Source organism: Peribacillus sp. FSL R5-0717, from assembly GCF_038002945.1.
Taxonomy (GTDB): Bacteria; Bacillota; Bacilli; order Bacillales; family DSM-1321; genus Peribacillus; species Peribacillus frigoritolerans.
The window spans coordinates 4722672-4780342 of the sequence record NZ_JBBOOF010000001.1 but is presented as its reverse complement, the minus strand read 5'-3'; the positions used below and the strand labels follow the sequence as shown (position 1 = coordinate 4780342).

The 57671-nt window shown below is 38.9% G+C and carries 54 protein-coding genes and 1 pseudogene (2 of these 55 cut by a window edge); 7 read left to right on the top strand and 48 right to left on the bottom strand.

All coding sequences use genetic code 11. From position 1 onward, the window contains the following. A protein-coding gene (locus tag NYE65_RS22955) for a LysR family transcriptional regulator (protein WP_063591383.1) crosses the window boundary here: on the bottom strand, positions 1-809 show its 5' portion. It extends 88 nt beyond the left edge of the window; the window shows 809 of its 897 coding nt (coding positions 1-809); the start codon lies at positions 807-809; its stop codon lies beyond the left edge, outside the window. A 167-nt stretch (positions 810-976) separates the two neighbouring features. On the opposite strand from NYE65_RS22955, the gene NYE65_RS22950 reads away from it, so the two are divergent. Continuing rightward, complete coding sequence (locus tag NYE65_RS22950; protein ID WP_340862172.1) at positions 977-1969, top strand: YeiH family protein; 993 nt, start codon at positions 977-979, stop codon at positions 1967-1969. A 386-nt stretch (positions 1970-2355) separates the two neighbouring features. Then, positions 2356-2532 carry a hypothetical protein gene (locus NYE65_RS22945; RefSeq protein ID WP_340861786.1) on the top strand — a complete coding sequence of 59 codons (177 nt, stop codon included), beginning with the start codon at positions 2356-2358 and terminating at the stop codon, positions 2530-2532. A 574-nt stretch (positions 2533-3106) separates the two neighbouring features. Here NYE65_RS22945 and NYE65_RS22940 read toward each other — a convergent pair. The 12 genes and pseudogenes from NYE65_RS22940 to NYE65_RS22885 all read right to left on the bottom strand — a co-directional run bounded on the left by NYE65_RS22940 (position 3107) and on the right by NYE65_RS22885 (position 17933). Then, positions 3107-4291, bottom strand: coding sequence for an acetyl-CoA C-acetyltransferase (locus tag NYE65_RS22940; protein WP_340861785.1), 1185 nt, complete (start codon positions 4289-4291; stop codon positions 3107-3109). 215 nt (positions 4292-4506) lie between these two features. Then, complete coding sequence (meaB, locus tag NYE65_RS22935) at positions 4507-5541, bottom strand: methylmalonyl Co-A mutase-associated GTPase MeaB (protein ID WP_340861784.1); 1035 nt, start codon at positions 5539-5541, stop codon at positions 4507-4509. After that, positions 5542-7722 carry a methylmalonyl-CoA mutase gene (scpA, locus tag NYE65_RS22930; RefSeq protein WP_340861783.1) on the bottom strand — a complete coding sequence of 727 codons (2181 nt, stop codon included), beginning with the start codon at positions 7720-7722 and terminating at the stop codon, positions 5542-5544. It abuts the gene before it with no gap. Continuing rightward, positions 7719-9800 (bottom strand): methylmalonyl-CoA mutase family protein, encoded by a 2082-nt coding sequence (locus tag NYE65_RS22925; protein WP_340861782.1) that lies wholly within the window; start codon positions 9798-9800, stop codon positions 7719-7721. The genes scpA and NYE65_RS22925 overlap by 4 nt, the downstream gene beginning before the upstream one ends. 158 nt (positions 9801-9958) lie before the next feature. Further along, positions 9959-11509, bottom strand: coding sequence for an acyl-CoA carboxylase subunit beta (locus tag NYE65_RS22920; protein WP_336059122.1), 1551 nt, complete (start codon positions 11507-11509; stop codon positions 9959-9961). 38 nt (positions 11510-11547) lie between these two features. Next, positions 11548-12039, bottom strand: coding sequence for an acetyl-CoA carboxylase biotin carboxyl carrier protein (accB, locus tag NYE65_RS22915; protein ID WP_098866363.1), 492 nt, complete (start codon positions 12037-12039; stop codon positions 11548-11550). Between the two features lie 118 nt (positions 12040-12157). Continuing rightward, on the bottom strand, positions 12158-13513 hold the full coding sequence (accC, locus tag NYE65_RS22910) for an acetyl-CoA carboxylase biotin carboxylase subunit (RefSeq protein WP_340861781.1): 1356 nt from the start codon (positions 13511-13513) through the stop codon (positions 12158-12160). Between the two features lie 116 nt (positions 13514-13629). Next, positions 13630-13807, bottom strand: a pseudogene (locus NYE65_RS22905) (FAD-binding protein); the annotation flags it as partial. Between the two features lie 452 nt (positions 13808-14259). After that, on the bottom strand, positions 14260-15402 hold the full coding sequence (locus tag NYE65_RS22900) for an acyl-CoA dehydrogenase (RefSeq protein WP_340861780.1): 1143 nt from the start codon (positions 15400-15402) through the stop codon (positions 14260-14262). A 139-nt stretch (positions 15403-15541) separates the two neighbouring features. Then, positions 15542-16324 (bottom strand): SDR family NAD(P)-dependent oxidoreductase, encoded by a 783-nt coding sequence (locus NYE65_RS22895; protein ID WP_328177839.1) that lies wholly within the window; start codon positions 16322-16324, stop codon positions 15542-15544. A 222-nt stretch (positions 16325-16546) separates the two neighbouring features. Next, positions 16547-17023 (bottom strand): 2,4'-dihydroxyacetophenone dioxygenase family protein, encoded by a 477-nt coding sequence (locus NYE65_RS22890; protein ID WP_063593142.1) that lies wholly within the window; start codon positions 17021-17023, stop codon positions 16547-16549. A gap of 121 nt (positions 17024-17144) precedes the next feature. Then, positions 17145-17933 (bottom strand): SDR family NAD(P)-dependent oxidoreductase, encoded by a 789-nt coding sequence (locus NYE65_RS22885; RefSeq protein ID WP_340861778.1) that lies wholly within the window; start codon positions 17931-17933, stop codon positions 17145-17147. A 143-nt stretch (positions 17934-18076) separates the two neighbouring features. Here NYE65_RS22885 and NYE65_RS22880 point away from each other — a divergent pair, with 143 nt between their 5' ends. Beyond that, on the top strand, positions 18077-18982 hold the full coding sequence (locus NYE65_RS22880) for a LysR family transcriptional regulator (RefSeq protein ID WP_328177841.1): 906 nt from the start codon (positions 18077-18079) through the stop codon (positions 18980-18982). Positions 18983-19805: 823 nt separating this feature from the next. Here the strand turns inward: NYE65_RS22880 and NYE65_RS22875 are convergent. Beyond that, positions 19806-21089, bottom strand: coding sequence for an MFS transporter (locus NYE65_RS22875; protein WP_328177842.1), 1284 nt, complete (start codon positions 21087-21089; stop codon positions 19806-19808). A gap of 114 nt (positions 21090-21203) precedes the next feature. Continuing rightward, positions 21204-22259, bottom strand: coding sequence for a TauD/TfdA family dioxygenase (locus NYE65_RS22870; RefSeq protein WP_340861777.1), 1056 nt, complete (start codon positions 22257-22259; stop codon positions 21204-21206). A gap of 471 nt (positions 22260-22730) precedes the next feature. Between NYE65_RS22870 and NYE65_RS22865 the strand changes: the two genes are divergently transcribed. Further along, complete coding sequence (locus NYE65_RS22865; RefSeq protein WP_063593137.1) at positions 22731-23504, top strand: SDR family NAD(P)-dependent oxidoreductase; 774 nt, start codon at positions 22731-22733, stop codon at positions 23502-23504. Positions 23505-23612: 108 nt separating this feature from the next. Here NYE65_RS22865 and NYE65_RS22860 read toward each other — a convergent pair whose 3' ends face one another. From NYE65_RS22860 to NYE65_RS22825, 8 genes are all read right to left on the bottom strand, one after another. Further along, positions 23613-24566 (bottom strand): alpha/beta hydrolase, encoded by a 954-nt coding sequence (locus NYE65_RS22860; protein WP_340861776.1) that lies wholly within the window; start codon positions 24564-24566, stop codon positions 23613-23615. A gap of 178 nt (positions 24567-24744) precedes the next feature. Next, positions 24745-25743 carry a TauD/TfdA family dioxygenase gene (locus tag NYE65_RS22855; protein ID WP_340861775.1) on the bottom strand — a complete coding sequence of 333 codons (999 nt, stop codon included), beginning with the start codon at positions 25741-25743 and terminating at the stop codon, positions 24745-24747. A gap of 160 nt (positions 25744-25903) precedes the next feature. After that, positions 25904-27196, bottom strand: a complete 1293-nt coding sequence (locus NYE65_RS22850; protein ID WP_340861774.1) for an MFS transporter — start codon at positions 27194-27196, stop codon at positions 25904-25906. Between the two features lie 91 nt (positions 27197-27287). Next, entirely contained in the window at positions 27288-28343 is a 1056-nt protein-coding gene (locus NYE65_RS22845; RefSeq protein ID WP_340861773.1) for a TauD/TfdA family dioxygenase, read from the bottom strand. Positions 28344-28376: 33 nt separating this feature from the next. Then, entirely contained in the window at positions 28377-29891 is a 1515-nt protein-coding gene (locus NYE65_RS22840; protein WP_340861772.1) for a long-chain-fatty-acid--CoA ligase, read from the bottom strand. A 426-nt stretch (positions 29892-30317) separates the two neighbouring features. Further along, the gene (locus NYE65_RS22835) at positions 30318-30620 is read right to left on the bottom strand and encodes a hypothetical protein (RefSeq protein ID WP_340861771.1); all 303 of its coding nucleotides are present in this window, start codon (positions 30618-30620) and stop codon (positions 30318-30320) included. Positions 30621-30757: 137 nt separating this feature from the next. Then, the gene (locus NYE65_RS22830; protein WP_328177850.1) at positions 30758-32008 is read right to left on the bottom strand and encodes an ABC transporter permease; all 1251 of its coding nucleotides are present in this window, start codon (positions 32006-32008) and stop codon (positions 30758-30760) included. Then, positions 32001-32900 (bottom strand): ABC transporter ATP-binding protein, encoded by a 900-nt coding sequence (locus NYE65_RS22825; RefSeq protein ID WP_340861770.1) that lies wholly within the window; start codon positions 32898-32900, stop codon positions 32001-32003. Before NYE65_RS22825 ends, NYE65_RS22830 begins: the two co-directional genes overlap by 8 nt. Before the next feature lie 354 nt (positions 32901-33254). Between NYE65_RS22825 and NYE65_RS22820 the strand changes: the two genes are divergently transcribed. Next, positions 33255-34013 carry a GTP cyclohydrolase II gene (locus NYE65_RS22820; protein WP_202187159.1) on the top strand — a complete coding sequence of 253 codons (759 nt, stop codon included), beginning with the start codon at positions 33255-33257 and terminating at the stop codon, positions 34011-34013. A gap of 938 nt (positions 34014-34951) precedes the next feature. Here the strand turns inward: NYE65_RS22820 and NYE65_RS22815 are convergent. The 3 genes from NYE65_RS22815 to NYE65_RS22805 form a co-directional block, all read right to left on the bottom strand. Then, entirely contained in the window at positions 34952-35965 is a 1014-nt protein-coding gene (locus tag NYE65_RS22815) for a bifunctional metallophosphatase/5'-nucleotidase (RefSeq protein ID WP_340861769.1), read from the bottom strand. A gap of 78 nt (positions 35966-36043) precedes the next feature. Continuing rightward, on the bottom strand, positions 36044-36238 hold the full coding sequence (gene tatA, locus NYE65_RS22810) for a twin-arginine translocase TatA/TatE family subunit (RefSeq protein WP_340861768.1): 195 nt from the start codon (positions 36236-36238) through the stop codon (positions 36044-36046). Between the two features lie 57 nt (positions 36239-36295). After that, the gene (locus NYE65_RS22805) at positions 36296-37741 is read right to left on the bottom strand and encodes an alkaline phosphatase PhoX (protein WP_340861767.1); all 1446 of its coding nucleotides are present in this window, start codon (positions 37739-37741) and stop codon (positions 36296-36298) included. 838 nt (positions 37742-38579) lie between these two features. On the opposite strand from NYE65_RS22805, the gene NYE65_RS22800 reads away from it, so the two are divergent. Next, complete coding sequence (locus NYE65_RS22800; protein ID WP_034312777.1) at positions 38580-38783, top strand: hypothetical protein; 204 nt, start codon at positions 38580-38582, stop codon at positions 38781-38783. Positions 38784-38884: 101 nt separating this feature from the next. Here the strand turns inward: NYE65_RS22800 and NYE65_RS22795 are convergent, their stop codons facing one another. Continuing rightward, positions 38885-39331, bottom strand: a complete 447-nt coding sequence (locus tag NYE65_RS22795) for a hypothetical protein (protein ID WP_340861766.1) — start codon at positions 39329-39331, stop codon at positions 38885-38887. Positions 39332-39935: 604 nt separating this feature from the next. Beyond that, complete coding sequence (gene sigH / locus NYE65_RS22790; RefSeq protein ID WP_445670432.1) at positions 39936-40664, bottom strand: RNA polymerase sporulation sigma factor SigH; 729 nt, start codon at positions 40662-40664, stop codon at positions 39936-39938. A gap of 809 nt (positions 40665-41473) precedes the next feature. Between sigH and NYE65_RS22785 the strand changes: the two genes are divergently transcribed. After that, complete coding sequence (locus tag NYE65_RS22785; RefSeq protein WP_098936098.1) at positions 41474-41956, top strand: DUF456 domain-containing protein; 483 nt, start codon at positions 41474-41476, stop codon at positions 41954-41956. Between the two features lie 176 nt (positions 41957-42132). On the opposite strand, the gene NYE65_RS22780 is transcribed toward NYE65_RS22785, so the two are convergent. From NYE65_RS22780 to NYE65_RS22685, 20 genes are all read right to left on the bottom strand, one after another. Further along, positions 42133-42912: a sulfite exporter TauE/SafE family protein gene (locus NYE65_RS22780; RefSeq protein ID WP_340861764.1), complete on the bottom strand. Its 780-nt coding sequence runs from the start codon at positions 42910-42912 to the stop codon at positions 42133-42135. Between the two features lie 57 nt (positions 42913-42969). Beyond that, complete coding sequence (locus NYE65_RS22775; protein ID WP_340861763.1) at positions 42970-43197, bottom strand: sulfurtransferase TusA family protein; 228 nt, start codon at positions 43195-43197, stop codon at positions 42970-42972. A gap of 42 nt (positions 43198-43239) precedes the next feature. Beyond that, positions 43240-44367: an MBL fold metallo-hydrolase gene (locus NYE65_RS22770; RefSeq protein ID WP_340861762.1), complete on the bottom strand. Its 1128-nt coding sequence runs from the start codon at positions 44365-44367 to the stop codon at positions 43240-43242. A 48-nt stretch (positions 44368-44415) separates the two neighbouring features. Then, positions 44416-44811 (bottom strand): DsrE/DsrF/DrsH-like family protein, encoded by a 396-nt coding sequence (locus NYE65_RS22765; RefSeq protein ID WP_328177859.1) that lies wholly within the window; start codon positions 44809-44811, stop codon positions 44416-44418. A gap of 25 nt (positions 44812-44836) precedes the next feature. Next, positions 44837-45409: a sulfurtransferase TusA family protein gene (locus NYE65_RS22760; RefSeq protein WP_340861761.1), complete on the bottom strand. Its 573-nt coding sequence runs from the start codon at positions 45407-45409 to the stop codon at positions 44837-44839. A gap of 43 nt (positions 45410-45452) precedes the next feature. Further along, positions 45453-45755 carry a rhodanese-like domain-containing protein gene (locus NYE65_RS22755; protein ID WP_340861760.1) on the bottom strand — a complete coding sequence of 101 codons (303 nt, stop codon included), beginning with the start codon at positions 45753-45755 and terminating at the stop codon, positions 45453-45455. Between the two features lie 18 nt (positions 45756-45773). Then, the gene (locus NYE65_RS22750; protein WP_328177861.1) at positions 45774-46142 is read right to left on the bottom strand and encodes a rhodanese-like domain-containing protein; all 369 of its coding nucleotides are present in this window, start codon (positions 46140-46142) and stop codon (positions 45774-45776) included. A 26-nt stretch (positions 46143-46168) separates the two neighbouring features. Beyond that, positions 46169-46648 carry a DsrE/DsrF/DrsH-like family protein gene (locus tag NYE65_RS22745; protein ID WP_340861759.1) on the bottom strand — a complete coding sequence of 160 codons (480 nt, stop codon included), beginning with the start codon at positions 46646-46648 and terminating at the stop codon, positions 46169-46171. 112 nt (positions 46649-46760) lie between these two features. Then, on the bottom strand, positions 46761-47066 hold the full coding sequence (locus NYE65_RS22740) for a monooxygenase (RefSeq protein WP_145506076.1): 306 nt from the start codon (positions 47064-47066) through the stop codon (positions 46761-46763). Between the two features lie 38 nt (positions 47067-47104). Then, on the bottom strand, positions 47105-47365 hold the full coding sequence (locus NYE65_RS22735) for a metal-sensitive transcriptional regulator (protein ID WP_340861758.1): 261 nt from the start codon (positions 47363-47365) through the stop codon (positions 47105-47107). Between the two features lie 612 nt (positions 47366-47977). Beyond that, the gene (locus NYE65_RS22730; protein ID WP_340861757.1) at positions 47978-48829 is read right to left on the bottom strand and encodes a hypothetical protein; all 852 of its coding nucleotides are present in this window, start codon (positions 48827-48829) and stop codon (positions 47978-47980) included. Then, positions 48787-49233 carry an MmgE/PrpD family protein gene (locus tag NYE65_RS22725; protein WP_340861756.1) on the bottom strand — a complete coding sequence of 149 codons (447 nt, stop codon included), beginning with the start codon at positions 49231-49233 and terminating at the stop codon, positions 48787-48789. The genes NYE65_RS22730 and NYE65_RS22725 overlap by 43 nt, the downstream gene beginning before the upstream one ends. A gap of 60 nt (positions 49234-49293) precedes the next feature. After that, positions 49294-50214 (bottom strand): ABC transporter substrate-binding protein, encoded by a 921-nt coding sequence (locus tag NYE65_RS22720; RefSeq protein WP_328110009.1) that lies wholly within the window; start codon positions 50212-50214, stop codon positions 49294-49296. A 22-nt stretch (positions 50215-50236) separates the two neighbouring features. Next, positions 50237-50977 carry an ABC transporter permease gene (locus tag NYE65_RS22715; RefSeq protein ID WP_328110010.1) on the bottom strand — a complete coding sequence of 247 codons (741 nt, stop codon included), beginning with the start codon at positions 50975-50977 and terminating at the stop codon, positions 50237-50239. 13 nt (positions 50978-50990) lie between these two features. Continuing rightward, positions 50991-51995 carry an ABC transporter ATP-binding protein gene (locus NYE65_RS22710; RefSeq protein WP_340861755.1) on the bottom strand — a complete coding sequence of 335 codons (1005 nt, stop codon included), beginning with the start codon at positions 51993-51995 and terminating at the stop codon, positions 50991-50993. Between the two features lie 15 nt (positions 51996-52010). Further along, positions 52011-52664 (bottom strand): ABC transporter permease, encoded by a 654-nt coding sequence (locus tag NYE65_RS22705; protein WP_328110012.1) that lies wholly within the window; start codon positions 52662-52664, stop codon positions 52011-52013. A 134-nt stretch (positions 52665-52798) separates the two neighbouring features. Then, positions 52799-54157 carry a (Fe-S)-binding protein gene (locus NYE65_RS22700; protein WP_340861754.1) on the bottom strand — a complete coding sequence of 453 codons (1359 nt, stop codon included), beginning with the start codon at positions 54155-54157 and terminating at the stop codon, positions 52799-52801. Further along, entirely contained in the window at positions 54154-55557 is a 1404-nt protein-coding gene (locus NYE65_RS22695; RefSeq protein WP_340861753.1) for an FAD-binding oxidoreductase, read from the bottom strand. The genes NYE65_RS22700 and NYE65_RS22695 overlap by 4 nt, the downstream gene beginning before the upstream one ends. 12 nt (positions 55558-55569) lie before the next feature. Further along, entirely contained in the window at positions 55570-56448 is an 879-nt protein-coding gene (locus tag NYE65_RS22690; RefSeq protein ID WP_328110015.1) for a DUF6282 family protein, read from the bottom strand. A 193-nt stretch (positions 56449-56641) separates the two neighbouring features. Then, positions 56642-57671, bottom strand: partial view of a sigma-54-dependent transcriptional regulator gene (locus NYE65_RS22685; RefSeq protein WP_340861752.1) — the 3' portion only. Its footprint extends 368 nt past the window's final position; the window shows 1030 of its 1398 coding nt (coding positions 369-1398); its start codon lies beyond the right edge, outside the window; its stop codon occupies positions 56642-56644.

The following is a 57671-nucleotide window of genomic DNA, read 5'->3' as shown; positions in this document are numbered from 1 at the left end:
ATAACTGAAAAATTTCTTTTTATCGGTGTCCCTTTTACATTTAATACTTGAATGGTACCAAGCATTCTTTCTTTTTTTACAGTAAGTTCAGATAAGTAACTAATGCCAAGCCCGGCTTCAACTGCTTCTTTTATAAGTTGTGTGCTGCCGAACTCCATTAGCTTGGAAGGACGTATTTGTAAAGATTGAAATAATGTTTCTGTTGCCTCTCTTGTACCAGAACCTTCTTCTCGGACAATCCAATTCTCTTGTTCCACCTGTCTCCGTGTAACTTCCTTATTGAAATAAATTGGATATTTCCCCCCTGCCACGATATACATTTTGTCGGTGGAAACCGATTTTATATATATATTTCGAAGAGAAATTTCCCCCTCTACAATTCCTACATCAATCTCATGACTTATGATTGCCTTGGCTATATCCCTTGTGTTGCCAATCTGTACCGAAGGGAAGATATTAGGAAATAGGTTTTTCATTCTTGCAAGTATATGTGGTAATACATACTCTCCAAAGGTATAGCTCGCACCAATTTTTAATGGTCCTGTTGGCTCGTTATTTAATTCATTAACTAACATTGACATTCGTTTATATAAACCTGTTATTTCTTTAGCATGTAAATAGACTATTTCTCCTGCTTTAGTTAGCTGGACAGATTTGTTTGTTCGCAGAAGTAATTTTGCCCCTACATGTTTTTCCAACTGTTGAATTTGCTGGCTGACTGCAGGCTGAGTCAAATGAAGCTCTTCCGCTGCTCTGGAAAAGTTTCTTTTATCAGCTACAGATATAAATACAGATAATAGTTGATCCATATGTTCCCTTCCTCACCATCGTATTTACTTATTATAACTATAATAATCATTTATTTTCCTTATTGTAAAACATTAGTTACGATAAATTATAAATAATCCAAATAAGGAGTTGAAAAACATTGGAACAAAAAGCGTTAATAACTCCCAGTCCAAATAAGCTAAAAAAAGTGGAAAAAAAGGTAAATGGTTCTTTGATTTCTGGAATTGGTTTTACATTGATCATAGCTGTGTTAGGTTTTATTTTGGCGGCGTTGCCAGGTCTAAATCATATTGGTCCTCTTGCGTGTGCCATTTTACTTGCTGTGGTTTACAGACAGGTTTTTGGATATCCACAAAAATTACGTACTGGTATTCAATTTTCATCAAAAATACTATTGAGATTTGCCATCATACTTTATGGTTTAAAGCTTAACATGATTGTGATATTTCATCAGGGTTTCCCCCTATTGCTAAGAGGGACAATAACGATCATTTTTTCAATTGCTGTTCTTATGATCATTGCAAAATGGCTGAAGGCAGATTTTAATCTTTCTTTATTATTAAGTGTCGGCACAGGCATTTGTGGTGCTGCTGCCATCGCGGCCGTATCGCCAATTATAAAAGCAAAAGATGAAGATACGGCTATGGGAGTAGGCATCATCGCATTAGTCGGCACAGTGTTTTCAATAATCTATACGTTAATATATCCATTTTTATCAATTGGTCCTATTAACTACGGAAATTGGGTTGGAATCAGCCTGCACGAGATAGGCCATGTTGCACTAGCTGCTGCCCCGGCAGGACAGGATGCTCTTGCTCACGCATTACTTGCCAAACTTACACGAGTATTCCTATTAATTCCGGTTTGCTTTATCCTCATGCTTTGGATGAAAAAGAAAGGAAAAATAGAAGGGGAGGCAAGATTCGAGTTTCCATGGTTTTTAATTGGCTTTATCGTTATGAGTTTCGTGGGAAGCTATATCATTGGTAATAAGGTAATGGTATCACAAAAATTGATGTCTTATATTTCAGACTTCACATCATTTATGTTAACAATGTCAATGACTGGCTTAGGATTAAATATTTGCCTGAATGAATTACGGACAAAAGCAATACGTCCACTTATTGCCATTATTATTACATCAGTTCTTTTATCATCGTTATCGTATATTAGTCTTTAACAAAGAATAAAAGTGTGAATTTTTACACACTGCAATACATATACGTCAGAATATGTTCAAACCGAATATTTTTCTCTTTTTTTAACTCATTATAGATGCATGGATCATAGCAATATCGTAATTTTCCTTGTTGGGAATTTTGAATAATATCTGTATGGTTTTGCCCAACTAACTCAAATTCAAATGCTATTTCACTATTTTTTGAATTAAACTTTACCATGATTTCTTGAAGTATACCTTCGATAGTGGGAGTAACTCCTTGTTTGTTGCATACAAGGTCTTAACAGGTCATTTCACAGCATCCCGTCGTCATATTTTTTAGCATAAAAATTAAAATATTTAGTGAATTAAATAATTTCATTAATCTGATAAAAAAGGAGATGACTATGAGTATGATTGAAAACCCATTGTATAAAGAGAATGATGAAACCTCTGTAGAGTCAGTTGAAGGTGAAGCTGCTATCAACTCTCCTAATGGGCGATCCGACGCCCCTCCAATAGCTCAGTCAAAAGATCCTGAATTCGATCTTTTCGGCACAGGATTAAATGGGTATCCGTTTTAATTTAAAACCCATTATTAGTAAGGCAAGATTCAACAACTCACTATAGATCCAAATTTTTAAGTATATTTATAAGTAAGGCTACTCAGGACGAGTCGCTTATGTTAAATATTTCCAAAAAACAGTTAAATGTGATATATATCTGATGAGTTTTTATATGATTTTAAAGAGTCTTATCCATACTTGTATGACATCCTTTCAGTTGCGTGAATAAAATAAAACGAGTGATGGTTATGAATAGTTTACAGCTACAATTCATACATAAATTATTTGGAGCAGCCTCAAAATTCGCAGATGAAAGGATAATGAGATTCTATGTTTCTAACAGGTCATATTTGCAACAGGATCCTTTGGATAATGGTATGCCTACACGATTAAAGGACCATCTCAGATGGTCCTTTAGTCTTCAATAATCATAGTTCATGATTTAGACTTACATTATTTTTACAAATAGATTTAGGCTATTAGTTTCATTCCGCATTTTTTACTTTTGATTGAACTGTAAAGTGGTTAAACAAGAATAAAAAATGTACCGCCAGCAAGTTTGTAAGTTTTTATAGCGCTTTTGTCGTAATGTTCATAGAGCCTCAATGATTACTGAGATTCCTTGTCCTCCTCCAATACAGAGGGAGGCTAGTCCAAATTTCTTTCCTCGATTCCTTAACTCTAGGGCCAATGAATATATAATTCTAGCTCCACTGGCCCCAACTGGATGACCTAATGCGATTGCTCCGCCATTGACGTTTACTTTTTCCCGTTTCAATCCAAGCTCTCTCTCTACTGCAAGATACTGGGCAGAGAATGCTTCATTGATTTCAAACAAATCGATATCTTCAATATTGAGTCCTGCTTTCCGTAAAGCTAATTGACTAGCAGGAACTGGTCCAATGCCCATAATATTTGGGTCTACCCCCGCAATCCCCCAGGATATGATTCTTGCCAGTGGTTTCACATCGTGATTTTTTTGTAGGAAGGATTCACTTCCAAGTATTAAGGCAGCTGCCCCATCATTTATACCACTGGCATTACCTGCCGTTACGGTCCCATCCTTTTTAAAGGCTGGTTTCAGTTTCGCCAATGCTTCAATTGTAGCATTATGGCGAATATGTTCATCTTCTAAAATGGTTATTTCCTTTCCTTTTTTGGTGAATATCGTAACAGGGGAAATCTCTTGTTGAAATCGCCCCGTCAGCTGGGCCTTTGCTGATTTTTGGTGTGATTGGACAGCCAAACTATCTTGATCGTCTCGGGTTAGTTCATATTTTTCAGCAAGAGTTTCCGCTGTTACTCCCATCCCACACCCTATATATTCATCGCTCAAAGTCTCCCAAAGCATGTCGTCCATTTGTGGAGCCTGTAAACCCGTACCAAAGCGGACATCTCGTAATACGTGGGGAGATTGGCTCATATTTTCGGTGCCCAGTGCTAAGGCGACATCAGCTTCCTTTAAAATAATCGACTGAGCTGCCGATACGATCGCTTGCAATCCAGAACCGCATAAACGATTTAGAGTTAAAGCGGGGCTCTCGATTGGAACCCCAGCTTTCAAAGCAATATGCCTGGATAGGTAGGAGGCATTTTTCGAAGTATGTATCACATTCCCTGCAAAAACATGCTCAACCTCATCAACTGAAATATTACTTTTTTCAATGGCTCCTTTACTTGCGATAACTCCAAGATTGATGGCAGAAACATCCTTTAATACCCCTCCAAAACTCCCGAATGGCGTCCTGGCTCCACCTAAAATATAAACATGACTCATTATTCATTCTCCTTTATTGAAGGTTGTTTGATTCGATTTGATGGACCGAATACATCTTTTCCATTTTTATTTTACCTTCTGACTTTATACCATTGTTCGGACATGATATTAATCAACGGTATATTGTATATTTTAAATGTTCCGTTAATTAACTTTAACCGTCAAAATAAATGTTGCAGGAGTACAATTGATTGCGTACCCATTCCTTCTTTTTCCTAGCCATTTTCATCATAAATGTTGAATAATTGTTGGACTGCGAGTGTGGGAGAAGTATGGCCGTTAAAAAGCAATCCTTCCATTTTAGTCAAGTTTTTTTTCATCGATGGATTACCATAAAATCTCGCCTTTAATTGGTCTTCTATCATAGAATGAACCCAGTCAATCATTTGTTCTTTTCTTCTTTTTCCAAAGAATCCATTCCTACTGGTAACTTGTTTATATTGCTGAATGACCTTCCAAATGTGAGATACGCCTTCCCCTGTTAAGGCAGACACAGTAAATGCTTTGGTTTCCCACCCCTCGGTAATTGGCTGTAAGAAATGAAGGAGGCGATTGTATTCCACCTTTGCATTCATGGCAGCTTGTTTGTTTTCGCCATCCGCTTTATTAATGAAAATTGCATCAGCTAATTCCATCACCCCTTTTTTCATTCCTTGTAGCTCATCCCCTGCACCAGTCAGCATAATAACTAGGAAAAAATCCACCATGGACCGGACGGTTATTTCACTTTGGCCGACTCCGACGGTTTCGACGATTATTACGTCATACCCTGCTGCCTCACAAATAAGAAGGGTTTCACGGCTTTTTCTAGTGACCCCACCTAAGGTCCCACTTGACGGTGACGGTCGAACATATGCATGTGGGTGGCGAGAAAGATGTTCCATTCGAGTTTTGTCACCTAGAATACTTCCTCTAGATACACTGCTAGTTGGATCAACGGCTAATACCGCTACACGGTGATTTTGCTCACAGAGCATCATACCGAAGGATTCAATTAACGTGCTCTTACCAGCCCCAGGAACACCTGTAAAGCCGATTCGAATTGATTTCCCTGTATATGGAATCAGTTCTTTCAGCACTTTTTGTGCCATTTCCATGTGTTTGGGTAAATTGCTTTCAACTAAGGTGATCGCTTGAGCAATAATTGCACGATTTCCATTCATCACACCCTGCACATAATCATCAGCCGTAAGGTGTCTTCGGCTTGGCGATAAGAGTTGCTTGGATTGAATGCTTTCTTTTTCTGTCATTTAAGTAACCAATCCGAGACGACGATTTAATTCTTCTATTACCTGTTGTGCGGCAATCGGGATAACCGTTCCTGGTCCAAAAATGGCAGCCGCTCCCTTTTCTCGTAAATAATCGTAATCTTGAAATGGAATGACACCACCGATCACGACGACTATATCACCACGCCCTAAACGCTTCAGCTCTTCCACGACTTGAGGAAGTAATGTTTTATGACCAGCAGCAAGTGAGCTCATCCCTAGAACATGTACATCATTTTCCACGGCCTGTAAGGCTGCTTCCTCTGGGGTTTGGAATAAGGGACCGATATCAACATCAAAACCAAGGTCTGCAAATGCAGTCGAAATCACTTTAGCTCCACGGTCATGTCCGTCCTGTCCCATCTTTGCAATCATAATCCGGGGGCGCCGGCCTTCATTCTCTTCAAATTGATCGGACATTTCACGGACAATTTTCACTTGTTCCTCTTCCCCAAACTCTGCACTGTACACTCCGCTAATAGAACGAATAATTGCTTTATGTCTCCCTACTACTTGTTCGTATGCATTCGAAATTTCTCCTAGGCTCGCTCTAGCGCGAGCTGCATTTACCGCTAGCTCTAAGAGGTTGCCTTCTCCAGTTTCAGCCGCTTTTGTAATCGCTTGAAGTGCTGCCTCTACCTTTGCTTTATCTCTTTCCGCCCGGAGCTGTTCTAAGCGGCGAATTTGCGCTTCACGGACAGCAGTATTATCAATATCTAATATCTCAAGCGGATCCTCTTTTTCTAAACGGTATTTATTCACTCCAATGATCGATTCTCTACCAAAATCAATATGCGCCTGTCTTCTAGCAGCCGCTTCTTCAATTCTCATCTTTGGCAGGCCTGTTTCAATAGCTTTTGCCATTCCGCCAAGCGCTTCGATTTCTTCAATATGTTCCCAGGCTTTTTCAAGTAATTCAGCCGTAAGTGACTCTACGTAATAGGAGCCGCCCCATGGGTCCAATACGTTGGTTAACCCCGTTTCATCCTGAAGGTATAATTGGGTATTTCGAGCTATTCGGGCAGAAAAATCGGTTGGTAAGGCAATCGCCTCATCCAGTGCGTTCGTATGCAGGGATTGTGTATGACCAAGAGCAGCAGCCAACGCTTCAATACAGGTACGTGAAACATTATTGAATGGGTCTTGCTCTGTTAAGCTCCATCCAGATGTTTGCGAATGGGCTCGAAGTGCTAACGACTTTTCATTTTTCGGGTAAAACCTTTTCATTAGCTTCGCCCAAATTAAACGAGCTGCGCGCATTTTAGCCACTTCCATATAGTAATTCATTCCGATCGCCCAGAAGAAGGAAAGACGTGGAGCAAATCGATCAATATCAATCCCTGCTTTTAAACCCGTTCTGACATACTCTAATCCATCTGCAAGGGTATAGCCCAACTCTATATCAGCCGTAGCCCCCGCTTCTTGCATATGATAACCGGAGATGCTAATTGAATTAAATTTCGGCATATGCTTGGATGTGTATTCAAAGATATCTGCTATTATTTTCATTGACGGTTCTGGAGGATAAATGTACGTATTACGAACCATATATTCTTTTAATATATCATTTTGTATTGTTCCTGAAAGCTTCTCTTGGGGTACTCCTTGTTCTTCAGCTGCCACGATGTAAAAAGCCATGATTGGCAGGACAGCTCCGTTCATCGTCATTGAAACAGACATTTGGTCTAATGGAATTCCATCAAACAAAATCTTCATGTCCAGTATGGAATCAACAGCAACGCCGGCTTTACCCACATCGCCAACGACTCTAGGATGATCCGAATCATACCCACGATGTGTAGCTAAATCAAAGGCGATCGAAAGCCCTTTTTGTCCTGCAGCTAAGTTTCTGCGGTAAAACGCATTACTTTCTTCCGCCGTAGAAAAGCCAGCATATTGACGAACCGTCCAAGGTTGTGATTTATACATAGCTAGGTAGGGACCTCGAAAGAATGGTGCGATCCCTGCCATATAATCCAAATGATTCATTCCTATTGTGTCCATATTTGTGTAAAGAGGTTTAACATCAATTTTTTCATAAGTCGGAAAAGCTAAATTATCAAAATGCATACCAGAAAGTTTCTCGGCATGTTTACTCCACTCGCTAAATTCTCCTTCTATTTCATCTGAATATGCTACTTGGGTAAAATCTGGTTTTGTCATGAAACAGCCACTCCTTTCTTATGTAGAAGTTGACTTAATATTTCATAGCAATTGGAGCCAACATGTACAAATTCAGTTATTCCAGCCTCTTTAAATCTGACTTCATCTACTTCGCTAGGCTTTCCTGCTAATAATACGGTTATTTGTGCATCTGTTTTTTTAATAGACATTGCAAGTGGAATGGCAGCTTGTTGATAGTCTTCATCTTTTCCACAAATGATTACAAAATCTGCCTTGGACGCAACGACTGCCTCGGCTGCTTCTTTTATAGAACCAAATCCATTGTTTTGAATAACATCGAAACCACCTACTTCAAAAAATCCAGCAGCAAAATCTGCTCGCACTTTATGATCTGAAATAGGTCCTAAGTTTGCTAGAAATATAATCGGTCGTTTTCCAGTTTTCTGTGCCATTTCATCAATGGATTGACGAAGTTCTTCAAACTGAAGTGCACCTCTGGTTGGCTTGATTGCTTTAACGCAAACCGCAGCTTCTGACTTCCTACCTGTTGCTTTGGCTATTTCACCTAACGATGCACCTTGTTTTGCTGCTTGGATCGCGGTCTCTGTTTTATTTGTGCTTACGGATAAACTCCCTACCGATATATGTGCTCGGCCAACTACTTGATTAATATGATCATTAATTTGCGGCGTTTCATTTAACGCTAACCAATCTACCCCTTTTTCTGCCAAATTCACATACATATTGGTGCCAACGAAAATATCTTTTCGGTGAGCGATGTTCCTCACTCGCTTTGAAGCTGTTTGTTGAACCACATTTTGTGGGAATTCTTTTATTAATGTCTGGATAATCCCACCTTTTCGCTCTGTTTCCTGGAAAAGTTCCCATGCCTTTTTGGCCACCTCATTTGTCAGTACCTCTACGTACCAAGAGCCACCGGCTGGATCGATTGTCTGCGCAATATGAGCTTCTTCTTTTAAAATAATGGAGGCATTCCGTGCAATTCGTCGCGAAAAAGCGGTAGACTTTTGAATCGCTTCATCAAAGCAACTAACATGAATGCTGTCAGCTCCACCGACTGCTGCAGAAAATGCTTCTGTTGTAGCACGCAGCATATTCACATAGGGATCAAAAACAGTTTTTGTCCATGCAGATGTTCGTGCATGCATCGTCATCTTCTGGGCTTCTTCATTCCCACCAAACGTTTCTACAATTCTGGCCCAAAGAGTTCTTGCGGCCCGAAGTTTGGCAATTTCCATAAAATAACCGGAACCGATTGAGAAGGAAAAACGAATACTGCTGGCGGCTTTATTTATATCAATTCCTTGGGAAGTTAGTGCTTGTAAATATTCGACACCTGTTGATAATGAAAAAGCCAATTCTTCAACCGCACTGCTTCCACCGTCATGATAGACATTTCCATGAATCATAACTGTTTGTAAATGGGGGGTATTCTCATTTGCCCATTTTGTTATGTCGGCCATCAATGTATAACAATCTTCCAACTCGTAAGCCAATGTTCCATTTTCTACCAGTTCCGCGACTGGATCCATTCCTATACACCCATGTAATTCCTCCACTTGTCGTCCGGACTGTTCCAGATGAGCAATAATCAAAGCAAGGATTGGCAATGAATTTGCCCCGGCGCCTACGTGAATAGGAACATTTCCAAAGTCAATATCTTTTAGTGCATCGGCTATATCGGTTACCCCTGAAATCGATAGTCCTGCTTTCCCTACTTCTGAAGTAGCTTCACTCGCATTTATTCCACGTTTCGTTGGTGTATCAAGGACAATATTTAATGAGGTTTGACCCTTGCTAAGGTCATGCCGTGCTACTTTATTAAAAGAAGTGGGAATTCCAACATTGATTTCCTGATTGATTTCCCATCCATCTATAAGCGTTTTAGTGCCGCGAGTAAAAGGAGCCATATCTGGCAAAGACTGCAGAAAGGGAAGATTGGCGGCATCCTCCTTTCGATACATCGGCTGAAGTAAAATTCCTTCATATGTTTCTGTAATGAGTCTTTTTTCAAAAGAAGCTCCTTTTAAAGATTTTTCTGTTAGGTCACGCCACTGTTCATAACTTGGGATCTCAAATTCTGAAAATTGGTCCACTAATTTTTTATCCATTTTAATTTGCGGTAAGCATCAATCACCATGCTATCGCTCTCTCCCTTCTAAACCATTTAACGGTAAGCGTTTTTTTCATTTGTCGTCTTTACACGTTTTTCTTCTATTAATATAGGTAGTTCATAACCTATTTAAGAAAAGGTTTATAAAGGGATATTTCCATGCCTTTTCTTAGGTAATGCTTTTTTCTTGTTTTTTAGCATTTCCAATGCACTAGCGATACTTTTTCTCGTATCCCTCGGGTCAATTACATCATCAACAATGCCATTAGCTGATGCGACGTAAGGATTGGCAAAGCGTTCGCGATATTCATTTATTTTTTCTTGCCTAAAGGCCTCCGGATCTGTACTTTCACTAATCTCTTTTGCAAAAATGATATTGGCCGCTCCAGCTGGTCCCATAACCGCAATTTCTGCATTAGGCCAAGCAAATACTAAGTCTGCCCCGATTGCTTTACTGTTTAAGGCAACGTAAGCCCCACCATATGCTTTTCGAAGAATCACGGTAATTTTGGGAACCAAAGCTTCCGAATAGGCATATAAAATTTTCGCTCCATGCCGGATTATCCCGCCATGCTCTTGTTGAATTCCTGGGATAAACCCACTCACGTCTTCAAATGTAATTAAGGGAATCTTAAAGCAATCACAGAATCGGATAAAGCGAGCACATTTGTCAGATGAATCAATATCAAGGCCACCAGCCATCATCTTCGGATTATTTGCGATAATACCGACTGTATCACCGTTTATACGGCCAAAGCCAACGACAATGTTTTTAGCGAATTTCGGCTGAACTTCCATGAAATTTTGATCATCGACAATTAAATGAATCACCTTACGCACGTCATAAACCTTCGTTCCATCAATCGGGACAACATCAAGAAGTTCATCGATTCTTTCATCTAAAGGAATTTTATTTACTGGCTCTTTGTAAGGTGGCTTTTCTTCATAGTTTGATGGCAAGTAGCCAATTAATCTCCTGACTTGGTTTAATACATCTTCTTCTGTTGGTCCAGTAAAATGGGCATTTCCACTTATTTTGGAATGAACGGACGCGCCACCTAGATCCTCACTATTAATTTTTGCTCCCGTTACCGACTCAATCACCTTTGGACCTGTAATAAACATTTGACTTGTTTTTTCTACCATGAAAACGAAATCTGTAATCGCAGGAGAATAAACAGCCCCCCCGGCACAGGGTCCCATAATCACGGATATTTGTGGGATTACGCCTGAATAAATGGAGTTTCGATAGAAAATGTGTCCATATCCGTCTAGTGATAAAACACCTTCTTGAATTCGTGCTCCACCTGAGTCATTTAACCCGACTATAGGTGCTCCATTCTCCGCTGCTAAATCCATGATTTTGGTAATCTTCGTCGCATGCATTTCGCCAAGGGCTCCGCCAAAAACAGTAAAATCTTGAGCAAAAAGGAAAATGAGGCACCCACCAACCTTACCGTATCCTGTAATAACCCCTTCTCCAGGAGCCTCACTTGGTCCATATTCAAGGCCGCGATTTTCTATGAATGGGTTTATTTCAACAAATGTCCCTTCATCCACTAATATATCGATACGCTCTCTAGCAGTGAGCTTCCCGCGTTCATGCTGGGCATCAATCCGTGTATAACCGCCCCCCAGCATCACTTTTTCCCGTCGTTCTTCCATGATCTCAATTTTATCGAACATATCCATGCTGTGAGTCCTCTCCTATCATGTTTAAATTTTATTGCTTATGCTGTTTTTACGAGGAACAAGGGCTGACCATATTCAACAACCTGACCGCTTTCCACAAAGATTTCAACAATTTCACCACTAACCTCCGCTTCCAGCTCATTCATAAGCTTCATGGCTTCCACAATACATAGCACTGTGTCTTCCTTTATTTGATCACCCACTCTTACATAGACATCAGAATCAGGTGATGGAGCCGCATAAAATGTTCCCACCATTGGGGAAGTAATTTTATGAACCGATGTTTCCTCAGTAGTTGTCGATGGTGTTTGTATTCCTTCCTGTTTTTGAATGGGGGCGGCTTCCACTTTCACAGGTGCAACAGGAATAGTCGCTGGGACTTGTGTTTCTTCGATAAGCGTTACTTGTCCGACATTCACTTGTTTACTAATCGATATTTGCTGCTCATTTTCACCTTTAATCGTTAATTCTCCAATTGAAGAACGGTCCACTGCCCGAATTAATTCTTTAATGTCATTCATTTTAAACATAATAAAAACTCCTTCTATAATTAAAATTTTCTGTTATTTTTTCTTACTCATTTCAGATTTCTCAGTCCCGATTATCCGGTCATTCTCATCAACAATTACAAAAAATGTTTTTGCTCCATTACTTAGTGGAAACCGTTAAATCATTCATCTCTAAAAATTTCGTGTTAAAATTACCAGCTTTAAAATCCGGATGTTCTAATAAGCGAAGGTGGAAAGCGATTGTTGTATCAATTCCTTCAATTACGAACTCGCTTAAGGCTCGCTTCATCCTTGCAATTGCTTCTTCCCGATTCTTTCCATGTACGATTAATTTGGCAATCATCGAATCATAAAATGGTGAGATCGTATATTCTGGATAAACTGCGCTATCGACTCGGATTCCAAATCCACCTGGAGGTAGGTATAATCGAATTTTCCCAGGGGATGGCATAAAGTTTTTATCAGGATTTTCGGCATTAATCCGGCATTCGATGGCCCAGCCATTGATATGAATATCTTCTTGTTTGACAGATAGCCTATGACCTGAGGCAACTAGTAATTGTTCTTTGATTAAGTCTACTCCTGTTATAAGTTCTGTAACTGGGTGTTCAACTTGAATACGGGTATTCATTTCCATAAAGTAAAAGTTTTTATGTTTATCTAGTAAGAATTCAATCGTCCCTGCACCTGAATATTGTACGGCCTTCGCGGCTTTTAATGCCGCCTCACCCATTTTCGTCCTTAGTTCTTCATCAAGTGCAGGGGATGGCGCTTCTTCAATTAGCTTTTGATGACGTCTCTGGATTGAGCAATCACGTTCCCCTAAATGCACGACATTGCCAAAGGAATCACCCATAATTTGGATTTCAATGTGTCGAGGCTCTTCAATGTACTTTTCTAAATAAACACCTGCATTACCAAAAGCAGTAGCTGCTTCTTGCTGCGCCATTGAAATTGCTTTTTTTAATTCTTCCTCGCATTCAGCGACCCGCATCCCTTTTCCACCACCACCAGCAGTGGCTTTAACAATAACGGGATACCCGATACTTCTTGCTATAAACTCAGCTTCCTCAATATCTTCAATAATCCCATCCGTACCTGGAACAATTGGTACGCCAGCGGCTTCCATTGTTTCTCTCGCCACCGCTTTCGCCCCCATCTTACTGATTGCCTCAGGTGATGGTCCTATAAAAATGATATCGTTTTCAATACATGTATTGGCAAACTCCGCACTTTCTGCTAAAAATCCGTAGCCCGGATGGATAGCGTCTGCATGTGATACTTGAGCAACCATTAACAAATTGGTCATATTCAAGTAGCTCTTGGATGAAAGGTGTGGTCCAATGCAATAGGCTTCATCTGCTAGACGTACATGCAAAGCTTCACGATCTGCTTCAGAATACACAGCAACCGTAGATATCCCCATTTCCTTACACGCCCTAATGACACGGACAGCAATTTCTCCTCGATTAGCAATAAGAACCTTTTTAAACATATCCAGTTTCCTTTCCAAAAGTGTTGTCTATCAATTATTCCATTGATAGCAGAATTTTTATTGAGAAGAGATTCACTTCTTAATCAGGAGTAATACATGTTTTATCCCGGATCTGTTTAAGAGAATACTAGTACTTTTTTAATTTCTTTCGTTAGAAGCTGGATCACCAAACAAATCCCCAACTTTAGAGTCAGACACCCCGGCTAAATGCTTAGTGGCACCTGAAATTCCGCAAGCAATGGACAAATCAGGGTTTACGACTTTTCAAGTCTGTCCGATTTGAAGAGAATAATCTCAGTATTCGGCACCTGAATATCCGCCAATTCCTGAAGAGGTTGTGTTCCATCAATTCGGGTCGGCAACAAGCTATAAGATTGGATTTACAAATCGCTTCATGGCAAAACCGCTTCAAAAATCCCAAAGACTTTTAAGTCACCTTCACTGTTTTTCGTCTATACTTCACCCACTTTATCAGCCCCTTTTCTTTACCTCTTTTCTCTTGAAAGCCATAACCGCAATGGTAATAATGATTTGAAAAAGAAAGTGATCGGAACAGGAATACCATCATAACCAGAATGACTCCTATTTGTTAGAAAATTGGGTTATCATCCACTATTGCAATCGCCAATTCTTTGATTTTTCCTTTTTACACTGCCATGCTGCAAGGCCCTAACTCGCGCACAAGTAAACCTTTCATGTTTGCAAGCCCATTTGCAGGTTTTTAATTGGTTCATTTTGAGTTTTTTCTATGCTTTAAGCAGATTTCCGGCAATAACAAGACGCTGAATCTCTTGAGTCCCTTCATAGATTTGGGTGATTTTAGCATCTCTCATATATCGTTCTACAGGGTATTCCCTTGTGTATCCATATCCTCCGAATACTTGAACAGCCTCCACCGCAACTTCCATGGCGGTGTCTCCAGCAAAAAGTTTGGACATGGCAGAGTGAAGTCCGTAAGGAACTCCTTGATCCTCACGCCAAGCTGCCTGATATGTCAATAAACGGGCAGCTTCAATCTTTGTGGCCATATCGGCTAATTTGAATTGAATAGCCTGAAGTGAGCTAATCGGTTTTCCAAATTGGACGCGATCCTTTGCAAATGCGACAGCTTTATCAAATGCTCCTTGAGCGATTCCAACAGCTTGGGATGCGATTCCGTTCCTCCCCCCGTCGAGAGTCATCATGGCAATCTGGAACCCTTCACCCACTTGGCCTAAAAGATTGTCCTTAGGAACGCGGCAGTCCTCAAAAATGACCTCTGTCGTGGCGGAAGAGCGAATTCCTAGCTTTTTTTCCTTCTTTCCTACCGAGAAACCTGGGAAGCCCTTTTCCACAATAAACGCAGATATGCCTTTATGCTTTAGTGCCGGGTTGGACTGTGCGAAAACGATATAAGTGTCGGCATAGCCTCCGTTGGTGATAAAGATCTTCGATCCGTTCAAGACCCATTCATCTCCGTCTTGAACGGCTGTTGTTCTCATTCCACTGGCATCAGATCCGGATCCAGATTCCGTCAAGCAATACGCACCCATGTTTTTTCCTTCCGCCATTGCCCGTAAATATTTTTGCTTTTGATGTTCCGTTCCAAACTTGTAAACCGGCCATCCGGCTAACGATGTATGTGCGGAAAGTGCGGTCCCAATTGAAGCGTCCACTCGAGACAATTCCTCCACCGTTATCACATAACTCAAATAATCGGCACCTGCACCTCCGTACTCTTCTGGCCAAGGTATGCCGCATAAACCAAGTTCCGCCATCTTGTGCCAGATCTTGATATCAAAATATTCCTCTTCATCACGTTGAGCAGCAGTAGGTTCACATTCGTTTAGAGAAAACTCTCGCACCGCTTTTTGCATCATCTGATGTTCCTTAGATAATAAAAAATTCATTAATAGTCCCCTTTTTTGATTTTATTATTCCAAACATGATTTCTTCTGAAATACTATGTAAGCCTTTATCATCGTAAATCTATAAAGATACTACTTTTAAAAGCTCCAAACCTTGTCAAGTATAGGACTTTAATGCTCTTTACACTTTTTGTTCGATAAGCTTTCGGGAATAGATGGTTACCCATTTCCTTGGCAGCAATCCCACAGATTTAGCCATGAGTTTATTTTTAAAGCCTGGAATGATGACAGTTTTATTCTTCATTAACCCTTCATATCCGCACTTGGCAACAACTTGAGGTTCTATTAAGTTCTTAATGAAAATTTTTGTTCTTGTTGAAGCCAACCCTTGCGTAAGCGGCGTTTTGGTTGAAGGGGGACATAATACAGAAGCTTGAACTCCGGTTCCTTTAAGTTCTTCCGCAATTGCTTCCGTAAAGAATAAGACGTAAGATTTGCTGGCCCCATACATCGACATCCGTGGGGTTGGCTGAAAGGCTGCTGTTGAAGCAACGTTTAAAATTTTACCTTGCTTTCGTTTCACCATGTCATCCGCAATAAGTCTAGTCAAATAAGTGAGAGAGATCATGTTGAGCTGCAGGTATTCCATTTCTTTTTGAATATCCAATTCCGTCATCAACCCTAATCCGCCAGCTCCAGCATTATTAATCAAAATATCAATGTCGATTCCTTCGCTTTTCAAGTATCGATACAAGCCCCCTACCGTTGTATAACTGCTTAAATCGCCGGCAAAAGTATTCACTTGCACGCCATATTCCTTTTTTAAACTCTCGGCTTGTTGGTCCAACAACACCGAATCTCTGGCAACTAATACCAAGTTGTAACATTGCTCTGCAAAAACTTTTGTGAATTCATATCCAATCCCTTTTGTAGCACCAGTAATCAAAACCGTCTCTGCTGACATTTATCATTATTCCTCCTAACGTTATTATCTATTAAATTAGAATATTAAAAATTTTTAAAATATTTTATACTAATGATTATACTTATAAGTTTTAATTAAATAAAATTAAAATTTTTAATATATAAATTATTCTTATTAATATCAAAAGAGATAGCCCAGAAAAAAGAGAAGCCTCTTCGTCATTTGGACGCCGGGCTTCTCCTTTTTTTATAAATCCAACTATCAAAATTTAGTCACATCAATAGGTTCAATTCCTTCAGCCGCGCAATGTTCATAGTATCTTTTCAGGAATGTTTCCCAATTGTCTCTGGCAACAATTTCTCCTTCTTCACCCAAATAGTCCAATGTTCCTTCTACAATATTGAAGGTGATAACATCTTCATCCCCTACAGCTATCGGCGTATGTTTGGAGCCTGCAGGCTCATAAACCATGTCACCAGGTTTGGAGATCCAAGGCTCCTCGAGATATCTCCAAGTCCCTTGGACGGTATACACAATCACTGTTCCAGGATGGAAATGGGCAGGAAGCTGCATTTTCGCAGGAACACTTAATAACGTAACCGTCTGTCCTGTAACAGGGTTGGCTTTTAGCAATTTAAATTTCGCATCTCCAAAATATGGAACCCAAGGTAATTCATCTACACTAACATTACCTGCATGAAATACTTCCACTTCTTTTACATCTTTTAAATTACTCACTTAAAATCCCCTCTTTCAATTGATATTTATTAAATTCAGTATATTCATAATTATCAATTAAGTAAAATCGTTATTTTTTAATTGCAATTAAGTATGGTTAATTTACGCAACCAAATGAAATTTACTTAGCCCCAAGTCCACCATCAAGAGTCAAAATATGTCCAGTACAATAATCAGATGCTGCTGAAGCAAAGTATAGGAGTGCACCTACCAAATCATTGTCACTACCTAATCTTCTAACAGGAACTTGTGAGGCAATGAAAGGACCTGCTTTGTGTACAAGTGTTCCCGGTATTTCTGGGTTATTCATTCCTGTAGTGAAAACTCCAGGAGCAATTGAATTTACATACACCCCATGTCGGCCCCACTTAACTGCTAGATCCTTCGTTAAAGTCATGACTGCACCCTTACTGGTTGTATATCCGACAGAATCCACAGCTTCCGGGTCAACTCCTTTAAAGCCGATACTAGAAGAAATATTAATGATTTTACCGTATTCGTTATTAATCATATGTTTTCCAACTGCCTGACACATCAAGAATGTTCCTGTCACATTTGTATCCAGCATAGCTTGCCATTGTTCTAAAGGCATATCAGTAGCAGGAGACTCAAAAACTGTTCCGCTGCTGTTGACTAAAATTTCGATTTTCCCAAAATAAGAAATCGCTTTCTCTACACCTTGAACGACAGATTCCCGATCCGTGACATCCAATGATAGACCAAGTGCCTGTCTTCCTAACGCCTCAATTTCCTTTACAACTGCTTTGCAAACCTCTAAACGCCGTGAACATACAACAACGTTTGCTCCGGCTTCTGCCAACGCCAGTGCCATTACACGACCTAACCCGCTGCCGCCTCCGGTCACGATTGCTGTCTTACCATTTAAATCAAACAATTGGTTCAATGACATTCTAGTTCCCCCTTGTTTTTTTGAATATTCAAAGATTTTAAAATATTATTGATATTGATTATACTAATAAATTATAATTAAATAAAATTAAAGATTTTAATGTGGTAAGTAAGTTTTACTAATATTAAAAAAGGAGAACAGTCATGAATATTGAACAATTACTATATATCGTAGAAGTCGCAAAATACAATTCTCTGTCTATTGCAGCACAGAATCTACATGTGACTCAATCCAACATCAGCCAGTCCATAACCAACTTGGAAAAGGAGTTGGGGATTAAAGTTCTTAAGCGGTCACGGGGACACGGCGCTGTCCCAACCGATGAAGGAAGAATCATTCTGAAACTCGCCTATGAAATACAAAAAAAACTTGAGGAAATAAAAGAGACTGCTAACTTATTGAATTCCACGGAAGTGGGGGAACTAAAAATTTCGTCATTACCTGGACTGATGACGTTCCTGGTAAAAGCGATAGCATCATTTAGACATGATTATCCGTACGTAAATTTGGAGGTTTCCGATAAAAGTGGATCTGCTGTAATTGAAGATGTTCGACAGCACAAGACTGACATTGGACTGATTACGTATTCACGTGATTTGAACATAAACATGGAAGGAATAGCTTTTGAAGCATTAATCGAAGGGAAGCAGAAAGTATATGTTTCTAAGCATTCTCCCATAGCCATCCTTGGTACTATAACTCCGCATGATATACTTGATCAAACTCTCGTGACATATAAGGGTGAATTTATGCAGTATTTTGTACAAGAATTCTTTCATAAATATAAGCCCTTGAAAATCTTATTTACATCAAATAATATGGATGGAGTTCTCCAAGCCGTCAATGAAAATTTGGCAATTACATTTGCGCCTGATTTCGTAATGAAAAACTATCCCCTTATCATTAATGGCGATATCGTTCCAATTGATTTGGTGTATCACCCGACTGTAAATATTTCTTTAGGATTAGTTCGTTCAGAGAATAAGCATTTGTCCAGTTTTGCCAACAAATATATTCATTATTTAAAATCAGAAATCATTAAGAATTAAAAAAGAAAAAAAGAGAAGGCTCTTCGTCTCAAGGTGGCGAAAAGCTTCTCTTTTTTAAAATCTATCTCTACCCTAACAGAAATTAGCAGTGTTACCTCTCTACCTTTTAATAGTAGCCTTTTGGCCATTTTTTGAAACTCATTTTCTGCTTCAAGGAATTTGATTCACGCTTCGGCATTCTTAAGTTGACCCTCTGCAAACAGTGGACTGGAAGAAGGGCGACTTATACTTCCTTTTCCACTGTGTTCCGTAAGAAAAGCCTCCCTCACCAAACCCTTTCAAAGGTATCATACCATTTGATGTAGACAACACTTAGGTTGTTCCTTACCAATTATTTCGAAAGTAAATCCATGTTCAAAGAAAATTCGAGAGGGGTATTTCCCCTTATTACATCCCTTAACAGCTTTTGTTTTAAATTCATGATTTTAGGAGATAGCCCGCTCTGAAGCACTTATGATAGTAAGATTCTTTTTAAGTTCTTTAATCTGAAATTCAGAGTATATATATTCTTTCTCATGGAAATCCTGCTTCCATACTCTTTAAACCTATTGAACAAAAAAACCCGGATAAGGGACACTTTTTATGTGTGTCCATTATCGGGGGTATAGTTCAAATCCTGTTACGAAACTACTGAATTATCATTCCTCCACTTCGATATGATCATCAGCGTAAGTCTCGGTTATCTTATCCTGACAACTCCAGCACTTGCTGCGATTTCGCTCCATAATAGCTAATTCTTCACGACACAATACACAACAGTCCATCTCAGAAACGGCCTTTTCATTTTTACACATAGTTTATTTCCCTCCTTGATTCACCTATTCTATACAATAACTTGTTCCTCAGGTTTTATCTGGTTTTGGTTCACAGGACGGACAATGGCCCAAAACAATAATCCGATTACGAACATAACCAAAGAAGTTACTTGGAAGCCATAACCATATCCAATTGCCTCTGTTCCAGCATACTGGATAAAATACCCGAATATGAGTGGAGCAATAATGCTTGTTGAACTTGATAGGGCCACATAGGTCCCTTGAGCCTTTCCAATGTTTTTGGGTGAAAATAATTCCATTAATATGGCGGGTGCGAGTGAAAGAATAACAATTGCAAAACCCGGAGCAAGGATGAAGAATAGAATGGAAATAGAACTAGAATTAAAGGCATTTGCAAGAAATAAACAAATAGCGGATAACACCATCGTAATCCCTGCAACATTTATTCGTGCTTTACGAATATCTCCTGTTTTGCGATAAAGCCAATCCGATAACAAGGCAAAGACAATTTGACAAAGGGCAGCAGAAAGAAAAGGTAAAGACACTGCAAGTTTTAACATTTTTCCATCAAAACGTTTAATTTCGGTAAAATATGCAGGAAACCATACCGCTTGAACGGACAATAACCAATAGGCACAGCCTGCACACAAAACGATAAAAATAAAATTTTTAGATAATAGATACGGAAGAAATTGACGCCAAGAAACATTAGAAGAAATTATTGAGTGCTTATCTTCTTGATCAAAAGTATACGAACCAATTTCTTTTGGGCTTTCTTTTCCAAGAATCAACCATAAAACTAGCACCACTAGTCCAACAATTCCCATTGCTATAAAAGCAGATCTCCATCCATATCCATTGATCAAGGAGATTAATAATGGCGAAGCAATCGCGGGCCCGATTGTTGCCCCAAAGAGAACAGCACCAAAGCCTATACCATGTCTATGTTTAGGAAACCACTTTCCTATTATTGAAGTTGATATAGCAACTGCAGGACCTTCTCCTGCTCCCAAGACCATTCTTGTTAAAACTAGCAGCGACAGACTGGAAACAAAAGGAGTGGTAAATTGAACAATCAACCAGATAAACGAAATCCAAGTAAACATTTTTTTCGTATTTCTTGAATCGGCCATTCCCCCTAGAATGAAAGATGAAAAGGTAAAGAACCAAAAAAACGAACTCCCGACAATTCCCCATTGTGAAGGACTTAAATGTAATTCTTTCATTAGAGGAACAGAGACCAAACCAATGATAATTTTATCAACCTGGTTGATCATACCTGAAGCTACAAGAATTAATAATATGATCCAAGAATATTTAGGTGTTTTCAAATTAATAATCTCCCCTTCTATTCCGTTAACATGAATCAATGGTGTTTTAAAAGTTTATAAAGGTAAATCTTGCGTGTTTAACCTTGTCTAAACTCTTTATATTTATTAATCCCATTACCTCATTTTATCTACAATACCTCCAGCTGTTTTGTCGCGTACCGGAATACCGCCGCGACCCGCTTTACCAGTTTTCTCATCAATGAACATCGCGAAGTCTGGCGCAATTTCTCGCCCATTTGGCATCGTAAGCCATAATCTTAATAAATGACGTTTGCGTTCAGGTTCTTCAAAGTCTTCATATACAGTACGTGAATGAAGAACAGTATAATTATTAACAAATTGCATATCACCCGGTTCCATCATCATATCAATATGCATGTTTTCATCATATAGGAGGGAATCCATTAAGTCATATGCTTCAGTTTCAACTTTTGACAAGTATCTCCCTGTTTTCGCCTGTGCCGATTCGACATATCCGCGGTTATATCTGCAGCTTAATTTACCTTCGTAATAACTAAAGACTGGTGATGAATAAACAGGAGATTCACCTGGTGTTTCCTCACCACGACGATCCAGGAAATATGGAAGATAGAGAATTCCAAGATACTCTGGGTACCTATCCAGTATTTCATTGTAAACCGCGATGGAACTAACGATACTACTGTAACCGCCAGCTTTAGCTTTTCGAAGACACAATAATCCGACTACGTCAGATCCATCAGGGTGAAAGGGAAGATGAGCATTCGTTTGGTAACCACGTACATTTGAATCATTAATATCGAGACCTTGGTCAACAACATGCCCTAATAGATCACCTTTTGCGTTTTGCGTTACCGGGATGCCCAGGTGGACTCCGAGACCCCAGTATATGATGCTGGCTTCTTCATCTGTATACTTTTCTATTGGTAAGCCACGAATTAATAGAAAACCTCTCCCATTTTCCAGCTCGTTTATAAAATAGGCTATTTCGTCAAAGAGATCCGGAATTGGAAAGTCCTCCTTGTTAAAATCAGGTGCCTTTAACCCTTTTTGTTTTACATAAAATAAAGCGCTTTCAAGATTTGCGATCGTTTTCTCTGACAAATAATAAATCCATGAATCATTTTTTGCTAAATCAATACCTTTCCAAGCTACTGGTCCTTGAATTTTTTCCTTTAAAATAGATTGCACTGAGAACCCTCCTTCGTTTTCTATTGCAATTTTAACCAATGAAAAAGTTTGGGCTGTTTTTCCTACTTCAACAGCGACTGCCACTAACTTTCAGATCCTTATACAAACAATCATTGCTTAATAAATGATGTTCCTTGTCCCCCCCTTCACCTCCATGAAAGCGCTCTAAATAACTTCTGACTGTTATAATTGTTATTTCATTAATTATATTCATAATTTTCAGTAAAATAAAATTAAAAAATTTAATCTGTATATCACCTTTACTAATAAATGGAAAATGCGATGCCCTTGTACATGGAAATCGTACAATGCCTATCATTATATTAATAAAACTTAACTGCAATTTAAAATTTTTAATTTTATATAATTATCATTTATAGGTAGAATCAAAGATAGAAATGATTAACTATTCTCATAAATAACTTTCAAGCGGAGTCTAATACAAGTTAATTCGAAACAGGAGGTTGAACTATGGACTTAAAATTATCTGGAAAAAAAGCACTTATCGTTGGAGGAAGCAGGGGTATTGGCAAAGCTATTGCCCGTCAGTTGGCTTTGGAAGGTGTAGATTGTACGATTTGTTCAAGAAACGAATCTTCACTAAAGAATGCAGCAGACGAATTGGCCAAAGAAACCAACAGAAGTATTTATCCAATCGTGGCAGATACTAATGATCCTGACTCTATCCTAAATTTAGTTGAAAAATCAGCAGCAGAAATGGGAAGCATTGATATTTTAATCAACAGTGGAGCCCGTGTTGGAGGCCATGAACCAGAGGAATTTAACAGCATTAAAGATGAACTTATCCTGAAAGATTTTGAGGAAAAGTATTTGGGCTATTTTCGATGTATCCGAGCTGTTGCACCTTATATGATTCAAAATAATTGGGGACGTATTATCAATATAAGTGGTCTGGCAGCTAGAATAGGCGGTAATTATTTTAGTTCCGGACCTCGTAATGCGTCTGTTGTCCATATGACAAAATCCGCATCATTAGAATTAGGAAAGCACGAAATTACTGTCAATGCAGTTTATCCAGGGATTGTCGATACTGAAACGTTTAGAGGCCGTGTCACTAATGAGGAAGCTATACGCCAGGCAGCATCAATGAATGCCCTCGGCCGCTTGATTACACCAGAGGAAATTGCTTATGTCGTTACCTTCCTAGCCTCACCTTTGGCGGCATCCATAACTGGCGATGTCATTTCGGTAACCGGTGGAATTGGAAATACCGTTTATTACTAAATGCCTAGGGTTACGATTGTTACTGTTTCGTTAGTAAAATTAAATAGGTTATTTTAAAAAGCGAGCCTCACTAAATTCTGAGGCTCGCTTCATTTAAAACATTTTCTTTCAATCTGTCCCAATTTTATATTTTAAGGAACTCAAGAACTTCTCGATCCTAGAAACAGTCAATTCTATGTTCTTTGAGAAAATATCCATTTGTACAAAAAATCCGTGGACCATCCCGGGTTCACATTCATATTCAACTTGAACACCAAAATCTTTCAGACGTTCAGCATAGGCCATTCCTTCATCCCGAAGCACATCATTTTCCGCTGTAATAATAATTGCAGGCGGGAGACCACTTAAATCTTGAGCTACCAAGGGGGAAGCATACTCATTACACCTGTCCTCACTATTCCTTAAATAATGATCACGGAACCAAATCAACTGTTCGCGATCAAGACCAAATCCTTTTGCAAAGGTTCGATGGGATTCCGTATTGAACTCAAGATTTGTCGCAGGATAGACTAAGACCTGTGCAGCGATGTTTGGACCTTTTTTGTTTCTAGCCATCATCGTAATTACAGTCGCTAGATTTCCACCTACGCTATCCCCTCCAACTACCAATCGAGAAACTTCTCCGTTAAATGAAGGCCCATTTTCAAAAACCCATTGCAATGCGGAATAGGCGTCTTCTACTGGAGTCGGAAACTTATACTCTGGAGAAAGACGATAGTTTACGGATACAACGATACTTTCCGTTCGATTCGCTATCATTCGGCAGCTAGCATCCGATGATTCAATGTCTCCTAGAACCCATCCTCCACCATGGTAGTAAATAAATAGAGGGAAAGGACCTTGCCCTTCCGGTATATATACCCTGCATTTAATTGTTTCATCATTGCTTACCGGAATCATGAATTCCTCAACTTTTGAAAGCGGTTCCAGTTTTACAGCAGAACGCGGCGCTGTAGAAAGCATCTCTCTTACTGACTTATGATCCATCGTATGAATGGAAGGAAGCTGATTAAATGCTTGTAAATATTTTTCTGCTTGCGGATCTAGACTTGCCAAAAACATCATCCCCACTTCAGGTTATTTTTTAATTACCCAGTCTATATGCGAAACCATTATTCCAGTCACGAAACTCTCAAATTAACTTTCAAAATAAAAACAGAAAATGGTGATTTTATTCATCCTTTTCGTTGAATAAAATCACCATACAAGAAATATTGGTGATTATTATTACCACCGATTTTTATCTAATTACAGGTGCTCCTCCTATATAAAACTCGAAACCTGGAGCAATTTTTCTGCCATTTGGCATCATGAGCCACAATCTTAATAAATGACGTTTTCGGTCATCTTCTTCATAATCTACAAATAGTGTACGTGAATGAAAAACGGTATAATTATTAACGAATTGCATATCACCCGGTTCCATCATCATATCAATATGAAAGTTTTCATCAGCAGTAAGGGAATCTATAAAATTAAATGCTTCGATTTCCTCTTTCGACAAAGAGATACCTGTTTTCGTTTGCGCTGATTCGACATATTGACGCATATATCTGCAGCTTAATTTACCATCGTAATAGCTAAAGATCGGTGATGGAACTACTGGGGATTGACCTGGTGCTTCTTCGCCGCGAAGATCATGGGCGAATGGACGATAGAGAATTTCAAGGTACTCCGGGTGTTTTTCCAGAACTTCATTATAGATAGACATCGCACTAGCGATACTGCTTAAACCGCCATATTTCGCTTTACGAAGACATAATAATCCGACAACATCAGCGAGATCTGTGTGATAGTCTAGGCGTACATTCGTTTGGTAACCTCTTACTGTTGTATTATCATTAAAGTCTTTACCCATATTTTTAATATGCCCTAAGAGTTCACCCTTTTTTCCTTGAATGATCGGTAGGCCCAGGTGAAGTCCAAGGCCCCAGTAAATGATACTAGCTTCATCGTCGGTATATTGATCCATTGGTAACCCACGAATCAATAGAAATCCTCTCCCATTCTCCAGCTCGTCAACAAAATAATCAATTTCATCAGCGAGATCAGGAACTGGGAAATCCTCCTTGTTAAAATTGGGTGCCTTTAACCCTTTTTGTTGAACATGTATAACAGCCTTGTCAAGGGCAGCAAGGGTTTTCTCCGACAAATAATAAATCCATGAATCATCTTTTGCTAGTTCGATACCTTTCCACGCTGAAGGCCCTTGAATTTTTTCCTTTAAAATACCTGACATGCTTATTCCTCCTTTATATCATTTAATTGACAAAGTATTTTGAATTCATCATTCATGGTACACTTATTATTAATAATTAAATGAAATATGATTTGTAACTTATTATTAAGTTAGATCAATATAACTTTACCAAGAATCGTTCAATCTACGTTTATATCACTTAAATACTCGCTTGCTCATCTGTTTCAATTATTGTGTGGCTTTCCTTTGCGGGACGTACACCGATCCAAAACAATAATCCGATAATTAGCATCCCTAAAGAAGAAATTTGAAATGCGTATCCATATCCGATAGCTTCAGTCTCCGCATTTTGAATAAAATAGCCAAATACGAGTGGAGCGATAATACTTGTCGTACTCGCAAGTGCAATGAACGTCCCTTGTGCCTTTCCAATATTCTGGGGAGAAAAAAACTCCATCAATATTGCGGGTGCTAGTGAAAGAATGACATACGCAAAACCCGGAGCAAGGGTGAAGAACAATATGGACATCGCCGTGGAATTCACGGCATTTGCTAGGTATAAGCATAAAGCGGATAACATCATCGTTATGCCGGCAAGATTTATTCGTGCTTTACGAATATCTCCGGTTTTACGATAGAGCCGATCTGATAGAATGGCAAATCCTAATTGGAAAAAGGCAGCAAAAAGAAAAGGTAAAGACACGGCTAATTTTAATGTTTGACCATTAAAATGTTGAATTTTGGTGAAATAGGCCGGAAGCCATACCGCTTGTACGGACAATAACCAATAGGCACACCCCCCGCACAGAACGATCAGAATAAAATTTTTAGATATCAGATGCGGAAGAAACTGACTCCAAGAAACTTTAGAGAGGCTGGATGATTGCTGTTCCTTATGCTGTATCGACGGACAGCCGATTTCTTGAGGACTTTCTTTACCGAAAATCATCCATAAAACCAGCACAATCAGTCCCAGAATACCCATCACTATAAATGCAGATCTCCATCCATAATGATCAATCAAGGAGATTAATAATGGTGAAGCGATCGCAGATCCCCCTGTCGTTCCCAATAGAACCGCACCAAAGCCGATGCCGTGCCTATGTTTCGGGAACCATTTCCCCATGATTGCCGTGGATAGAGCGGGGGCAGGACCTTCACCAGCTCCCAAAATCATTCTGGTTAACAAAAGCATAGATAAACTGCTAACGAAAGGGGTAACAAATTGAACTATCAACCAAATCACGGACATCCAAGTTAACATTTTTTTCGTGTTTTTTGAATCTGCCATGCCGCCAAGAATAATAGATGAGAAGGTAAAGAACCAAAAGAAAGAACTTCCTACGACTCCCCATTGCGTTGGACTTAAATGTAACTCTTTCATTAAAGGAACTGAAACCAAGCCAATAATTATTTTATCCACTTGGTTGATCATCCCGCTAAGAACAAGAAATAATAAGATAATCCAAGAATATTTTGGAGTGCTTGTCATGTAAATCCCCCACGTTTTACTATATAAGGAACACCTTTTTCTGAGTTCTTAAAAGGTGTCCCACTCGTTCTTACTAAACGTTTTATAAAAATCACTTCAGGGTTTCTACAATACCGCCAGATGTTGTTTTACGTTGCGGTACACCGCCGCGACCTGGTTTACCCGTATTCTCATCAATAAACATCGCGAATTCAGGGGAAATTTCCCGACCATTTGGCATTGTGAGCCACAATCTTAAAAGATGACGTTTGCGTTCCGGCTCCTCATAGTCTTCGTATTGAGTACGTGAGTGCAGAATCGTATAATTATTGACGAACTGCATATCCCCCGGCTCCAACATCATGTTATAATGCAAATTCTCATCATGAAGGAGGGAATCCAGTAAGTCTAATGCTTCAATTTCCACTTTTGACAATTGGATGCCAGTCTTTGCTTGTGCTGATTCGATAAATAACCGGACATATCTACAGCTCAGTTTACCATCATAATAATTAAAGATTGATGATTTAAATACTGGAGGTTCTCCCGGAGCTTCCTCTCCACGGCGATCAAAGAAAAATGGACGACAGAGAACTCCTAGATATTCCGGGTTCTTCTCCAAAATTTCATTGTAAACAGTCATCGAACTTATGATACTGCTGTGCCCTCCAGATTTCCCTTTTCGCAGGCTTAATAATCCAACAACATCAGATCCATCAGCATGAAATGGAAGATGCAGTTTCGTTTGGTAACCACGTACATTAGAATTTTCTAAGCTAAAACCTTGATCTTTGACGTGCCCTAAGAGGTCACCATTCGCGTTTTGCGATACCGGAATGCCCATGTGAAGTCCCAGACCCCAGTAAATGATGCTTACATCTTCATCTGTATACCTTTCAATAGGTAATCCACGAATTAATAGGAACCCTTTCCCATTCTCCAGCTCTTCAACAAAGTATATGATTTCTTCATATATATCAGGAATCGGAAAATCCTCTTTGTTAAAATCAGGTGCTTTTAAACCCTTTTGTTTAACATGAACTAAAGCGTTCTCAAGAGAGGCAACCGTTTTTTCAGATAAATAATAAACCCATGAATCATCTTTAGCCAGGTCAGTGCCTTTCCATGCTACCTGCCCTTTTACTTTTTCCTTTAAAATAGTTGACATAATTAATCCCCCTTTTATAAGTTGGTTCATTTCTTACTTCACTTCAGTCAATTCTCTCAATTCTCTGCGCAAAATCTTTCCTGTTGAGTTCTTAGGCAGTTCTTTTAAAAATTCTACTCGTTTAGGAAGCTTATACTTCACCAGCTTATCCTGACAAAATTGAATAATGTCATTCATGGTGATCTGCTCATCCTTAACTACGACAAAAGCTTTAACACTTTCTCCGTATTCCCCATCTGGAACTCCGATTACGGCCGCCTCTACCACAGCAGGATGTTGATACAAGACTTCCTCCACTTCACGAGGATATACATTGTAGCCTCCAACAATAATAATGTCCTTTTTGCGGTCAACAATGAAGATGTATCCTTCTTCATCCATTGTTGCCAGATCACCAGTGTAAAACCACCCGTCGTTAAAAGCAGCTGAAGTAGCCTCCGGCATCCCCAAATAACCCCTCATTACATTTGGACCTTGAACAACTAATTCTCCGACTTCTCCTCTTGGCAATTCTTTTCCGAACTCATCTACAACTTTGCTGTGGACAGCTGGAATATTCAAGCCGATAGAACCTGGTTTGCGAGTTCCTTTTAAAGGATTAATAGCCACGAGAGGAGCAGTTTCCGAAAGCCCATATCCTTCCAAGATAGAAACATTAAACTTTTTTTCAAATTTATGCAGAAGCTCTACCGAAATCGAGGCACCTCCAGAGATACATATGCGAATAGATTGGCAATCCTTTGCAATCGCTTCAGGTAATTGATTGATAAAACTGTACATCGTAGGTACTCCAGCAAACACGGTTGCCTTTTTATCTTGAATGGTGCTGACCACGTCATGAGGGCTGAATCTAGGCTGGATGAGAACGGTTGCCCCACAAGCAATTGGCGCATTCAAACAAATTGTCATACAGAATACATGGAACATTGGCAGAACAGCTAAGACACGATCTTTAACATCGAGTTCTAGTAATTTTGAGATGGAGTCCGCATTTGACACCAAGTTCCGATGCGTCAACATTGCACCCTTTGGTTTCCCCGTTGTACCTGATGTGTATAGAATGACTGCAAGATCCTCATCATCAATGTAAGTGCTTCCACAAACATCATTGCTTGTTTCCATGAGATGCTCCCATGTCGATTCCTGATCCTCGGCTTCGGTATAAACGATAAGCTTCAGAGTTTTCAAATGCTTTTTTACTTCTGATAACTTCGGCTCTACAGATACATGAGTAATGACCGCTTTGGCTTGGCAATTGTCTAATAAGTAGTTGATTTCCCCTTGGGTATACAAAGGATTGATCGGAACAACAAATGCACCAAGCCGTAAAATACCGTAGTAGGCAATGAGAAATTCAGGGCTATTTCCTAAAATAAGAGCCACTCCATCTCCCTTTCTGATTCCTTTTACATACAGACCAGCAGCCAATTGATCCACCTTCTGGTTTAGTTCTTGATAAGTAACACTTTGATCTCCATAGATGTAAGCGATACTTTCTGGGAAATTACTTGCGCTTCTTTTTAGATTTTCGTTTAAGTTATAACTCATTAAATGAATTCCACCCCTTTCCTCACATAGGAGGCTTTGAATGCCAACTATTTTGAATATTTAAACTATTACTACATTTTTAGTATACTCATTAATTATAATTAAATAAAATTAAAAATTTTAATTTGTATGTAAGTATTAATAATATAAAAAAGGAGCTTCAAGATAACAGAAGGGCTTATTTCTCCATCTACTTTTAAATAAAAAGACACAACCCCAGTAACTGGGCCCCATTTTTCGGCCAGTATAAAAAAGCGCCTATGCGGCTAACAGGTGGTCCCGGTATTGTGCCGGGACCATCCTATTGAAACATACAAAAACCCCAGATAAGGGCCACTTTTTTATGTGTATCCGTTATCCGGGGTATAGTTCATGTATCCTCAGCGTTTTTATTTTCATTCAATTTAAGATTCCAATTTGTGATTATCACAGTTCTTTTGAAATATTAATATTCCTTTTCTTTTTCACTAAAAGAATGATGGCAATGATAAAAGCAACTGCACTGTATAACCAGGTATACATAAAGGCAAGACCCAATCCGATATTTGCGTCCATATAATCGTTTTTCACATGATCTATGGCTAAATATAAAAGCGGTGCAGCTCCAATGATGAACAGGATGACCCAGAGAACATTCTTTTTCGGGCTCCTTGTTGATAAAATAATAATGATGAAGGACAACAAGAGAAACGCTTCTGAAACTATCGTCAACGTTACCAGATTGCTCATAATAATTCACTCCTAATCGTGGTTGCATAAAGGGAATATATTTATGTTTTCTTATATCTATGCTACTTTTCGTTCCTATATTATTAACTTAATAAAACCTGAACCCCTCCAACAGGATGAAAGATCCAGGTTTCATGTTAATTTTTCTTGGATAATTGCAGGGCATTCTTGATGCTTTTCAATGATTTTGAGCTACCGTACATCAAGACTCCACCACGATAGATTTTTGCTCCGATTATTCCAAGTAAAACAATCGTTAAGATCAACACTCCTATGCTGATGGCGATTTCCCAGAATGGAACTTCAAGCATCCCTACGCGCAAGAACATGATCATCGGCGTGAAAAATGGAATGAATGATGTGATCGTAATATAACTGGCTGAAGGATTCCCCAGTCCAAACATTGCAATCATGAAGGCGATGACAACTAACATGGTCATCGGTGAAATCATTTGCTGGACATCTTCAATTTTGCTGACAACGGATCCAAGGCATGCTGCAAGAGTCGCGTACAGAAAATACCCAAGCAAAGCGAAGATGATTGCATAAATGATCGTTGAGATATCTGTGCTGCCGAAACCGAAAAATGAAAAGAATCCTTCATCCATACCTGTCAAGTTTTGTTTAATCGAGAAATAGCCCACCCCAAAAAATAAAATCATTTGAGTAAGACTAAGTAAAGCAACACCCATTATTTTGGCAAACATTTGTGTGACTGGCGGGACACTTGAAATCAGGATTTCCATGACTCGTGATGTTTTCTCAGTAGCCACTTCCATTGCAATCATCGTTGCATACATCAACACACCGAAGTAAATCACGAATAGGAGCACATACACGAGACCGCGTGCTTGATTGAGATCCTCTTCCGTTTTTGCATTTTTCTGAAGAGCAATCGTATCAAATGCTGGCGGCGTATTCAACTGAGCGATTTGCTGCTCTGTCAAATTCAATTCCTTCGCCGTTATTTGACCCTTCAATTGAGTAAGCGCTAATAGTAAATCATTACTTACCGCAGAATCTGAAATTTGATTCGCTTTGTACGTTCCCTTGAAGCCGAGAGTTTTATCCTTTTGGATTAATAAATACCCAACGATTTCTTCCGCGCTGACCATTTCCTCCGCTTCCTTTTCATCCTGGGCGGATATTATCGATAGGTCATCGTTCACACCTGCTACCGCATTTTTATAAGAATCAAATAAACCGCCTTCAGTCTGATCGATTACGGCAACCTTTTCCTGTTCATCACTGTCGAATTTATCAATAAGATTCGAAAGATTCGAAAGAACGAGAATCAGTGCCATCATAATGATTGTAGAAATGATAAAGGATTTCGTCTTTAATTTTGATAGGTATGTATGGGAAAGGACAATCCAAAATTTATTCATAGACGGCACCTACTTTTTCAATGAAAATATCCGTCAGCGATGGTTCTTCCAATTCGAATTTCCGGACGAAACCTCTTGGAACAAGATCACGTAGCATGCCCTCAGCCACATCTTCACCAGTTACTTGAAGAACTTTCCCTTCCATCGTGTTCTTGACTTTTGTTACACCTGCATAATGATCCAAGAAAGATAGATCAAAATCCGCTTTAATTGAGACATTCTTTTTACCGAAAGAACGCTTGATTTCTTTTAACTTTCCAGCCACAACAGGTGAACCCTTATGCATGATGCAAAGATGCTCACACATCTCTTCGACATGCTCCATGCGATGGCTCGAGAAAACGATCGTCGTGCCGCTGTCCCTTAAGTCAATGACCGCTTTCTTAAGGATTTCGACATTCACTGGATCCAGTCCGCTGAAGGGTTCGTCTAGGATTAGCAATTCAGGTTTATGGATCATGGATGCGATCAGCTGAATTTTTTGTTGATTTCCCTTTGAAAGCTCTTCAACTCGCTTATCGATATAATCGGGCACCATAAAGCGATCCAGCCAATACTCCAATTCTCTCAAAGCATCGCGTTTGTTCATCCCTCTTAATCTAGCCAAATAAACAATTTGATCGCGCACCTTCAGTTTTGGATATAGTCCGCGTTCCTCAGGAAGATAGCCAATCATTGAACTGGTCGTATAATCGATTTTCTTCCCATCCCAGCCAACTTCCCCTTCAGTAGGGTCAAGCAGGCCGAGTATCATCCGGAACGTGGTCGTTTTCCCCGCTCCATTCCCGCCTAAAAAGCCGAACATTTCTTTTTCGGGAATAGTTAAATCAAGCTTGTTGACTGCTGTGAAATCCCCGAATTTTTTCGTAACTTCTTTAATGTGTAAAACCAATGCGCAACCTCCTATTATATGATTCTAATTATATGTTAACGGAAAGGTTTTCCATTTTCAACTATCACCAAGAACCAAAAAACCTTTTTATCCTTCGCTTATATGTAAATTAAGTAAACAAATTTCACTATCTAACTATTGAAAATAAATTAAATGTAAAATAGTGGGTAAAAACAATAATTTTGCGTTATTGAGGTTGTTATTGTTAAATTTTGGATTATACGGAAATCAAGTTTTCCATCACTAAAAAAGGACTTTTACGCCTTTCTTTTGCATTGGTAAATTTGTGGACTTTTTTGGGTACAATATGAAATGAACTAGTAAACGTTATCTTAGTTTCGGGAGGAAGTTTATATGATTAATGAAAAAGTGGCTTTGATATTAGAAGATAAAATTAACGTTATTAAAAGTGATGAAACATCCATTTATTTAGTCGGCCCAATCAAATTACCTGTAAACTTAGAGGGCGAAACAATTATATTCCAGTGGTATTGCTGGTTACGATGTGAGAATATGGCGGGTCATTTTTGTGGTGACGGTACTTATAATATAGATAAGATCATTGAAACTTTAGCCTCTTCCAACTTAGCGGAAATGCAGCAATCCAGTGTGTTACTGTATGGAGATTTTCAAAGCTCCTCCGATGCCCTTATCCGGATGCATAGTATTTGTCATACTGGCGATATATTCGGAAGCAAACGCTGTGATTGTGGCTTTCAATTAAAGCAGGCTATGAAGATGATTGCAACTCAAGGATCCGGGGCTTTATTTTATTTAGCCAATCACGAAGGAAGAGGCATCGGATTATTTAGTAAAGCCATGGCTTATGTTCTGCAAGAAAAAGGATTGGATACGGTGGAAGCTAATTTGGAACTTGGATTTGTGGATGATGCACGCAACTATGATGATGCCATTCGGGTGTTAAAAAAACTGCGCTCTAATCCAGTGACCCTTATCACCAACAATCCGAGAAAATTAGAAGCTCTTCAAAACTCAGGTGCCAATGTTGCAGGCAGAGTTCCGTTATGGGGAGACATTTCCGAGTTTAATGAAAAATATTTAAAAACTAAAGTCGTACGTTCCGGTCATTTAAAAGATAGTAAAAATGAATGACTGATTGTTTTTTATGAAATTGTTTTTACCCATGAATAGGTTTGAAATGGAATTTGATTTATAACATCACAGGTTACCGTAAAATGAAAACACATACGAGTATAAGGGAATAATAAAATTGCTCACGTCTGGATAATAAGTAAATACATAAAAACAGGATGCAACGGAACGTTGCACCCTGCCTGAAAAAGGGGTTTGCTTCATTTCGAATCAGCATAAATTCTCTGCGATAAACACCTCATCTACATTAGAGTAAGAACTGGTATCTGACTAGAGTTTACCATCCAAAGCAACCATCCCCTATATCTTAAAAGTTTCATCAACTTTCAAAGCATAAATGACAATTATTGAATGAGTTTTCTGCTTTTACGTGCAAGAGAACCATCTCCTTGCTCGAATCGATTTTTTAATGAAGCTATCAGTAGTTAAGTTAAACGTCTTTAACTAACACCTCATTTACTATATGATGCGAATCATACGTAATCAGTAGCCCCTTCTTCTTTATTTATAATGACCATTAGCGGTAAAAAAATAACTGGTTGTTTATGGATATCGAGAATTGTTTAAAATCAATTTATAGCTATAAAATGAAAAACTCATTAGTACTCTTTATAACGATTTTAGTAAATAAAAAAAGGAATTTAATGGTAATTTAAGTGAAAATCTTGGCAATCTCAATGACATAAAAATGCTTTGTTCCCTAACGATCCTTTTTAGCACATTAATTAGTGGAATTAAGCTAAACTAAACAGATAAACTCTACACTAAGTTCAACTCCCGTCAGTGGAAATGGCGGGTGAGCAAAAATTAAAAAGGCGCCAGTCAATTAGTTTTCAACGACTTGTACACCCCCTTCCAGTATTTACTTTATCGTTAATTTAGAAAGGACAAAGCGAATAACCTCGCTTTGTCCCTCCCTCATAGCACTATGAAGATGATTATTGCGCTTTCAAATCTGCACGATAATCGTCTATAATCGCTTGTATCTCCGGATCAGCCGGAACATTTGTGACGTCGTAGAGAAATCCATCGGATTCGACCAAAGTCATTTTGGCGTCAACGACTTCAAAAGTCAAATTAAGCCGGCCCAAATAATGTTCTTGTTCTCCGCCAGCTTGAGTAATTGGCACCATCACCTCTCCGTTGAATTCATATTCGGGAGTTTCGATGACCTTGTGTGTATCTGCCCCAATTACCGCCGAAACTCCGGGAACCTGAGCCAGCTTGTGGTCTTCGGGATTTCCAGCATGCGAAAGGACAATGTTTACGTCTGACTTCTCACTCACTTCAGGAAGCAACGCATTCAACGCTTCAACCGGTTCGATGAAATCGAGGTCTGCAACATCATCCCAACCGCGAATTTCCGGCTTCATCGAAGTAAGGCCGATCATCCCGACTTTAACGCCTGAGAAAGTAAAACTCTTCCAAGGCTTGACATTCTGTATGTACTTTCCTGTTTCCCTATCAATGACATTTCCAGTAAGGATGGGGAAATTTACGTTGCGATGGTAATCCTTTAACTGTTCATAACGGCTTTCCGGTGTGCCCTCCCCGGCAGGGTATACGCGGAAGTCGTTGTTTCCGAGAGCCATTGCATCATAGTCCAAAGCTTTCAACAGGGACGTCTCCAACTCTCCTTGACCCGCTTGAAACTCGCCGCGCAGGAAGACATCCCCGCCATCGACGAGAAGCACATTCTCCTCTTCATTGCGTACACTTTCAATGATGGTGGCATACTTCGCAACAGAATTGTGATGAACGGTTCCTTCAACCAGCGTGACGATGTCATCCAAATGACCATGAAAGTCATTTGTCTGGAGAATGGTGAGTTCAAACCTCTCTCCCTCCTTGAGCTTTTCCTCCGCATCTGCCGTATCGGGAATTGCGGCAAAAGCGGCAGCCATCGCCAGCGAAAAGCAGCCCTTCAAATAAATCTTCCTTATTATATTCATACTATTTCCTCCATGCATTTACTCTATTAAATGATAAAAATAGTTATTTAGTTTCCAGTCTTTTCGATTTCTCAAGAGCTATTCGATGTTTTTTTCTTCAAAGTTAGTTTTTTCTTCTTTTTCATTGCTGATCAAATCATTTGTCGATTTTTTAAATTCCTTTAATGTGTTTCCAAATGACCTTCCAATTTCGGGTAATTTAGAAGGGCCAAAAATGATTAACGCTATGACTAGAATGAGAATTAAACCAGGGATGCCGATACTGGATAACAAACTTCTCACCCCCTATTCCATGATGGTTTGTTAGTACTCAAAAAATGAGATCATCACTTATAAAATTGGCATGCCATGACGCTCTAAAGCTGCTGCTTCTAATATAGACATGCCTTGTTCTTCTGCGAATGCAGTAAGTTTATCCGAAACAACAGGAGCAAGACTTCCTGGCGGCAAAGCCTGGTTCATAGCTCGTCTACGGGTAGAATTTCTGCGTGCAAATGGTCCCCAAATCGCAAAGGTGATACCTGGTGTTTGCATATTCACAAAGAAAGTATTTCCATCTGGAGAAAATGTAGGGCCAGCAAATTCAGAACCGTTCATCATATTCTCAGCGAAAGTATAAATATTTCCTTCAGGAGTTAATCCGACGATACGGTCATTGCCGCCGCCATCTTCGGCGATCCAAAGATCTCCCCAAGGAGTGATCGTAATGTTATCCGGTGCTTCTAAATCATTTTTATCAGTAGACTCATAGAATAATTCTAAGTTGTTTGTCGCTGGCGTGTAGCGATAAACACGGCCAAGGCGTGATGAACCTGCACTTGTATCATCAAACCATAAAGTACCTTCAGAAAAATAAGCCCCTTCTAAGCGGCTAAACTGAATACAGCCTTTATCCTTAGCATCTTGCTGTGCAATTTCAGGATTTAATTTTTTCCAAACAACCCCGAATTTTTGTCCAGTATTAAATTGACTTGCAGCTGCAGCTGACAATTCATCAATCGCAGCTGCTTCAAGGATACCTCCCTTTTGCAGAGAACCTAGCTTTTGACTACGGTCATGTGGTGTAAAACGGTATAAGAAGCTTGGACTTGCGTCTTCGGTTAAATACCAAATTCCTGTTGAAGGGTCAACATGCCCAGCTTCATGGGAGAAATAACCCATATCACGGATCGGTGTTCTTGACATTTCGTTTTCAGGGTCAAGCGGATTCACTTCAAATACAAAGCCATGTCCCATATCTCGAGTTTCTTCCATTGTTAACCAGGTCCCCCAAGTCGTAGCTCCACCCGCACAGTTACGGATCGTACCTGAACTTGATACATACTGATCAATGACCTTGTTATTTTGTCCAACGATTATTGTGGTTGTGCCGCCGGCAGCACCAGCGCTCCAAGGTTTTTTCCCGTTTACAGGGTAATCTGAATTTGTCCCATTTTCATGGTTTCTTACAAGAATGGTTGTACCCTTTTCCCCTTTATAGGCAGCCATTCCATCGTGAGCAGATGGGACAAGGTCACCATTAGGCATGATATCACCAGTTTTTGAAAGCATTTTGTAATGAAATCCCCTTGGCAGATCAAGAACTCCATTTGGATCTTTTACTAATGGGCCATAGCCACCAAATCCACTTGTTGGATTGCTGGAATCCGCTGCAAATCCTTTTGTAGCTCCCGCAAGAGAGAATACCCCAGTTGAACCAAGTGTTAATGCTAAAGTACTCATTCCGCCCACTTTTAAGAAATTACGTCTGTTTAAACCACTATTGCCAGATTTCATCAACATTACCTCCAAAAAATCTTTTTTGAGGGATGCTATATTCCTTATAGCAAACCCTACCCTCAAAATTAACAGACCATTTTAAATGCTCTGTTAAACTCATGTGATTTTATTCCTTTGCATGAAAGATAAACCAAAAGTCACGGTAAATAAAGGAGGTTATTACGGCATTTATAACATGTAAAGGGCGGAAATTGATGGTATTAGTCAAAAATGGAGAAAAAACTAAGGATTTTGTCATAAAAAGACCGATTCAGAATATTAAAGCTTATTAATCGTTTGTAAATATAAGAGATACACTATGACAAACTAGTTACACCGATTAATTCCACCAAAATCCACTGAATTTTTGGAAGAGGAAAGGCAAAGACTTGATATAGTGGAATCACGCTTGATATCTATTCGCACACAGTGAAGCTTGCAGAAAAAATCAGCCGATGAGTTTGATGATTGTAGGACGGACAAAAATGCACATAACAACCAAAAATAAAATCCATACATTTGTAAGAGAAAGCGACAGTCTTGTGCAGTTCCTGTGCGGTATTTGAGTAATGAAATAGCGAGACAACACCCCAAATATATATTCACTTTTCCTATCGCTTAATGAAGCACTGTCAGTATAGTCACCACAGTCATATCAGATTAACCCTTTTATTTTGATGCAATCAGGATACCAAAATTGACTACAGGACTACTCAAAAACAATCAATAGCTTTTACATAGCCAATTATTAAGTAACTGGTGTCGATTTATTTTTCGACATATTCTTTTCTTAAAAGGAATTAACACTTGGATAATCGAATATAGGTATTTAAGTTTATTAGAAGGGGTGATTCAAGTGAGTATTAACATGGCTGAACACAGACTTGTCAAAGAAATAGCGATTTCAATCATCTCTACCCGTTTAGAAAAAAGCTTGGATGAAATAGAAAACTTATTTGGTGTTATTCTCGATACAGAACCGGCAGATGTATTGGCTACAAAAGCAAAACAGTTAGCCTCTGCAACAACTGTAGAACAATGCATTGATATTTTTATATAGAAGATTGAAACATAAAAGGCATTACAAAAAAAGGTACTCACCATTGTTGTGAGTACCCTTTTGCCTAAAATTTCTGCTTCAAAAAATGAACATGAAAACGATTATTTCACTTCCATAATCCGTTTTGCTTTGCTACCCGTAGTATAATCTGTGTAAAAGATTTCATAAGGTGCATTACCGGTTACTCCGAAAGCAGCAGGTCCGTTAACGTGCTTACCAGCTTGAACACTCTCGGTTAATGTATCGAGAGGATATACCTCCATCTTTTCACCTTTGCTGTCATACACTTCAAAATCTCCTGCGCCAACTACTTGTTCTTCTTTTGTACCATTTTGGTATTCAATATCAAATCCCAATACTTCTTTGGGCTGTGTTTCTTCAAATTCGTTTCTTTCCTTTGTGTAATGTACATTTGTTAATGTTATGATATGACCTACTACATATACCTTTTCACCTAGTTTAAAGGTTCCAACTTCTTTTGGTTTTTGTTCGGAATCTTCATCGAATTCAATATGCTTCTTGTTTTCCGCAATAACTGTGTGGCTCAAATCAACGGTACGGATAGTAGGTCTTTTTTATCATCATAAAGTTCAGAGTGTTTATATAGTTCTCGTATTTAAGCATCCATAATAGCTGCTTGCATGCTGTTTGTTCTCAAAGCTTCCACCATCTGAGTTGTTCACTTTCATTTCTATCGTTTTAGTTAGCCCATGCATCTTTATCAGGATTCTAAAACCATTTTAGAAAAATCTTCTAAATTTGAGAATTCTTTTTGTTCCTTCTTTGGTAAAGAAAAACGCCATAATACATAAAAGTATAACAACGATGTTATTCTATATTACTTAACTTGGCTATATTTGTAAATAACGGATGGGTACCTATAAAAAATAAGTTCTCCATATAGGTAAGATAGAGAAATTAAGTAGCCAATTAAAGGATTGGTGCTAGCAGAATGGCATAATCTATTCCACTTGCTTATTGAGAGAATAATCGTTTTAATCTTTCTGTTAACATCAGTGCCTTTCTTTCCATACCGGTGTTTGTTGTATTTTTAATTTCACTATTAAATACAACTAAGGTTTTTCAAACACATAAAGCCAAAGGGTTAAAAACCCTTTGGCCAAAAGATCAACTTAATAGTAAATGGCTCTTTTATCTATTGAATGTGCCTTCTATTGAGTGTCTATTTCTAAGTTCCAATAAACTCTCCAATTTTCTCTTCACTCTCTGCAACGCATTATCTATAGACTTGGCGTGAGTATTTAATTTATCAGACATTTCTATATAAGTAAGGTCCTCTAAGTAATAAGCCAAAACCTTCTTTTCTAACGGACTTAGAACCTCAGATAATTTTAATTCCAAGTCATCAGCAGATTCTTTATCTATCAATATCGCAACGGGATCAGAAATAACGGTGTCTGTCATTACTTCCATAAGAGTATGATCCGGATTTTCTTCATATATAGGCATATCAAGCGAAATAGAAGAATTTAACGGAGTATGTTTTTGACGAGTAGCTGCCTTGATGGCTGTAATAATCTGCCTCGTGATACATAGTTCTGCAAACGCTTTAAAATAAGATTGTTTCTCGCCATTAAAATCCCTGATGGCTTTGAACAATCCTATCATCCCCTCTTGGATAATATCTTCTCTATCTGCCCCAATTAAGAAGTATCTGTTAGCCTTAATCTTTACAAAAGATTGATATTTTTTCATCAGAACTTCTAGTGCCTCCATATTTCCTTGCCGGACCTTTTCTATTAATACTCCATCTTCAAAATTAGCACACAGGAATGACGGTTTTTCTTCGATAGCTATACCCACAAAAATCCCTCCACCGGCTGCATTCAATTGAGCCTTGTTGTTTAAACGGACGCCCATTTTATATGCGGTAAATTACCATATTATTTAATATTAACCTATAACAATCACCAATGATATTAGATTATTTCGACAATTAAATACATTTCTATACACCTTTTTTTAGTTAGAAGGATCCGTTTACACCTTGCGAACAGGTTGCAGGATTATATATACGCACAAGCTAAAACGTATAATGGAGATGGATCTTAATCAACTCAAAATCTGAAAGTGCTAAAAAGGCGGACTATATTGTTAAAGCTATAAACGGAACAATATACTCCTTAAATGATTGGGCTATTGGTACCCATATTTTTAAACTGAAAGGGTATAAAACTATTACTGGTCAAACTAAGGCATATTGGTAATTGGTAGTAGAAAAATAATGAAGAGATATGCTCATTGCATATCTCTTTTAATTAGGAGAAGATTGGTATATGAAAAAATACTACATAGTTGCGTTACCAGTGTTGTTATTGCTTGGAGTTTTTTACTGGTTTTATTCTTCATCTTCACCTAAAGAATTTCTCCTTTTGCCACATCCAGACCAACAACTGGATTCATTGTTTTTCCCTCCTCTACTTACTAACCAGTACCCCTAGTCCTCCATGCAGTGTCATAGCTCATTAAATTAACGTTTATCTAAACGCATCCCGTTAGCCAAAATAAAAAAAGACCCAAACCCCTGTGATATCAAGATTTGATCCCTTGGTAGTTGATGACCTGTGAGGGATTCGAATATACAAAAAAAGAATAAATGGTGTTTGTCCCTAAATAGAAATATAATTTAGTAGATATATTATAAGTAAGTATGAAAAGGTGGAGTTTCATTGGATATTTTATGGTGGGGATTAACGATCGTCTTATTTGCTTTAAGTTTTGTAGGAATTGTCTATCCTATTATTCCTTCGGTAGTTGCCATTTGGGGAGGATTTGCAGTTTATCAATTCCTGGTTAATCCTGATGAGTTATCGTTATGGTTCTGGATCAGTATGGTTGTGTTGAGCGGTGTATTAATCGCGGCAGACATTATCGCAAACAGTTATTTTGTTAAAAAGTATGGTGGGTCAAAAACATCCGAGACAATAGCAGCTATTGCCACGATTGTTGGTTCATTTGTCTTTCCTCCTTTTGGAATAATTCTCGTACCATTTTTAGCAGTCCTCATTTCGGAATTAATCATTCAAAAAGATATAATGAAGGCTACTAAAGTTGGGTTTGCAACTATCATCGGTTTTTTAGGCGGCAGCTTAGCCAAAGTATTACTTCAATTATTGATGATTGTTTGGTTTATTTTAGCGGTAATCTTTTAATTATTTATAAACGGCCGCATAAGGAAAAGCTGACTTTCAACAGTCAGCTTTTTCTATTAACAAAGTCCGTACAAGAAAAAAAAGTGATGGAGGAAAAGTAACCATTAGTGTGGCCTATTGTGAACACTTCTTTAACGATAGAAATTTTTCACATCTGCTCCCTTCCGTGTCAAAACTCAAGACATGATCTCCGCCCAAGTTTTTACAGCCGTCGCTAAAATCAATAGAGCCAGTATGACTTGCAGCACTTTTACATTCATTTTTTTACCGGCCATTGCCCCAATCGGAGAGGCTATTAAGCTAGCTACAACCATGATCAACGCCGGATAGAAGTCAACTTGACCCGTTGATATTTTCCCTGCTGTTGCACCAATGGATGAAATGAATGTGATTGCCAATGAAGACGCAATCGTGACCCTTGTTGGAATTCTTAAAACGATAAGCATGATGGGAACTAATAGAAAGCCCCCTCCGGCACCGACTATCCCGGCGCCTAAACCAACGATTAATGCCAGGATGGCCGCAAGCCATTTATTAAAGGTAACTTGATCCACAGGAATATCATCTATCCCTTTCTTCGGAATGAACATCATGACAGCCGCTATCAACGCCAAGATGCCATAGACGATATTCACTCCGTTTTCCGACATCGTTTGTGATCCAACACTTCCAACCACGCTTCCGATCAACACACTGATCCCCATATAGAGAATAAGCGTTTTATTTAAATGTCCGCTATTACGATAGCTCCATATACCTCCGATGGAGGCGAATAAGACTTGTACAGCGCTTATGCCTGTCACATCATGGGCACTAAATGGCGCTAAACCAAAGATTGGGGGAATAAACAGCAGCATTGGATAATTTATTATCGAACCGCCGATGCCGAGCATCCCTGAAACGTATGAACCTATAAAACCAATCAAAAAGATGGTAATGATAAAGGTTATATCCATTGTAAGTGCCTCCCTTAAAAGAAGGGAAACCAAATGGTTCCCCTCCCTCTCTCTTTATCAACCTTTTCTGATCCAAAATTTCAGTATATCATTTTCTTCTGCTGTTTCCATCAGCTCATGGCCACTGGATTTTGACCAAGCGGCTAAGTCTGCTTTAGCTCCTTTATCGGTTACATGTATTTCCAGCACTTGCCCGGTTTGCAAATCATTCATCGCTTTTCTCGTTTTGACGATTGGCATTGGACATGCCAGTCCCTTAGCATCTAGCACTTTATCTGCATTCATATTTCATCTCTCCTATTTTCTTGGTTTCTATTTTTATCGGTATTAGCGAACCGCACAGCGATTTGGTCCAATTTCCATTTCGCGCTGTTTTTCATCATCGGGTTCGATTTTCCCCATATTGGTTTCGCGAATTTCTTGATAGGCGTTTGGCTGAGGCGGTAAATTACCTGTTACCAGCTCTCTGAATTCCGTTTCATCCGCTATGTTCAATCCGTGATTTTCAACAAATAACGAACCCAACTTTTTAGCGACACTTCCATCTTCATTCAATTCATCAATGATCATGAAATGTGATGGCAATACAATTAACCCGTCTGATAATTCTTTATAACGTGTATACAGTGTTTCTCTCAAGTCCCCTACCCAATCCTCAGCCAAACCAGCTAAGTCCGGTCTGCCAATGGAATCGATGAATAAGATATCCCCGCTTAGCAAGTATTTTTGATCCACCACAAATGAAGTTGATCCAATGGTATGTCCCGGGGAGTATAATGCTTGGATATCAATCGCTGTATGACCGATCGTTATCACGTTCCCGCTTTCTAATGGCTGATATTCAAAAGTTACTTCAGCCGCATCTTTTGGCGGCAGCCAGTAAGCTGCATTTGTTGCTTCCGCGATTCGTCTTCCACCTGAAATGTGATCGGCATGTAAGTGAGTATCCAGAACATGTGTAATCTTAACCCCGATATCATCTGCGAAATCAAGATAGGCATCTATCATTCTTGTGGAATCAATAACGGCTGCTTCCCCATTGGAAACGACCATGTAAGATAAACAGCCTTTACCAAGTCGAACAAATTGATAAATTTCGGCGCCATTTGTCAATTCGCCTATCCTCACTGGTTCCAAGTGTTCACTCCATGCTTTCATGCCACCCATTAAATAAAAAACATCCAATCCAGCTTCAGATAACATTTCAGCTACCATGACGGATGAGCCTTCCTTTGCACATACTACCAGGATTTCTTTATTGGCCGGGATTTGATCGAGAATTTCTTCCACGCCATCCAGTAGATCAAAGTAAGGGATATTAAGGAATTCGAAATTCTGCCCTTCAATTTTCCAATCATTAAAGTCACTTTCATTTCGAACATCCAAAATAAATAAGTCGGTTTTATTGATTACTTTCTTTGAAACTTCAGCAGCTGTCATTTGCTTAAAAGTCATACCATATACCCCCTGTGGTATTTGTGTTTTCAAAAAATTTTTCCTTCATTAAAAGGTTAATGTAACATCAGCATCTTTCGCGAACTCCAAAAATGTGACCGCTCCACCTACTTCGATACCATCAACGAAAGCTTCTTTTTCAATGCCCAATACGTCCATGGTCATTTGACACCCAATAAACTTGACGTCCATTTCCTGTGCCATAGTAACTAACTCAGGAATGGAAGGAACATTGGTCTTTTTAAACCCTTCGGCAAAATGCTCCTTACCCTCAGGCAGAGGAAGTTTTCCATTCGCGTCTTTATGAATTAAGTTCAAACCTTCGAAAGTAAAGAAAATGGCCACTTCTTGATCTGTTGCTGCCGCTGCCGTTGCGATGTTAAACACTTTATATGCATCAAATAAACCACCATTACTTGCGATTATGGCTACTTTGTTAGTCATGATCTATTCCTCCATTTTATAGTTTTCATTCATTCACAGATTTTTGGGAAGGACCGTTCCATTGGCTCATGCCGGGTACAACATTGAATACCTGTTCAAATCCAGCACCGGTCAGTTTTTGTGCAGCAAGATCACTCCGGCTGCCTGTGCGGCAAATCACGAAAATCTCTGACTCTATATCCAGTTCACCCATACGTTGTTCCAATTCACCCATTGGAAGGGATCTTGCTCCTGGAATGTGATTAAAAGCATATTCTGCGGATTCTCGTACATCCAGGATGACCACATTTCTTTTTTCTTCCATTACTTGCAGCAGTTCTTCATTGGAAATGATTTTTTCATGCTTCTTCACTTCTGTTTCTTCTCCGCTTGCTTTCCGAAGATAATGTTTTAGTGTCGTTCCTTCTTCAACCGTACCCAAGTATTGGTGACCTGAACTTTCCGCCCAGGCTTTCATATCGGCGGTTGACCCTTTATCAGTTGCTTGAACTTCCAGTACTTCCCCCGCTTCCAGGTTATTCATGGCTTTTTTCGTTTTTACGATTGGCATTGGACAGGCTAAACCTTTTGCATCCAAAACGGAATTTGTTTTTATCATTTTATTTCCTCCTTCTATTATAGGTATGGGGGTATATTCGAATTTAAAATTTTTCTGTGGGACCTTCCCATTCATTCATACCACCCATCATGTTCAACACTTTATATCCATGATCCTCAAGTAACTGTGCTGCCCTAGAACTTCTGCCCCCTGACCGGCAAACCATGATATACACTTTTGATTTATCCAAATCCTGCATTTTAAATTCCACCAGACCCAACGGGATGTTCACAGCATTTGGTATTTTCCCTGCTTTTACTTCATCCGCCTCCCGTACATCAATGATGTGGACTGGGGAGTTCCCCTTCAATAATGTGGTCACTTCATTCGGTAATATTTTTTTCACCTTTATAAGAACCTCCTTTTATTCGCGCCAAGAACTCATGCCGCCTTTTACGTTGGTGACTTCTTTAAATCCAAGTTTTTTCAATGCTTTACTCGCATTACTGCTCCTCATCCCGCTTTGGCAGATTACAATCACTTCTTTATCTTTTGACAGTTCCTGTGCCCTTTTGCCAAGTTCGTTTAAAGGAATGTTTTTAAAGTCCTTTATGTGATTGCCCCTATATTCATTAGGAGTACGGACATCAATCAATTGCTTATTTCCTCTATTTTTCAACACAGCTTTTAGCTCTGCCGCATTTATATTTTTTATCTCCTTTACAGGGACAAAGCGCTGATATAAAAACCAAACAATGAAACCTAATATGATGAGGTTAAATATAGTTCCCAATGGACCCATCCCTCCGGTACCAAAATTTATATAAATAAGTTTACATTTCCATCCTCTGCTTCAGCTAAATATGCCGCAACACCTGTATACTCAATTCCATCCAATAGCTCCTCTTGCTGTAAACCCAATAAATCCATTGTCATCGTACAGGCTATCAGTTTAATTTCCTGTTCTTGGGCCAACTCAATTAAATTTGGGAGTGACATGGCGTTATGCTTTTTCATCACGTGTTTGATCATTTTGGGACCCATCCCAGCAAAGTTCATGTTGGATAGACCCATTTTATCAGAACCACGCGGCATCATTTTCGCAAACATTTTTTCAAGAAATCCTTTTTTTAATGAAATCGGCTTATCCTTCCTTAAAGCATTCAATCCCCAGAACGTATGGAAAATGGTCACTTCATGATCGTAAGCCGCCGCCCCATTTGCAATGATATAAGCAGCCATTGCCTTATCATAATCACCACTAAATAAAATGATCGTCGTTTTTTTCTTTTCAGTCATTATGCTTCCCCCTGATCGAAATTTCTTTTTTACACTTATATACCCAACGGGGTATATATTATGCTAAAAAATAAAGTGCGTCAACCCACTTCACTAAAATAAATGGTTATCTTTATTTGCCTGGTCCATGATTGATTGAAGTCAGCCCTTCATTCACTTCGAAAATTTTTCCATTAACCTTCTCTATACCAAACCCATATAACCGAGCTGTATGCATCGTCAAGTACTTACATGCGGATTCCTTCGTTTCAAACAGATAAATGCCGCCTGCTTCCTTTGCCTCACTATCTTCGGTCCAAATCTTCCAGATTAAGCCTTCTTCACTATTAATGCTTTTTGCTAAATCTGTAAATTCTTTTACCATTTCGTTGCCGAAAGGTCCCTCCATTTTAAAATCCACTTGTAAAATATAAGACATGAATAACACTCCTTTTTCAACAGTTCAGGTCAATTCTTTTACCTGCTTTTTATCAGTAAATTAACCGCTTCCTTGACTAGATGATCAGTGCCCTCTCCATTCTCGACGTTTTCCCGAACGCATTGCTCAAGATTGGCACTTACGATAACACCCATGGACCTATCGATGGCACTTCGAGTAGCCGACAACTGAGTGACGATTTCTCTGCAATCTTTTCCCTGCTCCATCATTCCAAGAACACCCTTGATTTGTCCTTCAATCCGCTTCAACCGATTAATGACACTTTTATCAAACTCCATACTCCGCCTCCCATCTATTTACAACAATAGCTAATCTCCTTTTCCGTTAAGAAGTGCAGCCCCAAGTTCACTTCCAGTTTATTAGCAGCAATGACATAAATGTTTTCAAGTAAGATCTTTATTAAAACATTTCAATAGGCATAATCAACCTTATCGTGCTTAGATTATAAGCGCCTAGCCAATTAAATCGTATTTTACTCGTGAGTTTGCACGTTTTACTCGTGAGTTTTTGCGTTCTTAACTTTGTGAGTTTATATTATACGGATGGGGGTATATTGTCAAGCTAGAGTTAAACTAACTAATAAAGTTTAGCATCAAGCTTTGAGGAGAATTCTTCAAACTCGTTTTAACTGGGGTGATGAAAAACTTGTCTTGATATAGATGTTTCTGAAAACTTATGAAATTGCCGATCTAATCTCCCTCTAGAAAATTAATCTCTTGAACCGCATAATGTCTATCCTGCCTTTGGATATAAGATGGCATCGTCTACTATTATTAACTAGATTTCATAATGACTATTTATTTGAAGGTTCATACTGACTCCACCACTTATAGTAAAAAAATAGTAGTGCAAACCTATCCCTTGGTTTGCACTACTATTTTTTATTTACCCTATGCCTCTATGGTAGGTATAAGCTTTCGAATACTTTTCATATGTTCAAGGCTTTGAATGGATTCTAATAAACTTTTCGCAGATTCTTTTCCTAGAATTGGAGTTGTCAGCCAGAAAAACTTCTCTTTTTCTTCAGCGTTTAACGGATAATCATAGTCTCCTCTTGCTTGTATAATATCGGATTGATAAGTGTCACCATCCTGCATTACTATTTTAACCATACTTAATGCCCTTTCAGGAAATGCTTCGTTAAGTTTTTGATCCACTACTACTGTAATCTTGTCCATCATGCTAAGAATAATTGGATCATTCAGATGTTCTAGTACTTGTATTGGTCCCACTTCACCGTAAGAAAGAAATGCTGCAACAGGAAAAAGTAAATTATACTGTGCTTCCTCTGTAGTTTCTGGATATTCTTTCGATAATGCTGCAGATTCTGTAAATGTATGAATTACTATTTTTTTAATATTTTCGGATATTAGTATATTTCTACTTTGAATTTCCCTAATGGCTTCAATAGCTGGCTGTGCCCACCGACAGCATGCATACGGCTTATAATATAGTTCATTTACGCGATAACTTTCTCCTAAATCGTTTGTAAGTCCTTCTGCTTCTTCCAATGTAAATAGTGATGGAATCCCTGTATAGCCTGCTTTTACCAAATAAGCTGCACTTAGCCCAGCTATACATCCCCAATTAACCCCGTCCTTTAACATGGAAGGATGTTCGATGCAACGCATCATTGGAGAATAAGCACCGAAATATTCTGCATTGCCCAGTGAGTGATCAATAGTTCTTCCCTTAAGTCCTAAAATGTACGAAACACCTGCTGCAGCTCCGACAGCCCCCATGAACCAGTGCAGTGATAATCCGGCCTCATCAGGTGTGCGCCAATACCCGCACGAATACCCACTTCATAGCCTATAAGGAGTGCCGTCAAAAACTCTTCTCCGCTTATATTATTATCTTCTGCAACGGCGAGCACAGCGGGGAAAATGACAGCGCCGGGATGTCCTTTTGTGAGACGATGACCATCATCTAAATCTAGGGCATTTGCCATTGTCGCATTGACAAAAGCTGCCCCGGCAGGAGTTAATCTTTCTGGGAACAGGAAAACCGAGCTGTTTCCCATCCCCCACTGCGAAACAGCAAATTCTTTTGAAATCTCTGCTGCTCTCGTATTGCGGCCTGCAATGATACAAGCGATTATGTCTGCTAGGGCTTCTTTGAGTGAAGTTAGTGTGTCTCTGTCCAAACTCTGAATCGACTCAGATTCAATTCAATATAGGTGATGAGCGAATTATTAGCTTTCATCTCAATCTAGCATTCCCTGTTCATCCAGCCATGTTTTAGCCACTTCATTAATATCTTCATGTTTAATATCAACAAGATAATTTAAATTCTTCATTGTATCTGAATCTAACTTATCTGAAAGTGCATTAAGAAGATCTCTTAATTCCGGATTTTTCTTTAATACTTCTTGACGAATGACCGGGGCTCCATTATATGCCGGAAAAAACTGACTATCATCTTCTAACACAACAAGTTTAAAACCTTCAATGCGTCCATCTGTCGCAAAACCTACCGCTACATCAACCTGGCCTTCTTTTAAAGAGTTATATAGAAGTCCTGTATCCATTTTGACAACATTTTTAGCTGGTAAAGAGAAATTATATTTTTTCTCTAAACCTTTCATTCCATCTTTTCGCGCATAGAACTCAGAGTTCGATCCAAATTTTAATTTACTAGAATCTTGATTCACAATATCAGCTAGATCTGATATGGATTTGATTCCTAATTCTTTTGCATAATCCTCGCGCATTAAAATAGCATATGTGTTATTAAATTCGGATTTATTTAACCATTCAAGTTTATTCTTTTTGTCGATTTCTTTTACTTTTTCATATGCCTTTTCGGGATCAGTTTCAACAGGTTCCTTTAAATAAACCATCAGTGCCGTACCCGTATACTCCCAGTACACATCGAGCTGACCATTTTCAAGCGCGGAACGTGCCACTGTACTGCCCATACTACTTGCTTCATCAACTTTGTATCCTTTTTCTTTCAAATAAATAGAAGTAATTTGTGTCAAAATGTGCTGTTCAGTAAAATCCTTTCCGCCCACTGTAATTTTCCCTTTATTTTCATTTGAACCGGCATTAGACTCCGAAGAACTGCATGCTGTAAGCATACAGGCAAGAAGTGCGACACAAAATAACATGCTAAACTTTCTCATTTTTACTTCCCCCTTTATTGTCTTAAATTAAATCAGCTTTTCTTTGCAATCCTCTGGGAGTGGTGGCTACTTCAATTTTCCCTAATAAGAAATCAATAGCAATGGCCAAAAAGATAACCGGCATGGCACCTGCGAGCATTATGCCTGGATCGTAAAGTGAGATTCCGGTGAATATAAGGTCACCCAACCCACCACCTCCAATTAAGAAAGCAAGTGCGGCTGATCCCACATTAATAACGGTTGCTGTACGAATGCCTGCAAGAATTGCATATGACGCATTTGGGAGTTCAAGCTTGAAAAGAATGAGTTTTTGCGTCATACCCATTCCTGTTCCAGCATCAATGATCGATGGAGGAACCGATTGAATTCCAGCAATCGTATTCCGTAAAATTGGAAGAAGTGAGCTGAACCACAGCGCAAATACCGCGGTTTTCCAGCCTAAACCTAGGTAACTCATGACCAGCGCTAAAATGGCTATACTTGGCACCGTTTGTCCGATATTCGCAAAATTAACTACAATAAATTCAAATTTTTTAAACTGAGGTCTCGTAATAAAAATCCCAAGCGGCACGGCCACAAGAATGGCTGCCATGGATGAAAGCGCCACCAATTTCATGTGCTGTCCAGCTAAATGAAGAAGTTCATCAGAGTTATCTTTTATATATTGAAATGCACCTGATTGGAGAGCATAAGCTAGCAGTGCAACAATAATCAACAATAACAAAGCACGAATCAATATTTCTATCTTGTTTATTTCCTTCATTAAGACACCCACCTTATTGAATTATTGACTTTAATTTCGAAGGGTGAACACCTGTCAAAACTTCAAAGTCACCAATACCTAATACTCCGCTTGGCTGTCCTTTATGATCCAAAATCACAGCTTCCCCTTTTGGTGATGATAATAATAGAGACAGTGCTGTTCGAAGATCTGTATCAATATTAACCACATATTCGCTAGATTCAATTTTCATATTCATTTTTCGATTTACCTTTTTCGCTTTATTTAATAGATCCCTGACCGTTAATAGTTGTAAACGTTTAATTTCACGATCACTTCCAATAAAATTGTTCACAAAATCATTTTTGGGATTAGACAAAATCTCATCCGGTGTTCCATACTGCATGATTTGACCATCGTTAAATATAGCAATTTTATCCCCAAGACACAAAGCCTCATCGATATCGTGACTAATAAATAAGATCGTTTTCTTTACATCTTTTTGAATTCGTAAAAATTCATTTTGCAACCTATCGCGAATAATCGGATCTAGTGCCCCAAATGGTTCATCCATCAACATAACTGGCGGGTCTGCCGCCAGCGCCCTTGCCACTCCAATACGCTGTTGCTGTCCGCCTGATAATTCCCAAGGATAACGCTTTCGGTATTCCTCATGGTTTAACCCCATCATCTCCATTAATTCTTTGTATCGTTTTTTCATTTCCCCTTCGTTCCAATCCAGCATCTTTGGTACAACATTAATGTTTTGTTCAATTGTCATATTCGGAAACAAACCATTTTGTTGAATTACATAACCGATTGAACGTCTCAATTCGATTGGATCCAATGAGTAAATATCTTTTCCTCCGACTTCAATAGTCCCCTCTGTGATAGAAACCAAACGATTAACCATTCGTAAAAGAGTTGTTTTCCCACAACCTGAGGGACCAAGAAATACACAAATTTCTCCTTTTTCAATTGTCATATTTACATTATCTACTGCCTTCACCGATTTTCCAGAGCTTTTGTATACCTTCGACACATTTTTAAATGTAATCATAAGTCATCCCCTTTCTTATCCTATATGAGCTTTTTTGGGCGAAACTCGTTTTTGTACCAGACCTAGTAAATAGTCAGCAGCGATCGCTAATATTGAAACGGCAATGGCTCCAGCTTGAACCATCTCTGTGTAACTTGTGGATATTCCTCTTGCGATATATACCCCAAGTCCACCCGCACCGATATAGGCAGCAATTGCCCCAATTCCAATCGTTAATACAACGGCCATTCTAATTCCTGCCATAATTACTGGAAGGGCAATTGGGATTTCAACTTTTAAAAGACGTTGCCATGCCGTCATTCCCATTCCTATTGCAGCGTCGCGCATATTGGGATCTACATTTTTAACAGCGATGAATGTATTACGGATGATTGGAAGCTGCGAGTACAAGACCAATGCGATAAACGCTGGTAAAAACCCAATCCCTTGATTAATGATAGATAAAATCGGAATCATGATACCGAACAGTGCAATACTTGGTATCGTCATAATAATGCCTGCTACTGCCAGTACAAGATTTGATAACTTTTCATGCTGTGTAATATAAACTCCAAATGGAACACCGAGTAATATGGCTACACCAACTGCTAATCCAACTAATTGGATGTGCTCCCATGTCATTGCTAAAAGCTCTCCCCAGTTCGACCCGATAAAGTCCAATAAATCCACTTTTTTACCCTCCTTTAATTTAAATGATTCGATTCTGACTTAATAGTCTTGCATAGTTCAGGTCACTTTTTTTTAGTTGTGTAAAAATAAATTGCTTTTTAATATGGTCTAATGTCACTTCTATAAATGTTTTCCTACTTAATTAAACAAGCTTCTGCTAAAATTTCCACAATGTGTTTAGCATCCACATCTCTTGTACCGCTTCTCTCTACACCTAGCTTCATTTGGAGCAGGCACCCCGGATTTGTTGTAACTATTGTTTTTGCTTTTGTTTTTCCCGCCTTATACATCTTTTCGTCTAATATTTTCATCGATTCATCAAAATTCATTAAATTATAAATACCGCCAGATGCACAGCAACGGTCACTTCCCTCCATCTCCATATAACTTGCCCCTGGTATGGATCTAAGAAGCTGCCTAGGTTCTTGAAATACTCCCTGGACATTTCTCAAATGGCAAGAATCTTGATACGTAATAATACCAACCCATTCTTTTTTAAACGGGAGAGGACCAAATTTCACCAGAATTTCGGTAATATCTTTTGATTTCCCTACAAATGCTTCACTGCGCTTTTTCCATTCAGATTCTTGTCCAAAAAGGTGATTATACTCACTAAGCATCGCTCCGCAGCCTCCAGCGTTATTGACATAATAATCGGCACCGGATGCTTCAAATGCTTCTATATTTGCTTTTGCGAGTTTTACAGCCTCATCTTTCATTCCTTGATGGGAATGAAGTGCACCGCAACATTTTTGATTTTTCGGAATAATCACTTCACAGCCAATTACTTGAAGCAGTTCAATTGTTAGCCTATTAATCTTTGACATGATAGCGTCCATGATGCATCCCGGAAAAAAGGCAATTACTGCTTGTGTCTCGCCTAATGCTGGAAATTTTTGTCCGTATTTATATCGTTTGATTGGTGCTTCGAGCTCCGGCAGGATCTTTTCAAACTGTCCCATCGACTCTGACACTTTGTTAATCATTTTTGTTTTTTGCACCACTTTATTTATTTTTGTTTTTTGATATAGCCACGTTAGATTGCCTAATGTACGAAGACGATTGCGATGCGGAAATAAACTGGTCAGCGTAAAATCGACCACTTTTGTTTGAATCTTAGGTTTATTTTTTTGCTTTTTATGATGTTCATGCTTTTGATGTTCTGTTATGACTTCTTTAGCTGCCTCATAAATTTGTCCGTATGGTACATTAACCGGGCACGCTACTTCACAGGCTCTGCAACCAAGACAAAGGTCAATTGGCTCAGCTAGATCTTTTTGAAGATCGATTTTTCCCTCTGCAGCCATTTTAACCAGGTTAATTCGTCCGCGAGGTGATTGTGATTCTTTCCCCATAGATTCATAGGTTGGACAAGCAGGAAGACAATATCCGCATTGCACACATTGATTGGTTGCTTCATACGAAAGATCACGCAATTTTTGAGTAAACTTATCTGTAATTGCTAATTTCTTTTCGTGAGGTGCTTTATTCATGTTAATTCCACCTTTAGTTTTCCAGGCTGTGGAAATATTTTTCCTGGGTTTAATATAGAGTTTGGATCCCATGCATCTTTAATTTTTTTCATCATTAGCAATCCATCTGACCCAAGCTCTAATTCCATATAAGGAGATTTTAATATCCCAATCCCATGTTCCCCTGAAAGCGTACCGCCAAGTTTGATGGCAGCTTCAAAAATTTCACTTACTGCATCTTCGACACGTTTCATTTCTTCGATATTTCTCTTGTCGGTAATAATATTGGGATGGAGGTTACCGTCCCCCGCGTGACCAAAAACAACTAGGTTCAACTGATATTTCTCACGAATTTGATAAAGCTTTTCAATCATCTCGGGGATTTGACTTCTTGGTACTGTCGCATCTTCCGAAATTTTGGTTGGTCCCATTTGTGTAATAGCTGGAGAAACCATTTTACGCGCTTTCCAAATCTCATCACGCTCAGCATCTGTTTTCGCCACTTTGACACTAGTCGCCCCTTGTAAAAGACAGATATCTTCACATTTTTTTATTTCTTCATCGATTGCCGCTGGATGGCCGTCCACTTCAATAATGACGATGGCTTCCGCCTCAATGGGCAAACCTGCTGGTGAGTAATTTTCAACCGCACGAATACATGCATTATCCATCAATTCCATCGCACTTGGTAATATTCCATTTGATAATATTTTTGTTATGGCATGCCCCGAATCAGCAATTCGTACAAATGAAGCTAAAAGTGTTTTTCTTGCAAGCGGCTTTGGTATTAGACGCAAAATGGCTTCTGTTACAATTCCCAGTGTGCCTTCCGATCCAACTATGAGTCTTGTTAAATCGTAGCCAGTCACATTTTTAACCGTTCGACCTCCTGTGCGAATAATTTCTCCAGTTGGTGTAACAACTTCTAAACCAATTACATATTCCTTCGTAGTACCATATTTCAAGCCTTTTGGACCACTTGAATTTTCCAACAAATTCCCTCCAATTGTTGAAACATGGGAACTGCTTGGGTCCGGTGGATAAAATAAGCCTACCTCTTCTGCCTTTTGTTGTATGTCACTTGTAATTACACTTGGTGAGGAGATTGCCAGTAAATTTTCACGGTCAATCACAAGTTTTTTTTCAAATTGTGACATATCTAGAATCATGCCTCCTTCAACAGCAAGGGAACCCCCGCTTAAGGAGGTAGCCGCTCCTCTAGGATAAACAGGAATTTTAAATTCGTTTGCAAGCTTGACCAAGTCAGCAACTTCTACTTTATTTTTTGGTTGAATAACGATTTCCGGCAAGTATTCGCCGAATGATGCATCAAAGCTGTAAGAATAAAGTTCTGCTAAATCTGTCAGTACCCTTTCTTTTGGAACGATGGTATAAATAAACCTTAATAGCTGCTCTTTCATCACTTGTCATCCTCACTTTTCAATATCTAAAAGCTGCTTTGGATTATGAACGATCATCCTTTCAATCTCGGTTTCTGTTATACCTTCTTCGATCATTGCACTGACAAAGCGACTTAATGCTTCTATTGGCGGAATATTGTGTTCTTGGCCATAATCTGTTACAAGCACACATGACGCTGGACCGATATCCCGTATTGACTTAGCCATTTGTGCTATCGTTAAATCTTGAAAATCCTCACCGCAGGCTAAATAGCATTTCTCGATTATAGCGCCTTTTTTGGCAAACTCTTTTTGCTTTTCTATTGATACTGGGGCAATGCCTAGATCTGCATGCTGAATTAGGATCTTGTCGATATGATGTTCATTGGCTGCGTCAATTAACACAGAGACTTCTTCTTCCGATAGATGACCTGTTGCAAGGGTGATATTTGCTTCACTGATAAGTTCCAGAATTTCAATGACTTCTGGTTTTATCTGTCTATTCTCATCAAAAATAGTTAAACCTTCTTCAATGGGCAGGCTTCGTTCACTATTGAAAAAACGGGTCTTTTTTTTGGCAAAATTACAACAATGCTGATTTGCTGAAATAGTCGGCATCCAAATTATTTTTGCACCTTGCCTTATTGCTGCATCAACCGCTTTGGGTGATAAGCCACCTGTAAATTCATTTAAAACAAGTCCACCGTAAACAAGAAGATCTGGCTCTTTTAAACGGATTAATGTCGTGCGGTCCACAGTGGATGCCTCATGTGCTTTTAATACGGCACCTGCCATTTTAGCTTTTTTTAAGTCTTCTATAAATTCCCAATCAGTCTGCTTTCTTGGGAAAATACTAGGATACGTATGGCAATGTAACTCTATTGCACCTTCTAATAACGGATGAAAATCCATCTATGCCACTCCTTTTTAAAAGTTAATTCTTTAATAAATTAATGCAAGTAACATGCCAACTATATATGGGCTTTTTTTCAATTTCCACATATCTTTTTGATATATTTTGTAAAAAAATTTTTCGCTTTGAAAAAATACTTTTACAAACTTTGAGGATTGCCAAAAACATATGAAAACGAAAAAAAAAGGAGAATTAAAATAATTCTTCCTTTTTTTGCTTAATTTCTTCAGATGACTTATTCATTTGTTCATGATACTTATTTATCTTGTAAAATAGCCGCTGTCTTGAAATTCCCAGCTCTCTGGCTGCTGCGGCAATTTGGCCATCGTTCTCTTCAACCGCAGACAATATAAATTGCCGTTCAATGTCTTCCATTTGTTCTGGAAGCGTTCTCTTTTTATTAAAGGAAACGATAGACGGAAACTCTGCATTCATTTCACTAGATCCCCTAATTTCAGAAGGGAAATCTTGTAACGACAAGTCTTCCTCCTTACATAAAACTGCTGCTCGCTCAACGGCATTTTGAAGCTCCCGAACATTTCCTGGCCATTCATATGCTTTCAATATATTCATAAGCTGAGGTGACACTCGAAAATTTTTCTTCATTTTTTTACAGTGCTTCTCCAAAAATTCCCCAACCAGAAGGGGAACATCTTCTTTTCTTTCTCTAAGTGCCGGAATATGCATATCTATAATATTCAAGCGATAATACAAATCTTCGCGGAAATTCCCCTCTTGTACCATTTGTTTCAAATTACGATTTGTTGCAGAAATAATTCGAACGTCTACTTGTTTTAATTGATTGCTACCAAGACGCATGAAGGATTTCTCCTGAACGACTTGAAGAAGCTTAGCTTGAAGCGTAAGTGGCACTTCTCCAATTTCATCCAAGAAGATAGTACCATTTTGTGCTGCTTCAAATTTCCCTGCACGACTTGCTGTGGCACCGGTAAATGCACCCTTTTCATAACCGAAAATCTCGCTTTCTAGTAAATTTTCAGGGATAGCAGCGCAGTTTACAGCAATGAATTGACCGTTATTGCGATCACTTAAGGAATGAATCATCTTGGCGATCATACTTTTTCCTGTTCCGCTTTCCCCATGAAGAAGAACCGTTGCATCTGTGGCGGACACACGTTCAATTAATTCGTAAATCTGCTTCATTTGCTTGCTTATACTAATAAAGCCCTCTATAGATTCAAGTTTGTTTAACTGACTTTTC

What these genes read in the sequence shown, in the direction of transcription:
- NYE65_RS22760 (WP_340861761.1), bottom strand. Translation starts at nt 45,409, where the DNA reads ATGATAAAAACAAATTCCGTTTTGGATGCAAAAGGTTTAGCCTGTCCA.
- NYE65_RS22770 (WP_340861762.1), bottom strand. Translation starts at nt 44,367, where the DNA reads ATGACTTTTAAGCAAATGACAGCTGCTGAAGTTTCAAAGAAAGTAATC.
- sigH (WP_445670432.1), bottom strand. Translation starts at nt 40,664, where the DNA reads ATGGGCGTCCGTTTAAACAACAAGGCTCAATTGAATGCAGCCGGTGGA.
- NYE65_RS22735 (WP_340861758.1), bottom strand. Translation starts at nt 47,365, where the DNA reads ATGGAGTTTGATAAAAGTGTCATTAATCGGTTGAAGCGGATTGAAGGA.
- meaB (WP_340861784.1), bottom strand. Translation starts at nt 5,541, where the DNA reads ATGACAGAAAAAGAAAGCATTCAATCCAAGCAACTCTTATCGCCAAGC.
- NYE65_RS22710 (WP_340861755.1), bottom strand. Translation starts at nt 51,995, where the DNA reads ATGATTACATTTAAAAATGTGTCGAAGGTATACAAAAGCTCTGGAAAA.
- scpA (WP_340861783.1), bottom strand. Translation starts at nt 7,722, where the DNA reads ATGACAAAACCAGATTTTACCCAAGTAGCATATTCAGATGAAATAGAA.
- NYE65_RS22690 (WP_328110015.1), bottom strand. Translation starts at nt 56,448, where the DNA reads ATGGATTTTCATCCGTTATTAGAAGGTGCAATAGAGTTACATTGCCAT.
- NYE65_RS22835 (WP_340861771.1), bottom strand. Translation starts at nt 30,620, where the DNA reads ATGAGCAATCTGGTAACGTTGACGATAGTTTCAGAAGCGTTTCTCTTG.
- NYE65_RS22830 (WP_328177850.1), bottom strand. Translation starts at nt 32,008, where the DNA reads ATGAATAAATTTTGGATTGTCCTTTCCCATACATACCTATCAAAATTA.
- NYE65_RS22855 (WP_340861775.1), bottom strand. Translation starts at nt 25,743, where the DNA reads ATGTCAGGTATTTTAAAGGAAAAAATTCAAGGGCCTTCAGCGTGGAAA.
- NYE65_RS22745 (WP_340861759.1), bottom strand. Translation starts at nt 46,648, where the DNA reads ATGACTGAAAAGAAAAAAACGACGATCATTTTATTTAGTGGTGATTAT.
- NYE65_RS22715 (WP_328110010.1), bottom strand. Translation starts at nt 50,977, where the DNA reads ATGAAGGAAATAAACAAGATAGAAATATTGATTCGTGCTTTGTTATTG.
- NYE65_RS22730 (WP_340861757.1), bottom strand. Translation starts at nt 48,829, where the DNA reads ATGGGGGCTGTCGGAGCTGCAGCAGGTGTTTCGTACATTTTAGGACTT.
- accC (WP_340861781.1), bottom strand. Translation starts at nt 13,513, where the DNA reads ATGTTTAAAAAGGTTCTTATTGCTAATCGAGGAGAAATTGCTGTCCGT.
- NYE65_RS22740 (WP_145506076.1), bottom strand. Translation starts at nt 47,066, where the DNA reads ATGTCTTATATTTTACAAGTGGATTTTAAAATGGAGGGACCTTTCGGC.
- NYE65_RS22815 (WP_340861769.1), bottom strand. Translation starts at nt 35,965, where the DNA reads ATGAATATAATAAGGAAGATTTATTTGAAGGGCTGCTTTTCGCTGGCG.
- NYE65_RS22945 (WP_340861786.1), top strand. Translation starts at nt 2,356, where the DNA reads ATGAGTATGATTGAAAACCCATTGTATAAAGAGAATGATGAAACCTCT.
- NYE65_RS22775 (WP_340861763.1), bottom strand. Translation starts at nt 43,197, where the DNA reads ATGAATGCAGATAAAGTGCTAGATGCTAAGGGACTGGCATGTCCAATG.
- accB (WP_098866363.1), bottom strand. Translation starts at nt 12,039, where the DNA reads ATGTTTAAAATGAATGACATTAAAGAATTAATTCGGGCAGTGGACCGT.
- NYE65_RS22865 (WP_063593137.1), top strand. Translation starts at nt 22,731, where the DNA reads ATGGACTTAAAATTATCTGGAAAAAAAGCACTTATCGTTGGAGGAAGC.
- NYE65_RS22820 (WP_202187159.1), top strand. Translation starts at nt 33,255, where the DNA reads ATGATTAATGAAAAAGTGGCTTTGATATTAGAAGATAAAATTAACGTT.
- NYE65_RS22805 (WP_340861767.1), bottom strand. Translation starts at nt 37,741, where the DNA reads ATGAAATCTGGCAATAGTGGTTTAAACAGACGTAATTTCTTAAAAGTG.
- NYE65_RS22850 (WP_340861774.1), bottom strand. Translation starts at nt 27,196, where the DNA reads ATGACAAGCACTCCAAAATATTCTTGGATTATCTTATTATTTCTTGTT.
- NYE65_RS22765 (WP_328177859.1), bottom strand. Translation starts at nt 44,811, where the DNA reads ATGACTAACAAAGTAGCCATAATCGCAAGTAATGGTGGTTTATTTGAT.
- NYE65_RS22940 (WP_340861785.1), bottom strand. Translation starts at nt 4,291, where the DNA reads ATGAGTCATGTTTATATTTTAGGTGGAGCCAGGACGCCATTCGGGAGT.
- NYE65_RS22695 (WP_340861753.1), bottom strand. Translation starts at nt 55,557, where the DNA reads ATGAAAGAGCAGCTATTAAGGTTTATTTATACCATCGTTCCAAAAGAA.
- NYE65_RS22920 (WP_336059122.1), bottom strand. Translation starts at nt 11,509, where the DNA reads ATGGATATGTTCGATAAAATTGAGATCATGGAAGAACGACGGGAAAAA.
- NYE65_RS22840 (WP_340861772.1), bottom strand. Translation starts at nt 29,891, where the DNA reads ATGAGTTATAACTTAAACGAAAATCTAAAAAGAAGCGCAAGTAATTTC.
- NYE65_RS22885 (WP_340861778.1), bottom strand. Translation starts at nt 17,933, where the DNA reads ATGTCATTGAACCAATTGTTTGATTTAAATGGTAAGACAGCAATCGTG.
- NYE65_RS22845 (WP_340861773.1), bottom strand. Translation starts at nt 28,343, where the DNA reads ATGTCAACTATTTTAAAGGAAAAAGTAAAAGGGCAGGTAGCATGGAAA.
- NYE65_RS22860 (WP_340861776.1), bottom strand. Translation starts at nt 24,566, where the DNA reads ATGTTTTTGGCAAGTCTAGATCCGCAAGCAGAAAAATATTTACAAGCA.
- NYE65_RS22780 (WP_340861764.1), bottom strand. Translation starts at nt 42,912, where the DNA reads ATGGATATAACCTTTATCATTACCATCTTTTTGATTGGTTTTATAGGT.
- NYE65_RS22880 (WP_328177841.1), top strand. Translation starts at nt 18,077, where the DNA reads ATGAATATTGAACAATTACTATATATCGTAGAAGTCGCAAAATACAAT.
- NYE65_RS22720 (WP_328110009.1), bottom strand. Translation starts at nt 50,214, where the DNA reads ATGAGAAAGTTTAGCATGTTATTTTGTGTCGCACTTCTTGCCTGTATG.
- NYE65_RS22700 (WP_340861754.1), bottom strand. Translation starts at nt 54,157, where the DNA reads ATGAATAAAGCACCTCACGAAAAGAAATTAGCAATTACAGATAAGTTT.
- NYE65_RS22895 (WP_328177839.1), bottom strand. Translation starts at nt 16,324, where the DNA reads ATGTCAGCAGAGACGGTTTTGATTACTGGTGCTACAAAAGGGATTGGA.
- NYE65_RS22900 (WP_340861780.1), bottom strand. Translation starts at nt 15,402, where the DNA reads ATGAATTTTTTATTATCTAAGGAACATCAGATGATGCAAAAAGCGGTG.